Consider the following 55,567-nt stretch of genomic DNA (forward strand, 5'->3'; position numbering starts at 1 on the left):
AGGCAGCCTGTCAAGGTATTCGAAGAGTACCGTCAGGCGGCATAGGCGAGTGTCGCACTTCGAAGTTGAATTCGCGATCAAGATTCACTGCATCCAACATTCTTTCATGCCGACGGAAAGCACAGGAACTGGTATTGAAAAAGAGTCCGTACTGGACTAGGTGTTCCGGACCCGCTCGCTCAGGGATATATTTCGCGTTGTAATAATTCCTGCTGAATAGCGAGGTGGTACGATTTGAGTCGCTATCAAATACTTCAGCCTCATGATAAACGAAACCACAATCGGGATGCCTATCCAGATGATTGGTCAGCGCCTGCAGCTTGCCGGGAAGAGCCAAATCATCTCCATCGACATAAACCATGTACATTCCCCGAGCTTGTTCCAGCAAAGCACGTATGGTCAGGCACACCCCTATGTTTTTTTTGTTTTGCAAGATACGCAATCTCGGCCACTGCCTTGCCAGCCGCTGCATGATGGACCAGGAGTCATCACTCGAGCCGTCATCGATGGCGATCACCTCGAACTCGAAATCCGTCTGCTGCTCGAGCAGGCTGAGCAGGCAGGGTTCGATGAAGCGCGCCAGATTGTAGACGGGCACCAATACGCTGACTTTCATAGGGAAATCCAAGGGAAAATGAATAGAAAAGAAGCGGATGGAAGAAAATGGGCAAGGCTACCGCACGGTCCCTGTCAACCCTTCTCCCTCTCTGTCAGGTTTTACTGCAAGAGGTATGCCTGACCAAGCTAATCCATTGAAGCTGCTGGATTTATGTGAGCCACACCCGATTATTCACGTCGGCTGAGGCCACGACTGCACTGTTGCAGCATGTCGATGCCATCCCAGTGCCATTCGAATGCGAGCGCTTGTCCCGGCGCCACCACCCGGTCAATCCGGCAGGTGGAGGCAGTCGGCAGCGCCGCCTCGACCCCGGCCCTGTCACCGCCGACCCAGACGCAGGTCTGCATGTCCCAGGGCTGCGCCAGCAGCTCATTCAGGGTATCGGCCACAAATTCGGCAACTGTACCTCCTCCGACGTGTGCGAGCCGCAGCGTGCTGGTCGGAGTCAATAAGGTGACGCCGGGCAAGCTGGTCACCTGCATTGCCCCCTGCTCGGCGGCATTTTGTTGACTGTGGATGAGCCTCTCCATCGCCAGGGCGGGATCGGCGGCAAAGGGAGCAAACAGGGCTTCCAGCAAGCGGCGGCGCAGCCCCTCGTCGGGCTCACCCAGCCAGCAGAGAGTGGTTGGCGAGGCGCAGGCCTGCTGGTTGAAACGGGTGCAGTCCTGCTGCAGGGCAGCCAGCGTCAGTTGCCACTCTTGCGGATCCAGCCCGGCCAGCCAGCGACTGTCGAGCACCGCCATCGAGCGGCGATCCGGAAACACCACCTCCTGCGCCGTCGGTGCCAGGGGAATGGCCCGTACCTGGCGGATGGTCTCGTCGCCACCCCAGATGATGCGCAGCCGGCAGCGCGCCGACAGCCAGGCGGTGATGCCCTCGTCATGGTCATAGCGAATGAAGCGGGTACGGGCGGCGATCGCTTGCCATTCACCGAGGCTGAACAGTTCGTTGAGGATCGCCAGCATGGCCTCCTGCTGCGGATCGCGGCGTGACGACAGCCGCACCACGCAGGGGTTGCCCATCAACAGACCCATCAACCAGGAGTAGAAAGCCACCATCGGCACGTTGGAGGGCACCAGGTGAAAGGTGACCCCCAGCGGCCCTCGTCCCTGCAAGCGCTGTTGTTCTCTGGCCAGCTGACGGGGGCGCAGCCAGAAACCGAACGCAGCCAGATCGGGGTGACGACGACCCTCTTGTTGCAGGCGGGCCGACAGCGCCGCCACGAAATCGCAGATGACGGGGGCAAAGCAGGGCAAGGGCTGCGGGCAGAAGGTTGGCCAGCCCGTCGTCGGGGTCACGAAGCTGACCGCCGGCCCCTCCTGCCAGAGCTCGGTGGTCGCCCCAGACAAGGTCATTGGAAGGTGTCGCTGCATCCCCTCACCTCGGCGCCGTGCTGGCGTCCCGCTACGTGAAAATAACGGCCATGGCGGCCACAAGGGCAGTCATCCTCTCCCAGCAGCACGCCGAGATCCTCGGTCAGCAGGCTGTGGCCGGGATAACTGCCGGGAATGGCGGAGAGCACCTGCAGCAGGCCGGGTCGGCCGATCCCGAGCGGCTGATGGGTGAGCGGATCGCGCACCTGTACATCGGCAAACACGGGAGCATGCAGGTGTCCCTGCTCGCACTCGACGAAGATGGAGCCTACCTGTTCCACCATGCCGTAGAAGTTGTGCACCCGGCCCAGCCCCAGCTGGTCACGACAGCGGGCCTTGAAGGTGGAATTGTCCACCGCCAGATGCTGCAGCTTCTTCCAGCCGCCGCTGTGAAACAAAATGCCCTGCGTCAGCGGCAGTTGCAGGCCGCGCTCGCGCAGCGGCTCCAGCAGGCATTGCCAGACCATGAAGGTGAAGCCGAACAGCAGCACCGGCTGGCCGGCATATTTGTCACAGAAGGCCTCGATGACAGGCCAGTTGGGCCGCATCTGCTCGTCGAGGGCATAGGTATGGTCACGGCCGAGGAAGGAGAGCCCCAGCGCGCCCGCGCCGCGCGCCGAAAAGCCGCTGCGGTTCTGGATGAGGGCGGGCTGCTCCACCAGCAGCATGGGCAGGCGCTGCTTGCCGACAAACTCCTGCAGGATCTTCACCAGCACCTTGCTCTGCAGGGCGGCGGTTTCCCTGTCCAGCACGATCCGTGATGGCGAGCCCGTGGTGCCCGACGAGGTGAGCACCTTGAACACCTCGCTCTGCGGCATGCTCTGCCATTGGGCCAGTTTGAACAGCCGGGCCGCCAGGTAGGGCAGCGCAGCGTAGTCGGTCGCCGCGGCCGTCCAGCCGAAGGCTTGCAGCACATTGTCATAGGCCGTGCAGTGGGCCTGATGGTGCGCAGTCAAGGCGTTGAGCCGCGCCAGCAGCAGCGCCTGTTTGGCGGCCTGGGGCAGGGCGAAGACCGGCGCGCTCAGCAACTGCTCCATCACGCCTCCCCCGCCAGTCTGGCCAAGGCGGCGTAGTCAATCTTGTGATTGGCGGTGCGCGGCAGTTGTGTCACCTGCACCACCTGCACCGCCCGCGGCGGGGCCTGCAGCCACTGCGCCAGCTCGCGCTGCAAGCCGTCGGTCGTCAAGTCATCGCGGGGCTCGACGGCCACCAGCAGGCAGTCGTCACGCCCACCGCAGGCCCCCGTCCAGCCCCAGCGATGAAGCTGGCTCTCGACCTCCGCCAGGCTGACCCGCTTGCCGAACAGCTTGAGAAAACGGCTGAGCCGGCCGCAGATGTAGTAGCGGCCCGCCTCGTCACAGCGGGCCAGATCGCCGGTGGCCAGCTCCTGCAGCTGGGCGCCCAGCGCCAGATCCTCGGCCGTACTGGCGTAACCCAGCATGACGTTGTCGCCGCGATAGACCAGCTCCCCCTCACCGGGCTTGCCCCCCTCCAGCGCGCGCAAGGCGAACTGGCCGCCGGGAATGGCGCGACCGATGGCATCGGGATGGGCGGCCACCTCGGGCGCCGCCAGCCAGGCCATGCGGGCGGTGGCCTCGGTCTGGCCATACATGACGAAGAAGCGCCGCTCCAGCCGCAGGGCCTGCTCGGCAAATTGCTGCGCCAGCGCAGGTTCGAGACGCCCGCCCGCCTGGGTCAGGGTCTGCAACGAAGGGTAGCGGGCCCAGTCAAAGCGCAGCCGGGCCAGCATCTGATAGGTAAAGGGCACCCCGGCAAAGCTGCTCACCTCGTGCAGATCGACTTGCTGCCAGAAGTCACGCTCCAACACGCTCCCTTCGTGCTGCACCAGGGAGGCGCCCACCAGCAGATGGCTGTTGAGCACCGACAGGCCGTAGGAGTAGTACAGCGGCAGGCTGGTGATGGCCCGCTCGGCCGCCGTCAGCGCCAGATAGTCGGCGATGGAGGCGGCGTTGGCCGCCAGATTGCGCCCCGACAGCCGCACCCACTTGGCGCTGCCGGTACTGCCCGAGGTTGGCAGCATTACCGCCAACGCCGGGTGCAGGATGGGCATCGTCGCGGCGAGCCGCTCCAGCTGGCCGACGTCATTGACCCGCCAGCTCACGCCAAACTGCCGGCAGCTGGCATCGTGCTGACCCGCAGGGAGGGCGGGGTCTGCCAGCATCACGACATGCCCCAGCTTGAGCGCCGCCAGATAGTGCAGCAGGTGGGCGGTGCGGGTGAAAAAGGGCAGATAGACCAGGCTGCGCTCGTCCGGATAGCCGGCCGCCAGCCGCGCCACCCGCCGTGCCAGCTCGCCGTAGGAGAGCCAGCCCTCTTGCGGGTCGCACCAGGCCGGCGCCGGGTTGTCTTCCCGCAGGTGGGCGAGCAGTACGTACGCGTGATCCATCAGACCGTCATGCCTCCATCCACACCGATGACCTGACCGGTCACATAGCTTGCCAGGTCGGAAGCGAGAAACAGCGCCACCTTGGCCACCTCGTCCGGCGTGCCGATGCGCCCCATGGCGATGCTGGCGAGCCGCTCGGCAAACTTGTCGTCCGGGATGGCGTGGGCCATCTCGGTATCGATGAAGCCGGGGGCGATGGCATTGACCCGGATCCGGCTGGCGGCCAGCTCCTTGGCCAGCGACTGGGTGATGCCGATCACCGCCGCCTTGCTGCCGGCATAGCTGCAAAGGCCGGCGGCACCGACCCGCCCCATCAGGGAGGCCAGGTTGATGATGCTGCCGCCACCGCTGCGCTGCATCAGGCGGGCGGCATACTGGCTGCAATAGACCACGCTGAAGGTGTTGTGGCTGAAGGTCTGCTCCAGCTGGGCCTGATTGACCATGCCGAGCAGCCCCTCTTCCAGCATGCCGGCATTGTTGACCAGCACGTCCAGCTGGCGCGTCTGGGCAAACAGCTGCTGAAAGGCCTGCTTGACCGCCTGCGGCTGCGCCACGTCGACACAAAGCGAGTGACAAGGCACGCCGAACTCGGCGCCGAGCTCATCGGCCAGCCGGATCATGGCCGCCTCGTCACGTCCCGCCAGCCACAGCTCGGCCCCCTGCGCGGCAAACAGCCGGGCAATGGCGAGCCCGATGCCGCGCCCGGCACCGGTGATCAACACCCGCTTGCCTTGCAGCAGCCCCTGCATCAGAGGGCGACCCCGTATTTGGCGAGGATCTCCCGCGCCTTGGCGACCGAGCTCATGTCGATGATGTCATCGGTATCGAGCAGCACGCCGTAGCAATCCTCCAGCTGGGCGATCAGGCCCATGTGGGCGACGGAGTCCCACTGGGGAATGCTGTTGTAGGCCAGCTGGTCGCTGACAGTGCCGACGTCGATGCCGAGGGCATCGGCAAAAACCTGTTCCAACGCTGTAGTCATCTGAAAAATCTCCGTAGCCGTTCTCGGGCGGCATAATAGTCGGCTGGCTGCAGTTCGAGGGCGATGAAGTCACCCTGTTGCCCCTGTTGGCGATAGCCGAGCTGTGCATTGAGGCGCAGGGCGGCGTCGTTGCCGGTGCGCACCAGGGTGCGTATGCAGCCGAGCCCGAAGGTATCGAAGCCCTGATCGAGCTGTGACAGGGCGGCGGCGACGGCCAGCATGGGGTGGCGCACGCTGGAGCGGCCCAGATAGAGGCCGGCATCCGCCACCGGCTGCCCCTGCAGCGATTGCCGCGTCTCCCCTTTCAGGTTGACGTAGCCAGCCCGCAGGCCACGGCACCAGAGCACCCAGTGCTGCTGGTCAGACCGTTCCAGGCTGCTGACGAACCACTGCCGTTGCTGGCGGGGGGAGATGAGCGCCTGCTCCACCATCTGCAACCGCACCTCGTCCTGGTTGCGCCAGCGTCGCAGGGTGGGCAGATCCCAGGGCTGGAGCGGGCGCAATTCGACACCATAACTCATGTTCAATACCAACGACGTTCCATCACTTGCCCATGTTATCGACCATCGCCGGGCAATTCCGTAGCAAAGCTCAATAATATAAGATGAAAACTCGGTATAATCTCAAAAATAATCAACGAGTTGTCATCAATTATCCGGCCCGGCGACCACGTCGGGCTCCTCAGGGAGAGAGCATCATGGCCATCGCCATCATCCCGGCACGGGGCGGCAGCAAGCGCATTCCCCGCAAGAACATCCGCCCCTTCTGCGGCTTGCCTATGATTGCCTACGCCATCGGGGCGGCCAGAGACTCGGGCTGTTTCAGTCGGGTGGTGGTCTCCACCGATGACCCGGAGATCGCCGAGGTGGCCCGTCGCCTCGGGGCTGACGTGCCCTTCCTGCGGGGCGCCGCGCTGGCCGATGACCATACCGGCACCACTCCTGTGGTGATCGACACCATCCAGCGACTCGACCAGCTTGGCATCCAGGCAGAGCACTACTGCTGCATCTATGCCACAGTGCCGCTGATCCAGGCCGCCGACTTGCGCACCGCCCACGCTCGCCTGCTCGCCAGCCAGGCCCCCTTTGTCTACACGGTGGCCGAATTCGGTTTCCCGATCCAGCGGGCGGTACGCATGGACGCGCAAGGCAGAGTTACGCCGTTCTGGCCGGAGCAGATGGCGAAACGCTCCCAGGATCTGGAGCCCGCCTATCAGGATGCCGGCCAGTTCTACTGGGGCAGTCGCGCGGCCTGGCTGGGAGGGATCAGCCCGGTGGGGGGAGAAGGGATTGGCCACATACTGCCAAGGCACAGGGTGGTCGACATCGACACACCGGAAGATTGGCACTTGGCCGAACTGCTCTATCAAGTGCTGGCCCAAGATGACGTTTAAGGTTGCCTTCCGGCTCGACGCCGGCGCCGAGATCGGGCTGGGCCACCTGATGCGCTGCCTGGCCATCGCCGATCGGCTGCACGCCGCCGGGGCCGAGTGCCACTTCCTCTGCCACGATCTGCCGGCGCACCTGCTGTCGTTGCTGCGGCCCCATCACCATCATCCCCTGAGCGCGCTGGATGACGCCGGCCCGCTGCCCGGCTTGCAGCCCGATTGGCTGGTGTTCGATCACTACCGGATTGACCAGCGGCTCGAAACCCAGCTGGCCGCCCACTGCGGCCGCATACTGGTAATCGATGATCTGGCCGACCGACCGCACCACTGCCATCTGCTGCTGGATCAGGGCCCCTTGCGCCGCGCCGCCGATTACCAGCCGCTCACCCCCGCCGATTGCCGGCTGCTGCTCGGCACCGACTATGCCCTGCTGCGCCCCGCCTATCGCCAGCTGGCGCGGCAACACGCCAGTCAGTGGCAACGGGGGCTTGTCTGCTTTGGCGGCGCCGATCCCGCCGGCGCCTGCCTCATAACCCTCAACAGCCTGGCTAGGCTGCCTTGGGCCCGCACCATCCGCTGGACCCTGGTGGCGGGCGGCGCCAATCCCTTCTGGCCCGAGCTGGAACAGAGAGTGGCCAAACTGGCCGACCTCGACCTGGTGCTGCTGCGCCAGAGCGACCAGATGGCCGACCTGATGAGCCGGCACGACTTCGCCATCGGCGCCGCCGGCGGCATGACCTGGGAGCGGGCCTGTCTCGGCCTGCCGACCCTGGCGGTGCCCATCGTCGACAACCAGCAGTTCAACGACCAGGTGATCGCCCGCTTTCAGCTGGCCGAGCGGCTGACCCTGAGCGAGCTGGCCGAGCCTGAGCGGCTGCTGCAGGCTCTGCAACGGCTTGAACAACAGTCAGACGACTACCGCCGCCGCGGCCAGCAGCAGGTGGATGGGCTGGGGCTGGATCGGCTCACCGCCCGGTTGCTGCCACAACCGGATTATCAGCTGTTACCAGATGGCCAGCAGTGGCAACTACGCCATGATGGCAAACTGCTGCTTACCCTGACCCTGAACGGCCAGCGGCTGACATGGCAGGCCACCCGGCCACTTCAGCCCACGGCGTGGCAAGAGCTGGCACATCGCTTGCACACAATTTTCTCCCAATTTCCCCTCTATCTTGCCGAGCCACCGCAGATAGCGCCCCCTGCCCCCTGGCAGCCGGCGCCGCAAGGCTGGCAACTTGGCACAGGAGTCTGAACACAGATGCAGATCGCCCATCAATCCATCGGCCCGGCGCAGGCTCCCTACGTGATCGCCGAGCTGTCGGCCAACCACAACGGCAACCTGGATCGCGCACTGGCCATCATGACCGCCGCCAGGGAAGCCGGGGCCAGTGCGGTCAAGCTGCAGACCTACCGGCCCGACACCATCACCCTCAACAGTGACAGGCCCGAGTTCCAGATCCACGGCGGCCTCTGGGATGGTCACAACCTGTACGACCTCTATGAGTGGGCGCACACCCCCTGGGAGTGGCATCAGGCCCTGTTTGCCAAGGGGCGCGAGCTGGGACTGACGGTCTTCAGCAGTCCGTTCGACTTCAGCGCGGTGGATCTGCTGGAATCCCTCGACTGCCCGGCCTACAAGATCGCCTCCTTCGAGCTGGTGGATCTGCCCCTCATCCGCTACGCCGCCCAGACCGGCAAGCCGCTCATCATGTCCACCGGCATGGCGAACGAGGCCGAGATCGCCGCCGCGGTCGAGATGGCGCTCAAGCACGGCAACGGCCAGCTGGCGCTGCTGCACTGCGTCAGCGGCTATCCGGCGCCGGCAGCTGAGTACAACCTGCGTACCATCCCTATGCTGCGCCAGCGCTTCGGGGTCGAGGTGGGGCTCTCCGATCACACCCTGGGATCGGCCACGGCCATCGCCGCCACTGCGCTCGGGGCGACCCTGATCGAGAAACACTTCACCCTGGCCCGCGCCGACGGCGGGCCGGATTGCGCCTTCTCCATGGAGCCGGCCGAACTCACCGAGCTGGTGGCCTCGGTCAATACCGCCCATGCCGCCCTCGGGGTGGCCGATTACCAGCTCACCGCCAGTGAACAGGGCAACCGCGCGTTTCGCCGCTCCCTCTATCTGGTCAAGGAGATGGCCGCCGGCGAGGTGCTCACCGCAGAGCACATCAAGTCGGTGCGCCCCGCCCTCGGCCTGCCTCCCGCCGATTACGATCGACTCATCGGCAAGCGGGTCAACCGCAGCCTGAGCGCCAATCAACCGCTGAGCTGGGAGTGGATAGACAAAGATGAGTGATGATCTGTTCAACCAGCACGGCAGGCTCATCAGCCAGCGCTGGCCCGCCCTCTGGCCCCGCCTGCTGGCACAGGACGTGGAAAGCCTGCCGGCCGAGCTGACCGAGGGGCTCGGCTCCACCCTCAGCCTCCATGGCATCCAGCTCACCAGCCGGCACGATCGAGTGAAGGAGGCCGAGCTGCAGGCCGCCAGCCTGCCCAAGCAAGCTGTGCTCCACCTCTACGGTACCGGGCTCGGCGATCTGCCGCGCGCCCTGCTGGGGCGCAGCAGCCTCAAGCGGCTGGAAGTGAAGATCATGAATGGCGCCCTGTTTGCCCTGGTGCTGCGGCTGCTGGATCAGCAGGACTGGCTGGCGGACCCCAGGGTCGAGCTGATGATGGCCGGCGACGAAGGGGAGGTGCGGCTGCCCTTCTTCGCCCTGCCGCCCGAGCTGCTGCTGGTGGAAGATGCCGCCGCCCGCATCCGCGACCGGCTGGTGAGTGAAATAGACTTGCCGTTCGCTCGGGCCAGGTTCGACGCCGAACACCCCGACGTCACCCGGCGGCTGGCCGAAAATCGCGAACTGGTGGCCGGCGACGGCGATGTGGCCTCCCTTTTTGGTCTGGCTCAGGGCAAGCAGGCCCTGATCGTGGCGAGCGGCCCGACCCTACAGCACAACCTGGCCACCCTGCAGGCCCAGTTGCAGAGCCGTCGGCAGGACTACCTGCTGATCAGCGTCGATACCGCGCTGGCGTTCTTGCTTGGCCACGGCATCCGGCCCGACATCGTCATCACCATAGATGACGCCATCCACGGCAACCGGCTACCCGCCGCCCAGTCGGCCCAGACCACCCTGGTCTATTACCCCACGGTACCCACGGCGGCCCTGCTGGCCTGGCAGGGGCCGCGCAAGACCGCCTACTCCCGCAGCCCCATGTACCAGCAGTTACGACAGACGCTCCCCAAGGGCGTGCTGCACTCGGGCGGCAGCGTCATTCATCCCGCCGTGGATCTCGCCGTGCAGATGGGTTGCCGCCAGGTCATCCTGCTGGGCACCGACTTCGCTTTTCCCGGCGAGCTCACCCACTCGGGCTGGGCCGACGGTGCCCTCGGTCCGAGCGCCGCGCTGGCGCTCAGCTGGACCCTCGACGGCCATGGCCGGCGGGTCAAGACCAATCCGAACTTTTCCGCCTACCGCACCGAGCTCGAGCGCTACATAGCGCGCCACCCCGAGGTGCAGTTCTGGAACTGCAGCAGGGAGGGGGCGGAGATCGCCGGCTGCCGCTATCACCCGGAGTACGTGCAATGAAAAACGGCCAGATCACCCGCCTCACCGCCCTGGCGCACCAGTTTCGACTGGGGCAATCGGTCGCCGCGAGTCAGGCATTGCCGGAGCTGCTGCAAGAGGTGCTCACCGAACAGGGCAACCTGCCGCCCGGACTGGTAGCCGCCCTGCTGCAGTGCCAGGAGCGCCAGGACTGGCTGGGACTGGCCGACTACCTCGAATATGAAGTGGTGCACTGCCTGTCGACCCCGGCCGGCGACACCCCCACAGGAGACCATTGATGATCAAGGCCATGTCCAACGCCTCCGATGAGGAGCTGTCACGCCGCCAGACCTTCAGCGAGTTGCTGCACGCCAGCCCGCTGCCCGCGGCCGAGCTGCAGAACAACCTGGGCCTCTACCTCAAGCGCCAGTCGCTCTCCCGCATCCTGTTCATGCACGAGCTGTATCAGAAGATCGTGCCGGTCCACGGCGTCATCATGGATTTCGGCACCCGCTGGGGTCAGAACCTGGCGCTCTTCTCCTCGTTTCGCGGCATGTATGAGCCTTACAACTACAACCGCAAACTGGTGGGGTTCGATACCTTCAGCGGCTTCCCTTCCCACGCCCCGCAAGATGGCAGCGACGCCGCCATCCAGCCCGGCGCCTACGGGGTAACGCCGGGCTACGAGCAGCATCTGGCCCAACTGCTCACAGCCCATGAGGCGGAAAGTCCTCTGGACCATATCGTCAAACATGAGCTGGTGAAGGGGGATGTGACCGAGACGCTGCCGGCCTATCTGGCTCGTCAGCCGGAGACCATGGTTGCGCTGGCCTATTTTGACTTTGATCTCTACGAGCCGACCCGCCGCTGCCTCGAGCTCATCAAGCCGCACCTGACCAAGGGATCTGTGCTGGCATTCGATGAGCTCAACTGGCCCGCCTTTCCGGGGGAGACTCTGGCCCTCAAGGAGGTGCTGGGGCTGGATCGCTACGCCATCCGCCGCACCCCGCACAACCCGGGCCCGGCCTATCTGGTGATCGAGTAGTCCGGTTACGGGCTGAGGCGACGCAGCAGCCCGGCATCCAGCAGCATCCGCGCCAGCGGCTCCACCCGCCAGAATGGCGCCCCTATGGTCTCGGCAATCTCGAACAGGGTCAGCTTGCCGTCGCTGTAGGCCAGCAGATTCATCATCTCCCGCACCCGCCAGCCCGAATAGCGGGTCGACAAATCCGGGTAGAGCCCCCGCTTGCCGAGCTGAGGCTCGCCCAGCACGGTGACCTCGCAGCGCTCGTCCAGCTCCAGACACTCGATGGCCCGGCGCAGCGCCATGAAGCCACCGGCCAGACCGGCCGGCGTCACCAGCGAGAGGTCATCGAGCGAGGTGTGGTACTCGGCATAACAGCCGTATCGACTGCGCATCACCGAGGTGACCGGCAGATCGATGCCGGGCGCGCACAGCTGCCGCTCGTTGGAGCCACGCTCCAGAAAGCTGTAAGCCTTGTAGCCCGGCGCCAGATGACCGAGCACATGGCGACCGATGCGATCCGCCAGCGTGTTGCCCTGGCGGGAAGGCAGGAAGGAGTAGCCGCGGTCATCGCCAAGACAGGTCAGGTTGAACCCGGCCAGAGTGTGCTGCTTGAGCTGGTCCAGATGGCGAGAGAGATAGACGATGGCCCCCAGGGTTTCGGGCACCAGCATCAGCCGGTAGCTGTAGCGACGTGTGGGCAGTGACGCCAGCCAGGCCATCAGGAAGACGCCGACGCAGGGGCCGGAGAGCTCGTTGTTGGCCATGGAGGGGTGGCAGGTGTAGCTCGACAGCAGGATCTCCTGCTCGCTCTCCCCCGGCAGCACCCAGTCGCCATAGGTGAGCGAACCCGGGGCCAGGGTGGCATCGATCACCACCTGATATTCTCCCTCCGGCAGCGCCTCTCGCAGCCGATGGGGCAGACAGAAGCCCCAGCGGCGCTTGTAGTAGGAGGTCACATAGGGAATGGCATCCGGCTGCTCGGGCATAGAGTGAAGATGGGGTTGCAGCTCGGCCAGCGAGAGGGTGCAGCGCACCGGCTCCGAGTAGCCGACCAGATGCAGATTGTGATCCTGGAAATCCACCACCCTGCGTCCATCCGGCCCCACTATGTAGGCCTCCCGCACGTTCCACTCGTCAGGCACGGTCCAGTCGAAGCACTCGGTGCCGCTGGCTACTTCATGGATCTGCAGCTCGGGCAGGCAGTGCTCGCGCCACAGGTCCAGCGACTGCCGAACCCCGTCCCCGGTCAGGCTGCGGTTGAGCGGAAACAACAGGGTGAGCAGCCGATGCAGCTGTTCACCGACTTGTGCCTGGTCGTCCCAGTCGGTGGGCAGATAGCCGCTCTTGGGTGAAAAACTCATGGGGTGGGTGCCTCGATCAATTCGACAATGTGGCCAAGGGGGCTCAGGAAAAACTGGACGTGGGCGCCGCCAAACGCGATGGCCGGCTGGCTGGGCCCGAGGGGCAGGTGGCGCTGTGTGCGCAGCCGTTCGGCACTCTCCTGCAGGTTGCTCACCCGATAGGCAAGGTGGTTGATAACGTTGCGCCGGGTCTTGAGCACCTGAGCGACCGGGCTCTCCTCGCCGGCCGGGGCGACCAGCTCGTAGCAGAGACCATGATCGTCGTGCGCGAACTGCACCCAGACCCGTTGCAGCGGATCTTCCACCGCCGCCGAGAAGCGGCTCAGCCCCAGCACGTCGCAGCAATAGGCCACCCCGCTCGCCAGGTCCGGCACCACCAGTCCGATGTGATCAAACTGCATGGGACTCTCCTCCCGCCCGGATCAGGGCGTATGGGGCCGCCGCCAGCAACTCGCCGGCAGCCAGGATGAAGTCGCGGCACGATACCGCCCAGACCGGCACCCGCTGGCACAGCGTCTGGCGCCAGACGCCCCGCTCCTGCAGCAGGGCCACCAGCCGGGAGAGGTCGATTTCGCTGGCCAGCGACAGGTCGCGCACATAGTAATCCGCCTGCCACTCCCGCACCTGGCCGTCGACGCGCACCTGGCCCGCAAACATCTTGTGATAGCGGTAGGAGACGGCCAGCCGCTGCTCCACGTAGTGGGTGAAGGTGATGCGGTCGGGGTGGCAACCCAGCCCCAGCAGCCAGCCATCCTGCTCCGCCAGCCAGCCAAACGGGCTCTCCTGACCGAAACAGTCGTGGCACTCCCGGGCCACCAGCGCAGGCCCCTGCGGGCCGCTGATCGCCATGCTGAAGACGGGATCGAGCGTGCGCACCACCCCTTCGCGCTGGCGGAACAGCTCCGTCATCAAGCCCACCTTGCTCGGGGTCTGCGCAGGGTCGAAGCACTCGTCCGCCATCGGGCTGTAACTGAAGGTCGGCACCAGCAGGTGCCCGCCCAGCCACTGCTCGAGGCATGTCCAGAAGGCCGCGATACCCGCGGCGTTGCCCATGCCGGCAAACTGGGCCACCACCATGGCATCCGAGTGCACCATCAGGGCGCCACCTCTGGGGATCCCCAGCTCGGTCATCGCCTGCTCGAGAGCCTGTTTCACACGGCAACCCCTTTGCTCTGCAAGGCTTGCTGGATGTCGGCCAGGCTCTTCAACTCGGCCAGCTCCTGCGGCTCGAACCGCACGGCATAGTGCTGCTCGACCAGCAACAGCAGGTTGAAGTGACCAAGAGAGTCCCACTCGGGAAAGCTGCCGAGGGCAGACTGTGCATTGATGCTGGCCTGGGGGAACTGCTGGTGTGCCAGCGCGATAAGGTCATTCATTGGCATAGAACTCCAAAAACGGGAGAGAAAGAGAGCAGAGATCAAGCGTGAGGAACAGCTCGTCCGCCAGCGGCAGCAAGCCCGCTGGAGTGGTTATCGGCCGGGTTGGCAGGCTCGCCAGAAAATCCCGCGCCGGCTGGTTGCGGGTGGTGGCAACCAGGCTGATGACCAGCTCGCTCACCCCTTGCGTCCGCAGATGGTTTGCCAGCTGCGCCAGCAGCCAGTATTCGAAGCCGCGCCCCAGCACCCGGCAGCTGATGGCCAGGGTATCCAGCAGCGCCCTGCCCTCATCGAGCGGGCGCACCACCAGCAGGGCCGTCATGCCGTGATCGGCGAACCGGTCTCGCAGGCTGGCCAGCCAGACCTCGCCCCCCTCGGCGGCCAGCCGGGCCAGTTCCGCCGCCTGATAGCGGCGGCCGGAGAGGTTGAACTGATTGGTCTTCTGGCTGAGCTGTTCGGCTCGCAACTGGTTGCCCGGGGAGAGCGGCTGCCAGTCGGCCTGCAACGCCAATTGCCGCAGGAAGGCGTGCTCGTCGCCCAGTTGCCGGCGCACCGCCTCGGCCTCGGCCTGGGCCTGATAGGAGTGATGCCGCAGGCCGTCATCCCGGCTCTGGTGGCGACTGCACAGGGCCGGCAGCGTCAGCAGGGCATCCGGCCAGCTCCAGAGATCGACCGGCGGGGTAACCACCAGCACCTCGGGGCAGTTGGCCCGCACCTCGGCCCGCTCCAGCTCGCTGTCATCCCAGAAGACCAGGCTGTCCAGCCCGACATTGAGGCGGGCGGCCAGCCGCCGCAGCCCCTGGGATTTGGGCTCCCAGCCGATCTCGGCGGCGGCTATCTGCGCCCGTGTCAGCACCATGCCCGGATGCTCGTCAAACAGCCGCCACACATCGTCCGCCAGATTCTTGGAGCAGAGCGCCAGCACTATGCCCTGCCCGTGCCAATGACTGGCCGCCTGCTGGAAGGCCTGGTAGAGCCGGCCCATCCCGTCCTGTCCCAGCAGGACGCCGCCGACACCGTCTTCCCCTACCACACCGCCCCACAGGGTATTATCGCAGTCGAGCACCAGCACCTTGTGAGCGGGTTGCTGCAACCGCTGCAGCAAGGGGAGCATCCACTGCGCCAGGCTGGCCAGACCGGCCATGGAGAAGGGGCAGGACATCAGATAGAGGTTGCGCCGATCGAAGCAGTGCTGGCGGCCATGCTGTTGCAGCCAGAGCGGCAGGTGCAGGTCGTCCAGGCCGGGTTGCTGCAGGCGCAGGCGGGCCATCTGCAGCTCGAACACACTGGCCAGCACGGCGAGCACGGCAGGGGCCGGGCCATAGACACAGAGCGGGGCATGGCTGCAGGCCCCCACCAGCAGATGATCCTGCGGGCGGCGCTGCAGATGCTGCAACAGAGGCTGACAGAGCGCGTCGACGAAGGCGGCGACCGCCAGCTGCTGATCGTCCTGCGCCAGACGGCCCCACTCCTGCAGGGTTCGGGCGGGCACCAGGTCTTCCCACAGCCAGATGATGATGTGGGTCCCGGCCGCGGCATCGGCGCCCTGATTCATCAGGGTCTGCAACCACTGGCCATGGGGGGCCACCTGCACTTCGCCATATTCAGCCAGGGGGCGCCAGGCGAGGTTGCCCGGCATCAAGAACGAACTGCCACTGAGATGAAGCATGGTCATGACCTTCCCCCTGCACTACCGGGACCATCCCGGCGACCGACAAATGGGATGATCGTGTTTGATCTTCATGAAAAACAAAAGCTTTTTTGGCCGTATTCAGTAGTTGATGCTGACGTAGGGCACCTCGTCCACCTGCCACAGCTGCTTGAGGTAGACGGTCAGCACGAAGAAGAAGTTGGCCAGCAGGTTGGCGAACCGATAGAGGATGGGGTCGAAGCGCACCCCGCTCTCCTCCAGCCGCACCAGCAGCCGCACCACCTTCTTGCTGCCGCAGCGGCACAGATGCAGGGTCGGGATCGGCTGCGGCCCTTGCGGCAGCACGAAACCGGTGACCCGGCCACGACTCGCCTCGTTGTAGTGATCGTAACGCCCCTTAAGCCACGCCAGATCCTCCTCGAAGATGCCGAGCCGGCCGCGCACCGAGCCGTTGAGGTTGTAGATAAGCCGCTGCAGCGCCGCGAGATCCGCCTGCATGGGCGCAAGCTCGACATCCGGTGCCAGCTGTGACAACACGGCGCCCACCTGGCAGCAGAGCTCGTCGGTGGCGATCTCGTAGTCACACTGGAACTGGGTTTCGAAGATGAAGGGGTAGCAAAGCTCGCGCTTGTCTCTGGGCTTTTTCGGGTTCATGGGGCGGCCGGATCGGGAAAAAGGCCAGTTTGCCAGCCCCCGCAGGAGCTGGCAAACGGCCGGTCATGGTCCTTCTCAATCCAAAACGGTTCAAACGCTCTTGCTGCTGGCATCCGTCGCCGGCTGGAACTGGCCGATCATCCGCAGCGCATCCAGCATCCGCTGGTTGAAGCTGGTGAAGCTGCCCACCTGGGCCGGATCGCTCTGGCCACGGGCCGCCAGCACCGCCGGCGTCAGCGCCTGCTGCTGGGACGCCGGCAACAGGGCATCCGCCTGCTGCTGCACCTGATCCAGCTTGGGCAGGTAGTCGGCCAGCGGCTTGAGCATCTCCTGCAGGGAGTGCGCCCCCTGATAGGTCTGGCTCAGCTTGAGGCTCTGCTTCAGCTTGAGCGAATAGGAGGCCAGCTGGCTGTCATCCAGCTTCAGCTCGCCCGCCTTCTTCAACAGGTCGTCGAAATTGCCGGAGAAGAAGCTGCCGGCCAGATCGTCGATCCCCTTGACCAGCTTGCCGATGGAGTCCATCTCCTCGCTGCTCAGGTTGCCCTCCAGCGAGAAGCTGAAGCTCTGGCTCGACTTGAGGCTGAACTGGCTGCCGCTGTCATCCTTCTGGGACTTGGTCTGCCAGCTGTCGTTGAAGCGCAGCACCACCTTGTCGCCATCCTTGGTCTGGATCTCCAGCGAGCCCTGCTGGCGGCTGGCCATCTCGGCCTGCCCCATGTCAGTGGTGGAGACCTTGCCGAAGAACTCCTTCTCGAACTGATCGAGCCCCTCCTGGATCAGCTTGTAGCTCTGATCCATGCCGGTCTTGATGTCTTCGTTGTCCGCCCAGTCGCCGAGCTGTTTCCTGGCGTCACCAAAGCCCTTGTCCACCCCCTTGCGAGCCTGCTCCATCATGCCGGTCAGGCTGTCGTCCGACTTGCCGTCGGCCCGGGCAGCCCCCAGCCGGCCGGTAACGAACTGCAGCACGTTGTCGGCCACCGACTGGAAGTCGAACAGGGTATCCGGGGTCACCGCCTCCGGCTGATCCTGCGCCTTGGGCGCCTTGTAGCCCTGGCCATTGATCTCCAGCGCGAACTGCAGCGCCTGCTGCACCAGCACCTGCGCCCATTTCGGCGCCTTGTGCAACGAGACTTCATCCTCGTTGTTGGTCTGCTTTGATTCCGCCTGCTGGGGCGATTTGGGAGCAACACCCACTCCCTTGGGTTGGGCCGCGCCCACTCCGTCGATCTGCATAATGTGTCCTCCCACCATGCCTGTAGATCAGCTATCGGCCTGACTGCACACTTCTTGACCACAAAATACTGGACAATCTGCGGCGGCCTTTTAAAATCGGGCCCCTTTGGGTGGCTGCAGGCTTCCCCCGATTTCGACCCGGCCAGACCGGTGTGCATGTGAGGTAAATCATGACCCAATCCCAGCAGGTTTCCGCCGACCCGGCGCCCCTTCGAACCCCGGCCGACTACCAGGCCCAGCTCGACGAGAAGCGCGAGCGCCTCTGCGGGTTGTTTGCCGACTTCACCCTGCCTGCGCTGGAAGTGCACGCCTCTCCCGCCGAACACTACCGGATGCGCGCCGAGTTTCGCATCTGGCACGACGGTGACGACCTGTACCACTGCATGTATGCGCCGGCCACCAAGGAGATCATCCGGGTCGACCAGTTCCCCACCGCCAGCCGCCTCATCAACCAGCTGATGCCGGTGCTGCTGGAGGGGCTGCGCCCGCACCCCGTGCTGCGCCGCAAGCTGTTCCAGATCGACTACCTCTCCACCCAGTCCGGCCAGATCTGCGTCAGCCTGCTCTACCATCGCAAGCTGGAGAGCGAGTGGCAGCAGGCCGCCGAAGCGCTGCAGGCCGACCTGCGAGCCAAGGGATTCGAGCTGCAGCTGATTGGCCGCGCCCACAAGCAGAAGATCTGCCTGGGGGAGGAGTTCGTCATCGAACGGTTGAATGTGCAGGGCCGCGAGCTGGTCTACAAGCAGGTGGAAAACAGCTTCACCCAGCCCAACGCCGCCATCAACGAACAGATGCTGGGCTGGGCGCTGGACGTGACCAAGGGGAGTGAGGGCGACCTGCTGGAGCTCTACTGCGGTAACGGCAACTTCTCCATCGCCCTGGCGCAGAACTTTAGCAAGGTGCTGGCCACCGAGATCGCCAAGCCGAGCGTGGACTCCGCCCAGTTCAACATCGCCGCCAACGGCGTCGACAACCTGATCATCCTGCGCATGTCGGCCGAGGAGTTCACCATGGCGATGCGCGGTGAGCGGGAGTTCAACCGCCTCAAGGGGGTCGACCTCTCCGCCTACCAGTGCAACACCATCTTCGTCGACCCGCCCCGGGCCGGCCTCGACGACGCCACCGTCAAGCTGGTGCAGGATTACGACAACATCCTCTACATCTCCTGCAACCCCGAGACCCTGCAGGCCAACATGCAGGTGCTCGGCGAAACCCACGAGATCGCCCGCTTCGCCCTGTTCGATCAGTTCCCCTGGACTCACCATATGGAAGCCGGCGTCTATCTCAAGCGCAAAGTGAGCTGATGTCATAGGGGAGGCCGCTTCGCCCTGTCCGAGCCACTTCCCCCTGGGTTCACTACATGGAAGCCGGGGTCTATCTCAAGCGCAAGGCGGGTTGATGCCGCCGGGGCACGTCGCCCCGCTCGACCAGCAAGACAGGGCCCGCGGGCCCTGTTTGATTATTTAACCCTGTGCATGGGGCGGCCGGAGCCGCTATGCTGGCGGCACGCGCATCCGCGCCACAGTCTGGGTGTCATGCCACCATGCAACGCATTCTTTTTGTTGAAGATGATCCCGAGATAGGCCAGCTCATCAGCAGCTGGCTGGCCCGCCATGACATGGAAGTGCTGCTGGAACCGAGGGGCGATCTGGCGCTCGCCAGGGTCGAGGCCGAGCAGCCGGACCTGGTGCTGCTCGACATCATGCTGCCGGGTCAGGATGGTCTCTCCCTGTGCCGGGATCTGCGTCCGCGCTTTGCCGGCCCCATCGTCATGCTCACTTCGCTCGACAGCGACATGAACCAGATCCTGAGCCTGGAGCTGGGCGCCAACGATTACATCCTCAAGACCACGCCGCCCCCCGTGCTGCTGGCCCGACTGCGGGTCCAGTTCCGCCAGCAGGGACAGCAGGCTCCGCAGCCCGTGGTCGCCAGCACACCGCCCCAGCGCCTGCAGTTCGGCCGGCTGCAGATCGACGGGCCGGGCCGGGACGTGCGCCTCGACGGCGACAGCATTCCGCTCTCCACCGCCGATTTCGATCTCCTGTGGGAGCTGGCCTGCCACGCCGGCCAGATCCTGGGGCGGGAGGCGCTGTTTCGCAGCCTGCGCGGTCGCGACTACGACGGCCAGGATCGCAGCATGGACGTGGCCATCTCCCGCCTGCGCCGCAAGCTGGGGGACGACACCAGCAACCCGACCCGCATCAAGACAGTGCGCCAGAAAGGCTATCTGCTGGTGCCCCAGGCCTGGGAATAAGCCCCGCCGAATGACCTTGATGCTCTCTGCTCCCTTATCCCCTTGCGGGAGAAGGGTTGGGGATGAGGGGGCAACAAGGCAATGCCCAGACGCAATCCAGGCAAGAGGAGAGCCCCGATGCGACGCCTGTTTATCCAGTTCTATCTGCTGCTGATCGGCTGTTTCACCCTGGCCATCCTGCTGGTCGGCATGGTCTATCAGGTCACCGCCGAGCGGGCGGGAGATCGCTATCTGGAGCGGATGATGCAGGGCTCTCTCGGCCTGCTCACCGGCGAGCTGGCCCGCTTGCCGGCCGAACACTGGCCTGCCCGCATGGCGGAGCAGAGCCGCCAGCTCACCCTGCCGCTGCAGATCGGCGCCCTCGCCAACCAGCCGCTGGCCAGCGAGGACCAGGCCTTCCTGGAGGCGGGCAACATCGTCATCGTCGAGGAGGATGACACCTTCCTGCAGCGCATTCCGGGCACCGATCAGGTGCTGATCGTCGGCCCCGTCCCCTATCTCTCCTACCTGCACGAGCTGCACTGGGTCGACGTGGGGCTGCTGCTGGCCATCGGCCTCTCGCTGGGGCTGCCGATCCTGCTCTGGCTGCGCCCGCACTGGCGCGGCCTGCAGCAGCTCGAACAGACCGCCCGCCGGGTCGGTGATGGGGATCTCTCCTGCCGCACCCGTTTGCCGCCCGGCAGCAGCCTGGGTCGGGTCGGCCGCACCTTCGACCAGATGACCGAGCAGCTGCAGGCCATGCTGGCCAGCCGCAAGCAGCTGACCGACGCCATCGCCCACGAGCTGCGCACCCCGCTGGTGCGGCTGCGCTACCGGCTCGCCATGCTGGATCCCGCCCCCTCGGCCGAGGAGCAGCAGGGACTGGAGCGGGATCTCGGCGCGCTGGATTCCCTCATCGAGGAGATGCTCACCTACGCCAGGCTCGATCGCCCCGAGCTGCCGCTGCAGTGCAGCGAGCTGGAGCTTGGCAGCTGGGCCGGCAGCCGCCTCGCCGACTGGCAGGCGCTGCGCCCAGACAAGCGGCTCGACTTCGTGCGCCCGGCCATGGCCCAGCCCTGGCGCGGCGACATCCGCCTGCTCGATCGGGCGCTGGAGAACCTTATCGGCAACGCCCTGCGCCACGCCGCCGGCCGGGTCACCCTCAGCATGGCGCGCCAGCAGGATCACTATCTGCTGGAGGTGGCCGACGATGGCGCCGGCATCGATCCCGCATTGGCGCCGCAGATCTTCGAGCCCTTCGTGCGGCTGGATCAGAGCCGCGATCGACGCACCGGCGGTGCCGGGCTGGGGCTGGCCATCGTACGCAGCATCGCCCGCCACCACGGCGGCGAGGTGCAGCTGTTGCCAAGCAGCAGCGGTGCCCGTTTCTGCCTGATGCTGCCTGTACATTTGGATACAAACCGTCACCAGTCACTCACTGAACCGCAGGTCGAACAGCCCTAGGATGAAGTCATGGAGAAACGCTCCATGTCATCAACCCGAATGAGGAACTGGAATATGAACAAGCTGATCCCCCTGAGCCTGGCTGCTGTCTTCGCCCTGACCTCCGGCTTCACCATGGCTGCCACCCCGACCAAGGCTGCCGCTCCCCAGGCTACCCAGACCAAGGTCGTGAAAAAACACCACAAGGCTGCCCACGCCAAGGCGCCGGCCGTCAAGGTCGCTCCCAAGACCAAGTGATCGACCAGCAAGCTTCCCGTAATGAAAAGGGGCCCCGAGATGGGGCCCCTTCTGTTTTCTGCGCGCTTGCCTTGGCTCAGCCCAGCATGTAGTCCGCCGGCAGGGCGATGCGGGCAACGCCGGATTCCACCGCCGCCAGCGCCACGGCGCGGGCGACGCGCGGCAGCAGACGGGCATCCATCGGCTTGGGAATGACGTAATCCTTGCCGAAGGCGAGCTCGCTGACGCCGGCAGCGGTCAGCACCTCGGCCGGTACCGGCTCCTTGGCCAGACCACGGATCGCCTCGACCGCCGCAATCTTCATGGCATCGTTGATGCGGCTGGCACGGGCGTCGAGGGCACCGCGGAAGATGAAGGGGAAGCAGAGCACATTGTTGATCTGGTTCGGGTAGTCGGAGCGACCGGTACCCATGATGAGGTCACAACGTACCCCGTGGGCCAGCGCCGGCTTGATCTCGGGGTCCGGGTTGGAGCAGGCGAAGATCACCGGATTGGCAGCCATCAGCGCTACCGCCTCGGCAGGCAGCACATCCGGGCCGGAGACGCCGACGAACACGTCGGCCCCGTCCATCACCTCCATCAGGGTGCGCAGAGGGGTGTCGTTGGCGAAGCGCTGCTTGTACTGGTTCAGATCGGTACGGCCGCTGTGGATCACACCCTGACGGTCCAGCATGAAGATGTTGTGGGGCTTGGCGCCACACTTGATCAGCAGGTCCATGCAGGCGGTGGCGGCGGCGCCGGCCCCCATGCAGACGATGCGGCTGTCGCCAATCTGCTTGCCCTGCACCTCCAGCGCATTGAGCAGGCCGGCGGCGGTGACGATGGCGGTGCCGTGCTGGTCATCGTGGAACACCGGGATGTCGCAGCGCTCGATCAGCGCCTGTTCGATTTCGAAGCACTCGGGGGCCTTGATGTCTTCCAGGTTGATGCCACCGAAGGTGTCGGCGATGGCGGCGACCGTGTCGATGAACTGGGCGCTGGTGTCGTGCTTCACCTCGATGTCGATGGCATCGATGCCGGCAAAGCGCTTGAACAGCAGGGCCTTGCCCTCCATCACCGGCTTGGAGGCCAGCGGGCCCAGATTACCCAGCCCCAGAATGGCGGTGCCGTTGGAGATGACGGCCACCAGGTTGCCCTTGCCGGTATAACGGTAGGCATCGGCCGGGTTGGCGGCGATCTCGCGCACCGGCTCGGCGACGCCCGGGCTGTAGGCCAGTGCCAGATCGCGGGCGGTCTCGGCGGGCTTGGTGAGGGCGATGGCGATTTTGCCCGGCACGGGCTGGGCGTGGTAGTCGAGTGCCTGTTGGCGGAGATCGTGCTGCTGATCGGACATGGGGGACCCCGATACGGTAGTGAATGAGTGGTGCATTGGCTCGCCCACGGGCGAGGGCTGGGGATCATAAAGAAAACCACCGGGCTTTCACAGAGGAAAGTATCGCCAACTCGCCAATGACAAGCCAGTAATTAGCATGTCACACCACTTACCAATACCTATTTAGTTATAGATATGGTTTCAATCCATGACAGGGATTCCCGCCATGGCCTCCGCCTTCCGGGCGATCGCCTCCGTCATGCCCTGGAAGATGAAGAGGTGGAACGGCAGCATGGCGAGCCAGTAGGCCAACCCCCAGGCCCCCTGTGGATGCCAGTGTGCCGTCACCTTGAGCCGGGTCAGCCCAGACTCCTCCGGCAGTATGTTGAACTCCAGCCGACCGACACCGGGGGCCCGCATGTTGAACAGCAGATCCAGCCTGCGCCCCTCGTCCACCCCGAGGATCTGCCAGGAGTCCAGCATGTCCCCCTTCACGAAGCGATCCGGATTGGTACGGCCGCGGGTCAGCGCCGGCCCGCCGATCAGGTGATCCATCCATTCACGCACCACCCACAGCTGGTTCATGTAGAAGTAGCGCTGCTCGCCCCCCAGCTGCTGCAGCACCTGCCACACCACCTCGGGCGAGGCGAGACTGAGGGCATCGCCGCTGGCGGTGCGGTCATAGAAGCCGTACTCGGGATGGCGCCAGCGCAGACCGAGCGGGGTCTCCTCCCCCTGCTGTTCGGCACCGAGCCGCTGCTCCAGAGCCAGACTCTCCGCCAGCGCCTCGTCGAAGCTGAGCAGGGTTTGCGGCAGCAGGGCCCGCAACGGGCCGTCATCGGCCGGAATGTCGTGCTTGAGGCCGCCCACCAGCGCCTTGGCCACAGGTTGCGGCACCGAGGTGACGAATTGCAGCCACCAGGCGGAGAGGCGCGGGCTCAGGAAGGGGATGGGAATGATGGGGCAGCGCTTGCCGATATGGGCGGCAAACTTCTGCAACTGCTGCTGGTAACTGAGCAGCTCGGGGCCGGCGGCGTTGAAGATCTGGCCGTCCACCCCGTCGGCCTCCACCAGCCCGCCCAGATAGTGCAGCAGGTTGGACAGTGCAATCGGCGGCGTGCGCGAGCGCACCCACTTGGGGGTCACCATCAGCGGCAGGTTGAACACCAGATCCCGCATCACCTCAAACGCCGCCGAGCCGGGGCCAATGATGATGCCGGCGCGCAGTTCCACCGTCGGCACGCCGGTGCCCCGAAACAGCTCGCCACAGTGGCGGCGGGAGTTGAGATGGCGGCTGTTGCACTGCGCCGGCTGGATGGCGCCGAGATAGATGATGCGGCGCACCCCGGCGGCGCGGGCGGCGGCGGCGAAGTTCTTCACCCCCTGCTGCTCCAGCCGGTGAAAGTCGGCCCCCGCCCCCATGGCATGCACCAGATAGAAGACGGTATCGATGCCCGCCAGCGCAGGCAACAGGGTGATGGGCTTGAGGCTGTCGGCGAGGCGAAACTCCACACCGGGCGGCAGCCGGCAGGGGCGCCGCGCCCCGGCAATCACCCGATAACCCAGCTCCTGCAGATGGGGCACCAGGTAAGAACCTATGTAGCCCGCCGCCCCCATCACCAGACAATTCCTCATTCACTCGCTCCTGCTCTGCATCCCTCGTCAACCACACCACCATAGGGCAAAGCGGGCCCTGACAGAACGCCGACCAATAAAAAAGGCGCCCATTGGGCGCCTTTTTCAGAATTCTTCAGAAGTAAAATTACTTCTTGGTGGTCATCGCACCGAAACGCTTGTTGAACTTGTCTACGCGGCCGCCGCTAGAAACTTCTTTCTGCTTGCCGGTGTAGAACGGGTGGCACTCGGAGCACACGTCCAGGTTCAGATCTTTACCAACGGTAGAGAAAGTGTTGATGACGTTACCGCAAGAGCACTTGGCGGTGATGGCTACGTAGTCAGGGTGGATACCAGCTTTCATGGACAACCTCAAAGTAATAGGCCGTGTCGCCATCCGATCTTCTGTCGGACACCACACGATTGTTGAACACAGTTTCAAAGGCTGCGAATAATATAGGAAATGCCTGAGATCAGGCAAGTGGCTTCGCAGAAAAAATAGGCAATCTCTGGTGAATTCTTCCCAAACGCTGGATCTGGTTCGTGTGGCTGTGCCGGTACCGTTACGCCGTCATTTCGACTATCTCTCCCCCCTGCCCTTACCTGCCCCCGGCTGCCGGGTCGAGATCCCGTTCGGCCCGCAAACCCTGGTCGGACTGGTGGTGGATCACCCGACCGAGAGCCAGGTGCCGCGCAACAAGCTCAAACCCATCAAGCGGGTGTTGGATGCGGCGCCGGTGCTGGGGCCGGACATTCTGGCACTGATGAACTGGAGTGCCAGCTATTACCAGCATCCGCTGGGGGAGGTACTGCCCCACGCCCTGCCGGTGCTGGTGCGCAAGGGGGAGCCCGCCGCCTATCGGGAGCTGGAGTTCTGGTTCGCCACCGAGGCCGGCATGGCGGTCGATCTCAACGAGCTCAAGCGGGCGGCCAAGCAGCAGCAGGCCCTCGCCTTGCTGCGCAAGGGGCCGCAGACCCCCTCCGCCCTCAAGCAGGAGGAGATCCAGAGTGCAGCACTCAGCGCACTGGAGAAGAAGGGGCTGCTGGAGAAGCGCTCGCTGGAGCCGAGCAATGAGAGTGACTGGGCCGCCCGCTTCGAGCCGGGCGAGGGGCTGCGCCTCAACGGCGAGCAGGCGCTGGCGGTATCTGCCGTCACCAGCCAGAGCGACAGGTTCGGCGCCTTTTTGCTGGACGGCATCACCGGCTCCGGCAAAACCGAGGTCTACCTGAGCATCCTCGAGCCCCTGCTCAAGGCGGGCAAGCAGGCGCTGGTGATGGTGCCGGAGATAGGCCTCACCCCGCAGACCATCAACCGCTTTCGCCGCCGCTTCAACGTACCCGTGGTGGCGATGAACTCCGCCATGAACGATCGGGAGCGGCTAGATGCCTGGCTGGCCTGCCGCGACGGCGGTGCCGCCATCCTGATCGGCACCCGCTCCGCGGTGTTCACCCCGTTTCACGACCTCGGCATCATCATCATCGACGAGGAGCACGACGGCTCCTTCAAGCAGCAGGACGGCTTTCGCTACCACGCGCGGGATCTGGCGGTGATGCGGGCCCATCGCGCCGGCATTCCCATCCTGCTCGGCTCGGCCACCCCGTCGCTGGAGACGCTGCACAACGCCCGCAGCGGCAAGTATCACCACCTCAGCCTGACCCGGCGCGCAGGCAACGCCCAGACTGCCCGCCAGGTGATCCTGGACATCAAGAACGTGCGGCTGCAGGCCGGCCTCTCACCCCAGCTGGAGCAGCTGATGGCGGAGCATCTGGCGGCCGGCAATCAGGTGATGCTGTTTCTCAACCGCCGCGGCTATGCCCCGGCCCTCATCTGCCACCAGTGCGGCTGGAGCGCCGCCTGCGAGCGCTGCGACGCCTGGTACACCTGGCATCAGGCCGGGCGACGGCTGCACTGCCACCACTGCGACAGCGTGCGCCCGCTACCCCACCACTGCCCGGAGTGTGGCAGCGTTGATCTGATCGGATCCGGGGTCGGCACAGAACAGCTGGAGCAGCTGCTCGGCACCGTTTTCCCGCAATATCCGGTGGTGCGCATCGATCGGGACAACACCCGTCGCAAGGGGGAGCTGGAGACCCACCTCGGTGACATCAAGGCGGGCAAGTACAAGATCCTGATCGGCACCCAGATGCTGGCCAAGGGCCACCACTTCCCGGACGTGACATTGGTAGGACTGCTGGATGTGGATGGTGCCCTGTTCAGTGCCGATTTTCGCGCCGCCGAGAAACTGGCCCAGCTCTACATCCAGGTGGCGGGCCGTGCCGGTCGCGCCAGCAAGCCTGGGCTGGTGGTGTTGCAGAGCCACCATCCCGAGCACGCCCTGCTGCAGGATCTGACCCAGAACGGCTATGGCCATTTCGCCGACACGGCGCTGAAGGAGCGCCGCCTGCTGGGGCTGCCACCGTTCAGCTATCAGGGACTGTTTCGGGCCGAGGCCAACGGCCGCGACGAGGTGCAGCTGTTCCTCGCCCGCCTTGCCGACACCCTGCGCAGCGCTCGCTACCCACATGTGCAGGTGCTTGGGCCCATCAGCGGCTTCATGGAACGCAAGGCGGGCAAGTTTCGCATGCAGTTGCTGGTGCAGGGACCGAGCCGGGCACCGCTGGCCCAGCTGCTGGATTGGGCGTTGAAGGAGCTGGAGGGGTGGCCCGAGACCAAGCGGGTACGCTGGAGCCTCGACATAGACCCCACCGAGCTGAACTGAGTCGGATTCTGGTCGCTGACGGTGAAGCGGTCGCCAACGTGCAGCGTCAGCAACCGGGTTTGTCATGCGGGCGCAGGGCTCAGACCCGCAGGTCGACCTGCTGCACCCAGCCTCCCTTGCCCTGCTCGGTCACATAGAGGCCGGACTGGCGCAGCACCCCCTGATTGCCGCTTTCCCCCAGATGGTTGAAGGGGGTGTCGAGGGGGTGCAGCAGGATGGCACCTATCCCCAGCTCCACCAAGGCGATGGGTGACTGGTCCGGCTGCCAGAACTGCAGCGCCGAGAACTGGCTGTCCCGCTCGTCCAGCACCCCATTGCCATCCTCATCCAGGGTCGCCAGCTCGCCAAACCCATTGCCGGAGCGGGCCCCAAACAGCTCGCCGCCGTCATCTATGGTGCCGTTGCCGTTGCGATCCAGCGCCACGAAGCCGCTCCCCTCGCTCAGGCCGGGCAGGCTGTCCGCCTTGCCATCCTGATCGAGGTCGAACTTGACCCGGGCGTCGGTCAGGCCGGCGATTTTTCCATCCAGACTGAGCACCAGCGGATCCTTTAAGGCATTGAGGGTGGTGCGGCGCTGGCTGATGTCGAGCTGGCGCCAGTCCAGCACAAAACCCAGATCCAGCTGCAGGGTCTGGCCATCCTGGGTCTGCACATTCGCCGCCGCCACCACGTTGAGCTGCTCTTTCTGCAGCAGGCTGTCGGTCACCTCCACCAGCTGATCCGGCTCGGCGGCAGGCTGGGCCCCCTCACCCGTCGGGGCACTCACCCCCTCCGCGCCCTGCTCGGCTGGCTTGATGGGCTCCGGCAGCTCTATCTTGTGGCCCAGCATGGCCTCGATCATCAGCTTGATGAGCCGCTGGCGATTGTCGAGCCCGTCGTTGGGCATGCCATCCTGTTCGCTCTTGCCGGTCTCGGCGGGCTTGGCCGAGGCAGGTTCAGGGGCGCTCTGAGCCGGGCCGGCGGCGCTGCGGCTGGCCATCTGCAGCGTCAGCAGGCTGCTGCGGGTGAAGGTGAGCTGGCTGCCGCCGCCGGCAGCAGCGGGGGCAACGTCCGCCGGCGCCGTGGCAGGGGACTGTACCTGGCTGGCGGCCGGCACGGGGCCGAGCCGGCGCACCTTGCGGGCCTGGGCCTGTTGCTGCTGGTATTGCACCTCCCCCTGGAGGTCGTAGTGATCGATGCGCATATCTTCGCCCTCGGCGCCATACATCTGGTCAGTTATCGACCAGCTGCCGGGGCGGGCTTAACACCGATTGGCTATATCAGCCGGCAGACGCCTCGCCGTCGGCGCATAACAGCGCCAATGCCAGCGACCTTGCCTGCACCAGTGCCAGCGGTTGCTGATAGCTGTGTGCCATCACCACGGCCCCCTCCAGCAACAGGCAGATGCCGGTGGCTTGCGCCTCGTGGCAATCGAGCCTGGTGCTGACCCAGTCCAGCAGCGCCTGCTTGTGCGCCACCACCAGCTTGCGAACCGGGTGACGGGGATCGGCAAACTCGGCGCTGGCGTTGATGAAGTTGCAGCCATAGAAGTCGCTGCGGCCAAACCACTCCCCGAAGCCGTCGAACAGGGCGTGCAGGCGGCTCTCCCGCCCTTCCTGTCCCTGCAGGCGCTGTTCCAGCAGGGCGAAGAACTCCCGCTCGCGGGACTGCAGCACCTCCTCGATCAGGGCATCCTTGGTGGGAAAATGGCGGTAGAGGGTGCGCTTGGTGCTGCCGGCCTCCGCCCAGATGCGGTCGATACCGGTGGCGTGAAAGCCATGGCGATTGAACAGACGGTAGGCCGTCTCCACCAGCTGCTGCCGTTTTTCGCTCATCGCGTTTTTCCCCTTGAAGTACACCGATCTGTCTACCTAATGTGCCTAATCACGGCTGACAAACCAAGAAGGAAACCGTGATGACGAGATGGTATGGCCCCTTGTGGGCAGGAGTGGGAGCGGCACTGGCGATAGGCGTGCTGGGCTGGTTGAACATCAGCTGGCATACCACCCTGATCATGGCGCCCTTCGGGGCCAGCTGCGTGTTGCTGTTTTCCCTGCCGACGAGCCCGCTGGCACGGCCGTGGAACGTGCTCGGCGGCCATCTGCTGACGGCCACCGTCGGCTTGCTGATGCAGGAGCTGCCCCTGCCGCTGGAGCTGCAACTGGCCCTGGGCGTGGGGCTGGCCATCGCGCTGATGCAGGGGCTGGATCTGATCCACCCGCCCGCCGGCGCCAACCCCCTGCTGGTGTTGATGACGGGGCAACAGTGGCCCTTTCTGTGGCACACGGTCCTGCCCGGCGCCCTGCTGCTGATCCTGCTGGGCTACGGCTTCCAGCGGGTCAAATGGCAGCGACGGCTTGGTACCGGCTAAACAGACGAGGGAGGCCTGGTCCTCCCTCGTCGTTCATGCTGACACCCTGGTCATTGCGCCTGCTGGGAAACCCCTTCCAGTCGCACTTCCACCCGCCGATCCGGTGCCAGGCAGGCGATAAGCGCCGGTCTGGAGCCGCTGCTGCAGTTGTTGCCGGTGACCGGAGAGGACTTGCCACGCCCCTCGACCCGCACCTTGTCGGCAAACAGCCCCTTCGCAATCAGATAGTCTGCCACGCTGCGGGCGCGTTGCTCGGAGAGCGCCTGGTTGTAGGCGTCGGAGCCGATGCGATCGGTGTGGCCGATCACGGTTGCCACCCCGTCTTTCGGATTGGCCGCCACTATTTGGCTGAACAGGGCGTCGAGCGCCTGGCTGGCAGCCGGCTTCAGGGTCGCCTTGTTGAATTCGAACAACACGTCCGAACTCAGGCTGAAGGTTTTGGGCACCACCACCACCGCGGGAGCAGGCGCCGCTGCCGGGGCCGGTGCGGGCGCCGCCACTTCGCCGCCCTGCTGACCGAAGCGATAGAGCATGGCGAAGGCCAGCAGGCCGTTGTCCATCTCGATGCCTGACTCCTCGGGGGAGGTCTTGCCAAGCGGCGTTGTGTATTGATATTCGAGACGAGCGGCCCAATCACGATCGATCGCGTATTCAATGCCCAACGCTCCCACAAATGCGGCACCATGATATTTGTGCCCCTTGCTATCGAATGAGAGATCGTTGGCCGGATTGGCGGAGTCTCTATACCACCCGGAATAAGCGCTCTCAGTCCAGGCGTAAGCCCCCCCCAGCCTGCCATACACATCCAGCACCGGGGTTGCCGGCAGGCTCATTTTCATCGTGGCCTGCACCATCTGCGCCTTGGCTTCGCCATTCAGCCCGGCAGACTGGGTACCCTGTGATACCGTCTTGTCCAGTTTGTACTTGCCCAGCCAGTCATAGCCCAGCTCGAAACCCAGATTGGGATTGAGCTGGTAACCGACAAATGCCCCCACGCCAAGATCACTGTGCTTCTTGTCTGGTTCAACAAGGTCGACAACGGCTTTGACCTGCTCGTTGTAGTCCACACCGTAAAAATTGGACCAGCCGGCCTTGCCGCCGACGTACCAGGTGTTGTCCTGAGCGGCAGCCTGCACGGCCCCGCTGACGAGCAGGCCGCTGACCAGCACGGCAAGTATCGATTTGTTCATGGTAAAAGCCTCTGCAATGAGTCGTGATGGGCGCTCTTGCGCCTCTCTTCCCTGATGGGGCAAACCCGGCCCCGCCCATCAGGTTATCCCATCTGTTGTCAGCCTCAAATGACTTGGGACTCAAGAGTGTGAAGCGCCCGGCATTCCCGACCGCAAAACGCCCCATGCAGGGGTATCCGCGGGCGCGCCGGCAGCGCCATGAAAAAGGGAGGCCGATGGCCTCCCTCTTGCTGCTTGCAACGCACCTAGCTGGCCAGAAACAGCCGGTAGGCGGGGTCGTCACTCACCTCTTTCCAGCCGTAGCCAATCTCGTGCAGGTAGTCATGAAAAGCCGCCACGTCCTCGTCCGGCAGCTCGAAGGCACAGAGCACCCGGCCGTAGTCGGCACCGTGGTTGCGGTAGTGGAACAGGCTGATGTTCCAGCGACAGCCGAGGGTCTCGAGGAAACGCATCAGGGCGCCAGGCTGCTCCGGAAACTTGAAACTGTAGAGACGTTCACCGAGGGGCCGGGCCGGGCGGCCGCCAATCATGTAACGCACGTGGTTCTTGGCCAGCTCGCTCTCGGTCATGTTGACCACCGGATAACCGTTGCCCTCCAGCTGGTGCTGGATCTGGCCCAGCTCCTCGTCACCGCCGCTGAGGCGCACCGAGACGAACAGCGACGCCTGCTCGGCATCGGCGTAACGGTAGTTGAACTCGGTCACCATGCGGGGCCCAAGCTGACGACAGAAGTCTAGGAAGGCCCCCTTGCGCTCGGGGATGGTCACCGCCAGCATGCCCTCGCGCTTCTCGCCGATCTCGCAGCGCTCGGAGACGTAGCGCAGGCTGTGGAAGTTGACATTGGCGCCGGAGAGAATGGCCGCCATCCGGCCCCCCTTCACCTGCTCCCGCTCGCTGTAGGCCTTGAGGCCCGCCAGCGACAGGGCCCCCGACGGCTCGGCGATGGCGCGGCAATCGTCGAAGATGTCTTTCAGCGCGGCGCAGATCTGGTCGTTGGAGACGGTCACCACCTCGTCCAGATACTGGTTGCAGAGGCGGAAAGTCTCCTCGCCGATGCGCTTGACCGCCACCCCGTCGGCAAACAGCGAAACTCGTTCCAGATTGACCGGCTCGCCAGCTTCCAGCGCGGCCTTGAGGCAGGCGGAGCCCTCCGCCTCCACCCCGATCACCTTCACATCCGGCAGCAGCTGCTTGATGTAGACCGCCACCCCGGCGGCCAGACCGCCGCCCCCCACCGGCACAAAGACGTGGGTGAGATGGGTATCCTGCTCCAGCAGCTCCTTGCCGATGGTGCCCTGCCCGGCGATCACCTCGACGTCGTCAAACGGCGGGATCAGGGTGTAGCCCTCCAACTCGGCGAGGCGGCGGCTCTCGCCGTAAGCCTCGTCGAAGCTGTTGCCAAACAGCAGCACATTGCCGCCCTGGCGGCGCACCGCGTCGATCTTGATGTCCGGCGTGGTCTTGGGCATCACGATGATCGCCTTGATGCCAAGCCTGGCGGCCGACAGGGCGACCCCCTGGGCGTGATTGCCGGCGGAGGCGGCGATGACGCCGCGCTCCTTCTGCTCCTGGGTCAGGGTGGCAATCTTGTGGTAGGCGCCGCGCAGTTTGAAGGAGTGGACCGGTTGCAGGTCCTCCCGCTTCAGGCTGACGTGATTGCCGAGCCGCTCGGAGAGTTTTTTCAGGGTTTGCAAGGGGGTGACCCGCGCCGCCTCGTAGACGGGGGAGAGCAGCACCTTGCGTAGATAATCCGCCGCAGAGACCATGGTTTATTCCCCCAGCATCGAACGATCGCGCACCGCACCCTTGTCGGCACTGGTGGCGAACATGGCGTAGGCGCGCAGGGCAAAGGAAACCTGACGCTGACGATCGAGCGGCTTCCAGCCCCGGGCCTCGACGGCGACGCGGCGGGCGGCCAGCACGCTGTCGGCCACCTCCAGCACCATGCTGCGAGCCGGGATGTCGATGTTGATGATGTCGCCATCCTCCACCAGACCGATAGTGCCGCCAGAGGCCGCCTCCGGCGAAACATGGCCGATGGAGAGACCCGAGGTGCCGCCGGAGAAGCGGCCGTCGGTGATCAGCGCACACGCCTTGCCGAGTCCCATGGATTTCAGATAGGTGGTGGGGTAGAGCATCTCCTGCATGCCGGGGCCCCCTTTCGGGCCCTCGTAGCGGATCACCACCACTTCACCCGCTTTCACTGTGCCGTCCAGAATGCCGGCAACCGCCGTGTCCTGGCTCTCAAATACCCGGGCCGGGCCACGGAAGGTGAGGTTCTCCTCGTCCACCCCGGCGGTCTTGACGATGGCGCCGTTAAGCGCCAGGTTGCCGGCCAGCACGGCCAGGCCCCCCTCCAGGCTGTAGGCGTTGTCCAGCGAGCGGATGCAACCCTCGGCGCGGTCCAGATCCAGCTCCGGCCAGCGGCAATCCTGGCTGAACGCCTTGGTGGTGCGGATACCGGCCGGGCCGGCGCGGTAGAAGTCCACCACCTCCTGACTCGGCTGGCGGCTGACGTCATACTCGGCCAGCAGCTCGACCAGCGAGGTGCCCAGCACGTTGCGGGCGTCGCCGTGCACCAGACCCGCTTTCTCCAGCTGGCCCAGGATGGCGATGACGCCACCGGCGCGGTGCACGTCTTCCATGTGATATTTCTGGGTAGAGGGCGCCACCTTGCACAGCTGGGGCACCTTGCGCGACATGCGGTCGATGTCGGCCATGGTGAAGTCGACACCCGCCTCCTGGGCCGCCGCCAGCAGGTGCAATACCGTGTTGGTGGAGCCGCCCATGGCGATGTCGAGCGCCATGGCGTTCTCGAACGCCGCCTTGGTGGCGATGTTGCGCGGCAGTGCCGAGGCATCGTCCTGCTCGTACCAGCGCTTGGCCAGAGTGACGATGCGCTGGCCTGCCAGCTTGAACAGCTGCTCGCGATCGGCGTGGGTCGCCAGCAGGGAACCGTTGCCCGGCTGGGAGAGGCCCAGCGCCTCGGTCAGACAGTTCATGGAGTTGGCGGTGAACATGCCGGAGCAGGAGCCGCAGGTGGGGCAGGCGCTGCGCTCCACCTGTTCACTCTGGGCATCGGAGACCTTGGGGTCGGCGCCCTGGATCATGGCGTCCACCAGATCCAGCTTGATGATCTGATCGGAGAGCTTGGTCTTGCCCGCTTCCATGGGGCCGCCGGAGACGAAGATCACCGGGATGTTGATGCGCAGGGCGGCCATCAGCATCCCCGGGGTGATCTTGTCGCAGTTGGAGATGCAGACCATGGCGTCGGCGCAGTGGGCGTTGACCATGTACTCCACCGAGTCGGCAATCAGCTCGCGGGACGGCAGGGAGTAGAGCATGCCGCCGTGGCCCATGGCGATGCCGTCATCCACGGCGATGGTGTTGAACTCCTTGGCGACCCCGCCGGCGGCTTCGATCTCCCGCGCCACCAGCTGACCCAGATCCTTGAGGTGAACGTGACCCGGCACAAACTGGGTGAAGGAGTTGACCACGGCGATGATGGGCTTGCCGAAATCCTGATCGGTCATGCCGGTGGCGCGCCAGAGGGCGCGGGCCCCGGCCATGTTACGTCCGTGGGTGGTGGTGGCGGATCTCAACTTCGGCATGTCTCTACTCCCTGAATGCCCAGCGGGCTCATTATCTTTGGAAATGAAAAAGTGACTCTCGGATCGGGAATCGATCCTGGTGAGGGCACAGCGCAGTGCCCTGACCGGAAGCGACTCGGGGAGGCACAGCGCCTCCCCTCTCTCATCAGTCGTTGACTGGCGTCAGCCAGCCCCACTTGTCTTCGGTCTGGCCGTTGAACAGGCCGAAGAAGGCGTTCTGCAGCTGCTCGGTCACCGGGCCGCGGCAACCGGCGCCCACCTGCATCCGATCGACGGAGCGCACCGGGGTCACTTCAGCGGCGGTGCCGGTCATGAAGATCTCGTCTGCCACATAGAGGGCCTCACGGGGCAGCGCCTGCTCGCGCACCTCGTAACCCAGATCGCGGGCCAGCGTCATGATGGTGTCGCGGGTGATGCCGGGCAGGATGGCGGCGGTGGCGGGCGGGGTAAACAGCACGCCGTTCTTCACCAGGAACAGGTTCTCCCCCGCCCCTTCGCTCAGGTAGCCGTTCACGTCCAGCGCTAGCCCCTCGGCGAAGCCGTTACGCTTGGCCTCGCGGCTGATCAGCTGGGAGGAGAGATAGTTGCCACCCGCCTTGGCACCGGTGGGAATGGTGTTGGGGGCGAGCCGGTTCCAGGAGGTGACGCACACATCCACCCCGTTCTTCAGCCCCTCTTCCCCCAGATAGGCGCCCCAGGGAATGGCCGCAACGATCACGTCGGCCTTGGCATCCTTGGGAGGATGCAGGCCAAGGCCCACGTTACCGATGAAAGCCAGCGGGCGCAGGTAGCCGCTCTTCAGGCCGTTCTCGCGCACCACGGTGCGGCAGGCTTCGTTGATCTCGGCCTCGTTGTAGGGAACCTCCATCCAGTAGATCTTGGCGGAGTCGAACAGGCGGCGGGTGTGCTCCTGCAGGCGGAAGATGCAGGTTCCCTTGGGAGTGTCGTAGGCACGCACCCCTTCGAACACCGAGGAGCCGTAGTGCAGGGCGTGGCTCATCACGTGCACCTGGGCATCCTGCCAGGGCACCAGTTTGCCGTTGAACCAGATGTATTGGGGATGAGTGGCGGATTGGGAAGGCTGTGACATTGGCTTGGCTCCTTAAGCTCTGATCCGGGGTTGCTGTTCCAGTGCATCGACCCGGGAGACGTCCACCAGCTTCACCAGCTGGCTCCACAACTGCTGGATGGGACGCACCGACTCGACAGTAACCGTGATCCGCAGTTGTTGGCAATCCTGCTCCATGTTGAGGGCGCAGAGGTTGAAACCGCGGTGGCGCACCACCCGCAGCACCCGCTCCATCACTTCGGGTCTGGGCTGGGCATGGATTTGCAAGGTATTGAACTGACTCATGGGCGTTGCTCCATCATCTGGTGGTTGGCGACTCCTGGCGGAACCAGGGGCCAGACGTTTTCTTCCTCTGAAATGGCCACATGCAGCAGATAGGCGCTCTCACTCGCCAGCAGGCGGTCGAGGGCCGGGGCTATCTCCTCCTTGCATGTGATGGTCTCGCCCGGAATGCCGAAGGCGGCGGCCAGGGCGACGAAATCGGGGTTGTCGGAGAGGATGGTCTCGCTGTAGCGGCCGTCGAAGAACAGCTCCTGCCACTGGCGCACCATGCCGAGGCGCTGGTTGTCCAGCAGCACCATCTTCACCTTGAGCTGGGCGCGGCGGATGGTGCCGAGCTCCTGCACGTTCATCATGAAAGAGCCGTCGCCGCTCACCAGCACCACTTCATCTTCCGGGCGCGACATCTTGGCGCCGATGGCGGCCGGCAGACCAAAGCCCATGGTACCGAGGCCGGCGCTGGAGAGGTGGTTGCGCGGGCTGGTGAAGCGCATGTGCTGAGCCACCCACATCTGGTGCTGACCCACGTCGCAGGCCACCACACTGCTCTCCGGCAACCTGGCGGAGAGCTGCTTGAGCAACGCTGGGGCATAGATGGGCTGGCCGGGATGGTCGTAGCGGAAGGCGTACTCGCGGGCCATGTTCGCGCAGTGCTCACGCCAGGGCTCGATGACCAACGTCATGGCGAGGTGCGGCAGCACCTGTTTCAGATCCTGGGTGATGCCCACTTCGGCGGCGCGGCGCTTGCCGAACTCGGCGGCGTCCACATCCAGGTGGATCACCTTGGCCTCGGGGGCGAACTCCTCCAGCTTGCCGGTCACCCTATCATCGAAACGAGCGCCCACCACCAGCAGCAGGTCGCACTGCTGCACCGCATAGTTGGCGGCCTTGGTGCCGTGCATGCCGAGCATGCCCAGATAAACGGGGCTGTCGGGATCGAGCGCCCCTATCCCCTTGAGGGTGGTGACCGCAGGCATGCCGGTGGCGGCGGCAAAGTCGCGCAGCTGCTGCTCGGCATTGGCCATGCCCACCCCGCCACCAACGTAGAGCACCGGGCGCTCGGCGGCTGCCAGCAGGGTACGAGCGGCCGTCAGCTCGGCCGGATTGAGATGCTCGGGCTCCGCCACCGCAAACAGCGGGCTCTGGGCCGGCACCTCGGCCAGTTGCACGTCCTTGGGCAGATCGATCAGTACGGGGCCGGGGCGCCCCTCGCTGGCGATGGCGAAGGCCTCGGCGATCACCTGAGGCAAATCCGCCACGTCCGTCACCATAAAGGAGTGCTTGGTGCAGGAGAGAGACATGCCGAGCACGTCCACTTCCTGGAACGCATCGGTTCCCACGGCGGCGCAGGGCACCTGGCCGCTGATGGCCACCAGCGGCACCGAATCGAGCAGCGCTTCTGCCAGACCGGTCACCAGGTTGGTGGCGCCCGGACCCGAGGTGGCGATGCAGACCCCCACCTGGCCGGAGGCGCGGGCATACCCCACCGCCGCCATGGCGGCCCCCTGCTCGTGGCGGCAGAGCTGGTGCGCCAGACCGCCGTCATACAGAGCATCGTAGACCGGCATGATGGCCCCGCCCGGGTAACCAAACACCTGGGTCACACCCTGTTTCTTGAGAGCCTGTACCAAAAACTGCGCGCCGTTCATCTGGAAAATCCTGTCCTTTGGTCGAAAAAAAACCCCCGGGCCGTGAGGCTCGGGGGTCGCTTGTTTCGTTCTGTCCGGTGGTGGGTCTATCCCTTGTTCCGTGCAGCTAAACGAGCCCCGAGCGGTGAGATAATAATCACCACTAGGACCACAATAATGCTGACGAAACGGGAGGCCATGTTCATAGTTACAACCGGAAATCCTGTGAAATTGGGGCGGTTTTTACCGCGAATGGCTATTAGAACTAGCACGGCGGATTTTATTGGGCAAGCGTTTTTTGCCTGACAAGACTCTGATTTTCACTGAGTCCAATCGCGTCAGCTGGAACAAAAAACTAATAAAAAACGGTTAACCAGCATATACATCAAACCAAGGACGGGATTTATGTCATTAGCTGTGGTTTATAGCCGTGCCAGCCTGGGAATAGCGGCCCCGCAAGTCACGGTGGAAGTGCACCTCTCCAACGGTCTGCCCGCCTTCAACATGGTGGGCCTGCCGGAAACCTCGGTGAAGGAGTCGCGGGATCGGGTGCGCAGCGCCCTGCTCAACGGCAATTTCGAGTTCCCGAGCAAGCACATCACGGTCAATCTGGCCCCCGCCGATCTGCCCAAGGAGGGGGGCCGTTTCGATCTGGCTATCGCCATCGGTATTCTCGCCGCTTCCAAGCAGATACCCGCAAAATACCTGCTTGATCACGAATTTTTGGGGGAGCTGGCCCTGACCGGCGAGATCCGCCCCGTGCTCGGTGTGCTGCCCGCCGTGCTCGCCTGCCGCGATGCGGGTCGCACCCTGCTGGTACCGCGGGAGAACGGCCCCGAGGCCTCGCTGATCCAGGACGCCGAGGTACGCACCGCCCATCAGCTGCTTGCCGTCACCGCCTGGCTGGCGGGTCAATACGAGCTGCCGCTGCCGGATCCCCAGAGCGCGGAGGCCCTACCCGATGTGCCGGATCTGCAGGATGTGATCGGCCAATCCCAGGCCAAGCGGGCGCTGGAGATCGCCGCCGCCGGCAGCCACAACCTGCTGTTCATCGGCCCGCCCGGCACCGGCAAGAGCATGCTGGCCAGCCGCTTGCCCGGCATTCTGCCACCGCTGAGCGAACAGGAGGCGCAGCAGACCGCCGCCATCCACTCAATCGGCGGCCTCACCCCGCGCGCTGGTCACTGGCACCACAGACCCTATCGCACGCCGCACCACAGCGCCTCGGCAGTGGCGCTGGTGGGCGGTGGCAGCCACCCAAGGCCCGGTGAAATATCCCTGGCCCACAACGGGGTGCTGTTTCTGGATGAACTGCCGGAGTTCGAGCGCAAGGTGCTCGACTCCCTGCGCGAGCCGCTGGAGACCGGCCACATCACCATCAGCCGGGCCGCCCGTCAGGTGGATTTTCCCGCCCGCTTCCAGCTGGTCGGCGCCATGAACCCCAGCCCCTGCGGCCACTATGGCGATGGCCAGACCCGCTCCAGCCCGGATCAGATACTGCGCTACCTCGGCAAGCTCTCCGGCCCCTTTCTCGACCGCTTCGACCTGACGGTGGAGGTGCCGCTGCTGCCCAAGGGCAGCCTGACCGGCAAGGCGGAGCGGGGGGAGTCGAGCCAGCAGATCCGCGAGCGGGTGCTGGGCGCGCGGGAGCGCATGCTGAGCCGCAACGGCAAGCTCAATAATTTGCTTGATAGCCGCGAAATCGAAGAAATTTGCCGCTTGTCGCCGCAAGATGCCGAGTTTCTGGAGAACGCCATCCAGAAGCTGGGGCTCAGCATCCGGGCCTGGCACCGCATCCTGCGGGTATCGCGCACCATCGCCGATCTGGCGGGGCACGCCGCCATCGAAAGAGAGCACCTGATCGAGGCGCTCGGCTATCGGGCCATGGATCGGCTGCTGTCACGGCTGCGCAGCGGTTGATGGGTCGCAAGCGAACCTGACGGCACTGCATGGTCTCGCGGGCCATCGGCTGATATTATGGCCACAGATCTGACCACTTGATGGCCCTTTATCGACAGCAAGACGGACCCGACCCATGCCCAACAAGCTGATTGAGCGACTGCGCGGCAGCCTCTCGACCCTGCTCTATTTTCTCAACACCCTGTTCTGGTTTATCCCGATCCTCTCGCTGGGCCTGCTCAAGCTGGTGCTGCCCCTCAAGGGCTGGCGCACCTTCTGCAATGCCCTGCTGGATGGCAGCGCCGGCTGCTGGATCGGTTTCAACAACCTGATCCAGAAAACCATCATCAGAACCCCTTTCGATGTGGTCGGAGTGGACAAAGGGCACCGGAATGAGTGGTATATGGTGATTGCCAACCATCAATCCTGGGTCGACATACTGGTACTGCAGCGGGTTTTTAATCAAAAAATCCCCTTCCTGAAGTTTTTCCTCAAGAAAGAACTGATTTGGGTACCTTTTCTCGGTCTGGCCTGGTGGGCACTGGACTTCCCCTTCATGCAGCGATATTCCCGCAAACTGCTGGAAAAGAAGCCCCATCTGAAGGGAAAAGATATAGAGACCACGCGCAAGGCCTGTGCCAAGTACCGCCACATGCCGGTGAGCGTGATGAACTTTGTCGAGGGCACCCGCTTCACCGCCCGCAAACACGACAAACAGGCAGCGCCCTATCGCCACCTGCTGCATCCGAGGGCTGGCGGCATTGCCTTCACCCTGGCAGCCATGGGCGATCAGCTGCACAAGCTGGTGGATGTGACCATCGCCTATCCGGGCGGCATCCCCAGCTACTGGGACTTCATGTGCGGTCGGGTCAAGGAGATCAAGGTTCGGGTCCGCTTTCTGCCGATCGAACGCAATCTGGTGGGGGATTACTTCAATGACCCCGAGTTCCAACAAGAGTTTCAGCAGTGGTTGAACGGGATCTGGCACGAGAAGGACCAGACCCTGAACCAGCTGCTGGCAGACAAGACGCCCCAAACTACGCCATGCTAAGCCTGCTCCCGGGTCCGCTGGTGCTGCTCATCAGCGCCAGCCTGACCATACTGTTTACCGCCCTGTGCGCCAGCCTGATCCTGCTGGTGTCGCTGGTCAAACTGCTGCCCGTTCCGCCCCTGGCCCATGCCTGCAGCCGGCTCAACAACCGCTTCATGCGGCTGTGGCTGGCCTGCAATGCCCTGGTGATCCGCCTCACCACCCGCATCGACTGGCAGGTGGAGGACGACACCCGGCTGCGCAAGGATGGCTGGTATCTCATCATCAGCAACCACATGAGCTGGACCGACATAGTCGTGCTCGGCCACCTGTTTCGCGACCGGCTGCCGGTCCCCAAGTTCTTCATGAAGCACGAGCTCATCTACATCCCGCTGCTGGGACTGGCCTGCTGGGGGCTGGACATGCCCTTTATGCGTCGCTACTCGCGGGAGTTCTTGCTGCGCAACCCGCATCTGCGGGGCAAGGATATCGAGACCACCCGCAACGCCTGCGAGCAGTTTCGCCACATCCCCACCACCGTCATCAACTTCGTGGAGGGGACCCGCTTCACCGAGGCGAAGCGCGATGCCTCCCGCTCCCGATACCAGCATCTGATGCCGCCCAAGGCGGCGGGGCTGGCCTTCACCCTGGCGGCCATGGGGGAGCAGTTCGACAGCCTGATCAACGTCACCATCAGCTATCCGGACAACGTCGAGACTCCCTTCAAGGACTTCCTGATGGGGCGGATGAAGCGCATCCGGGTGCGGATCGAGGAGCTGCCGGTGGACGAGCAGCTGGTGGGGGATTACTTCAATGACAAGCAGTTCAAGCGCGGCTTCCAGGAGTGGCTGAACCAGCGCTGGCAGGAGAAGGATGCCGTGCTGGCGCAGTGGCAGGCGGCCGATGCGGCGGCTCAGACCGAGCCGCAGGCCGCCGAGGCGAGTACCGAGGCCAGCTCGGGCAGCTGATCCTCGCTGAACACGGCGATGCCGTGGCGACGCAGCAGGGCAGTGGTCATGCCCTCGCCCGCCACGGACTGCCCCTCGAAGCGGCCGTTGTAGATGCGGCCGCTGCCGCAGGAGGGGCTCCCCTCCTTGAGCAGGGCGAAGCGAATCCCCTGCTGCTGACAAGTCGCCAGCGCCAGCGCGGCGCCACGGGCAAACTCCGCTGTCACATCCAGCCCGCTTGCGGTCATCACTCGCTCCCCTTGCCGCTCGGCAGGGGGGCGTGGCGTCGGCAGACCGCCCGCTACCTCGGGACAGAAGGCCAATGCCCGCCCCTCGGCCCCCAGCGTCTGCAGCCAGTCGCTGACGATGCCCTTGCTCTGGCCGTCGTAACGCACCGGCTGACCCAGCAAGCAGGCACTCACCAGTACCTTGTGCACGCTGGTCTCACTCATGCTTTGCTCCCCCGCTGGCTAAAACCTGGGCCCTCGTAGCGCAACGAACATGGACCCAGCAGACAGGCGCTTACCAATACCTTGTGCACACCTGCATCACTCATGCTTCCGCTCCGTGCATCACCTGATCGAACATCACGCAGCAGGGGCTCTCCAGCCGGTAGAGGATGGCGGGACGCTGCTTGCCGGTGCGCTTGCGGCCGGTGTCCACCAGGATATCGGCGCGATGGATGCGCTTGCGAAAGGCGGCCGTGTTCATCGGGGTCTGCAGGATGATTTCGAAGGCCCGCTGCACCTCGGAGAGGGTGAACTCGGCCCCCAGCAGTTGCAGCGGCAGGGTGCTGTAACGGCTCTTGATGCGCAGTCGCTCCAACCCTCTGGCGATCAGCTGGGTGTGGTCGAAGGCGAGGCTGAGCCCCGGCAGGGCTGCAAGCGGGTGCCAATAGCCGTGGAGAACCTCCACCTCGGGATCCACCAGACAGAGGTAGACCAGGGTGGTGGACCAGCCACGGGGATCCCGCTCCAGGTTGCCCAGGGTGCAGACCTGCTCGCTGTAGCAGTGGCCCAGCCCCCATTCGGTCAGCAGGCGATGGCGAGCCGCGTCCAGATCCCGATCCCGGGTCTCGTCGATGCGCAGGGCCGGCAGTTGCCAGCAGTGGGCAAAGGGCGGGCGATCGCGGGTCTCCAGCAGCAGCTCGAGCCGCTCCTCGTTCAACCGCAGCACCACCATATCCAGACTCATTCTCAACATGCCGATCGCCCTGCTCGCCTTCGATTAATGTTTGGTAGATAATATCACACGAATAGTATGTGCAGGAGCCACTCAATGGGAACCGTCGCCAGCCTGGATATTGATGCGCAGAAGGGGTTTACCCCCCTCTGCCCGAACGAACTGCCCGTCGCGGGCGGGGATGATATTGTGGCTGCGCTCAACGCTCAGGCCACCCTCGCCAGCCTGCGGGTCGGCAGCAAGGATTCACACCCGGCCAACGCCGCCTGGGCCGTCAGCGACCCTGCCGGCATGCTGCTGCCGCTGGATCTGCCCAACGCCGACCTCACCTGGCCGGTGCACTGCGTACCGGGCACCCGCGGCTTCGAACTGCTCGACGGCCTGCCGGCCCCGGTCGATTACGACTTCTTCGTCTGGAAGGGGGTCGAGCCGGATCTGCACCCCTATGGCACCTGCTTCCACGATCTGGCCGAGCGCCGCAGCACAGGGCTCATCGAGTTTCTGCAAGCCCGCGGCGTCACGACCATACTGGCCGGCGGCCTCGCCACCGACTACTGCGTCAAGACCAGCGTGCTGCAGCTGCGCCGCGCCGGTTTCCGGGTGATCGTCCACCTCGATGCCTGCCGTGGCATCGCCCCCGAAACGGTCGCTCAGGCCCACACCCAGATGATCGAGGCCGGCGCCGAACTGGCCCAGACCCTTGCCGATGTACAACGCCTGCTGGACGCCTGATATGCCTCCCATTCTCAACAGCCTGCTCGATACAGATGCTTACAAGCTGCACATGCAGCAGGCGGTGTTCCATCGCTATCCGGATGCCGAGGTGGTGGCCGAGTTCCACAGCCGCAACGAGGAAGATCTGCTGCCCATGATGGGTCAGATTGAGGAGCAGCTGCGCCTCGCCGGCTCCCTGCGGCTGACCCGGCCCGAGCTCAACTTCCTGGCGGAGCGCCCCTTCTTTACCCCTGACTACCTCGACCACCTGCGCCGCAAGCCGCTGGATGCCTCCCTGCTCAAGGTGTTCGAGCAGGATGGTCGCATCAACGTGCGGGTCGAGGGCCCCTGGCAGGACGTGATCCTGTGGGAGATCCCGGTGCTCGCCATCATCAGCGAGATGCGCAACCGCTTCCGCTACCCCCAGTTTGGCGTCAGCCAGGCGCTGGATCGGCTCGATCAGAAGCTCGATAAGCTGGAGCGGGAGCTGAGCCGGGAAGAGATGAGCGAGTTCAACCTCATCGACTTTGGCACCCGGCGCCGCTTCTCCCTCGCGGTGCAGGATGCGGTGGTGGGTCGCCTCCAGGAGCGGCTGCCAGCGTTTCGCGGCACCAGCAACTACCTGCTGGCCCAGAAGTACGGCCTGCCGGCGGTGGGCACCCAGGCTCACGAGTGGTTCCAGGCCCATCAGCAGCTCGGCTTCCCGCTCGAGCACAGCCAGCGTGCGGCCCTCACCAGCTGGCTGGATGAGTTCACCAACCACCTCGGCATCGCGCTCACCGACTGCATCACCATGGATGCCTTCCTGCGCGACTTCGACTTCGAGCTGGCAAGCCGCTATCAGGGGTTGCGTCACGACTCCGGCGATCCCGTAGTGTGGGGCGAGAAGGCCATCAGCCACTATCAGCGGCTCGGCATCGACCCCACCGAGAAGACGCTGGTCTTCTCCGATGGCCTCAATCTCGACAAGGCCGTCGAGCTGTTCCGTCACTTCCGCGGCCGCATCAACACCAGCTTCGGCATCGGCACCAAGCTCACCTGCGATCTGCCCGGGGTCAGCCCGATGAACATCGTCTTCAAGCTGATCGAGTGCAACGGCGGCCCGGTCGCCAAGATCTCCGACAGCCCGGGCAAGACCCTGTGCCGGGACGCGGACTTCATCCGCAACCTCAAGCAGGCCTTCCACGTCGGGGTCTAACGCCTATTTTTGGGGGCGCATCTTGCGCCAGTGGCCAGTGGCCCCCTACCATTCTCTCCTCGTCAGGTCCGACTGGTGTCGGGCCTTTCTATTGCCCGAACGACAGCCCACCAAGGAATGCACCATGACCCGCAAATGGATATTCGCCCTCACCACCCTGTTCACCAGCCTGAGCGCCATCGCCACCGAACCGCTGCGGGTTTCCGCCATCCCGGACGAGGCCCCCACCGAGCTGCAACGCAAGTTTGCCCCGCTGGGTGACTACCTGGCCGAGAAGACCGGCCGCGAGGTGGTGTTCGTGCCGGTCAACGACTACGCCGCCGTGGTCGAGGCGCTGGCCGCCGGCAAGCTGGACATGGCCTGGCTCGGTGGCTTCACCTATGTGCAGGCCCATCGTCGTGCCGACAAGGTGGTGCCCCTGGTGCAGCGCCAGGAAGATGCCCAGTTCACCTCCAAGTTCATCGCCAATGCCGACAGCGGCATCAAGACCCTGGCCGACACCAAGGGCAAGGACTTTGCGTTCGGCTCCCCCTCCTCCACCTCCGGTCACCTGATGCCACGCCACTTCCTGGCCGAGCAGGGCATCAACCCGGAGCGTGATTTCGCCCACGTCGCCTTCTCCGGCGCCCACGACGCCACCGTCGCCTGGGTCGCCTCCGGCAAGGTGCCGGCCGGTGCGCTCAACGCCTCCGTGTGGGAGAAGCTGGTGGAAGAGGGCAAGGTCGACACCGCCAAGGTCAAGGTGATCTGGACCACACCGACCTACTTTGACTACAACTGGACCGTGCGCGGCGGCCTGGATCCGGCCCTGCAAGAGAAGATCAAGCAGGCCTTCCTCAGCCTGGATCCGGCGGTGCCCGCCCAGGCCGAGATCCTCAAGCTGCAACGCGCCAGCCGCTTCATCGAGACCAAGCCCGAGAACTACCTGGGCATCGAAGCCGCCGCCACCCAGGCCGGCCTGCTGAAGTGATCGCCGTCGCGCTGGACGGGGAAGGATTGCGGCTCGGCCAGAGTCGCATCCTGCAGCCGTTCAACCTGCAGATAGCCGCGGGCGAGTGCGTGGCCATCATAGGGCCAAGCGGCGCGGGCAAGACCAGCCTGCTGCGGCTGATCGGCACCGAGCTGCGTGGCGAGGGCAGGCTCACCCTCTGGGAGCAGGATCCCTGGACCCTCTCCACCCGGGACCGCCAGCGGCTGCGCAGCCGGATCGGCATGGTCTGGCAGCAACCCCCGCTGCCCGCCTCCCAGCCGGTGGTGACCGCCGTGCTGGCCGGTCGGCTCGGCCAGTGGTCCCTCGGCCGCTCCTTGCTCTCCCTGCTGCGCCCCTGCGACCCCGCAGGGGCGCGGGCCGAACTGGCCCGCCTCGGCCTTGCCGACAAGTGGCAACAGCGCTGCGGCGAGCTCTCCGGTGGCCAGTTGCAGCGGGTCGGCATCGCCCGGGTGCTCTATCAGCAGCCTGATCTGATCCTGGCCGACGAGCCCGTCTCCGCCCTCGACCCCGTGCTCGCCCAGAGCAGCCTGGATGCCCTGCTGGCCCAGGCTAGAGCCCGGGGCAGCACACTCATCGCCAACCTGCATGCGGTCGAGCTGGCGCTCGGCCGTTTCCCTCGCATCATCGGTCTGCGCGAGGGGCGGGTGCAGTTCGACTGCCCGGCTGCAGCCGTCACGCCGGCCATGCTGGCCGAGCTCTATGCCGGTGATGACGAGGCGGCTGCGTGTTTGAACTGACCCACCGCTGGCGCCATCCCCTGCCCTGGCTGTTGCTGCTGATCGGCTACAGCCTGTGGCAGCAGGCCGACGGCTGGCTCGGCCTGTTCGACGGCCAGAGCTGGCGGCAGATGGGCAACTTCCTCGCCACCAGCTGGCCACCCCGTTTTGATCAGGACTTCCTCGCCCTGACCCTGACCGCGACCCTGGAGAGCCTGGCCGTCGCCACTCTGGGACTGGCGGGCGCCCTGCTGCTCGGCGTGCCGTTTGCCCTGCTCGGCTCGCGCGCCCTGTCGCTGGCCGAACTGGGGCCGGCGCCCAGCCCGCTGCGCAGCGCCTTGCGAGCCCTCTCACGCCTCGTCGCCATCGTGCTGCGCAGCCTACCCGAGCTCATCTGGGCGCTGCTGTTCGTGCGCCTGTCCGGGCTTGGGCCGCTGGCCGCCATCCTGGCCATCGCGGTCAGCTACGGCGGCATGCTGGCCAAGGTTTACAACGAGATCATGGAGAGCGGCGCCCTGCAACCGGCCCGCGCCCTGCTGCTGGGCGGCAGCGGCCGGCTGCAGGCACTCTGGTACGGCGTGCTGCCCGCGGTGCGCCAGGAGCTGCTCTCCTACACCGTTTACCGCTGGGAGTGCGCCCTGCGCGCCTCCGTCATCATGGGCTTCGTCGGCGCCGGCGGGCTCGGCCAGCAGCTTGAGCTCTCCCTGCGCATGTTTGCCGGTGGCGAGGTGGCGACCTTGCTGCTGGCCTTCATCCTGCTGGTGACCCTGGCGGATGGCCTCAGCGCCTGGTTGCGCCACAGCCGCTCCCCCGGCCTGCTGTTGCTGATCTGCCTGGGACTGGCCGCAGCTCTCGCCCTTTATCAGCTCGACTGGCGCATGCTGAGCTTTTCCTTCGGGGGACTGGGCGCCTTTCTGGGGGAGTTCTTGCAACCAGACTGGTCATGGCCCTTCCTCAAGACGGTGGCCAGCGGCCTGCTCGATACGGTGCAGATGGCGCTGCTGAGTACCCTCTTCAGCGCCCTGCTGGCCCTGCCGCTGGCCTGCCTCGCTCGCCACTGCTGGCCGCTGCGGCTGCTGTTCAACCTGCTGCGCTCGGTGCCCGAGCTCATCTTCGCCAGCCTGCTGGTGATCGCGGTCGGGCTGGGGCCGGTGGCTGGCATACTGGCGCTGACCCTGCACACCACCGGGGTGCTGGCGCGCCTCTTCGTGGAGACCCTGGAGAACGCCGATCCTGCCCCCCGCCTCTCCCTGCAGCTGAGCGGGGCCGGGCCCATTGCCAGCTTCTGGTATGGGCTGTTTCCCCTGGTCACGCGCCAGTGGCTGGCCTATAGCCTCTATCGCGGCGAGATGAACCTGAGGGCCGCCACCATACTCGGTGTGGTCGGCGCCGGCGGGCTGGGGCAGCAGCTCTATGTCTCCCTGAGCCTGTTCCGTTACGATCAGACTGCCACCCTGCTGCTGGCCATCCTGTTGCTGGTCTGGCTGGCTGAGGCCATCAGCCGCCGCACCCGCTTGCCGCGCCCGGCCCCCACTCAGCGGGATTGCCAGATCTGACGCAGGCTCCTGATAAACAAAAAGCCCGCCGGTTTGCATCGGCGGGCTTTTTTCATGGGATCAGACGAGGTCAGTCTTTCTTGGCCAGCAGGAATTTCACCAGCTGGTTGAACTGCTCCTGAGAAGTAATGGATTCGATTTTCACCATGTACTTGCCGTTGACCAGGAAGGCCGGCACACCGCGGATGTTGTAGCTCTCGGTGTTGCGGTCAAACTGGGAGACCATGCCGGAGACGGCGAAGCTGTCGACGGCGCCGTCGAACTCTTCGGCCGGTACGCCGTTGTCCACGAAGATCTGCTTCACGTCGGCGCGGCTCTGCGGGATCTGACGCTGGGTGTGGATCTTGTCGAAGATGGCCGGGGTCAGCTTGCCTTCAACGTTCAGCAGGCTGGCAACGGCGTAGGCACGCTGCATCTCCGGACCCATTTCGCGGCCCAGGAAGGCCACCGGGTTCTTCTTCATCGGCACGCCTTCCGGCAGGTTCTTCTTCAGATCCTCGGCAATCGGCTCGAACTTGGCGCAGTGGGGGCAGTAGTAGGAGAAGAACTCCAGTACTTCCGGCTGGGCGCTACCGGTCTGCTTGACCACATCATAGTTGACGCCTTCCTTGAATTCGGGGGCGGCGTGAACCATGGGCATCATCAGCATGGCAGCAAGGAAAAACAGAATTTTTTTCATGACGTTTCCTGTTAAGGGATCACTGTGAGGCACGCCCGGCGAACCGAAGCAGTGCCAAGCCTATTGCGTCACCACTGCACAGTCAATGATCAAGCAGGGGGGCGAGTCCCATCCCTCGCGCACCAGGTCGTCAAGCTCTCTCCCCGGCGCCCGCGTCAGCGCGAACGCCTTGATAGCCTGCCGCGGGTCTGCGGCAGACATGACGAATGGCTGGCAACCTACCGCATCACCAGCCCGGCATCAGGGTCAGGGGTGGCGCCTTGAGTGCCTCCAGCTGATCGTGCAGGGTGGCGATCTGCTGGCGCCAGTAGTGCTCGGTGTTGAACCAGGGGAAGTGACGGGGGAAGGCGGGATCCTCCCAGCGCCGCGCCAGCCAGGCCATGTAGTGGACGATGCGCATGGCCCGCAGCGGCTCGATCAGCGCCAGCTCGCGCGGGTCGAACTCCATGAACTCTTCATAGCCCGCCAGCAGGGTGTCGAGCTGGATCTGCTGCTCGCTGCGCTCGCCGTTCAGCATCATCCAGAGATCCTGGATGGCGGGGCCGGTGCGGCAGTCATCGAGATCGACAAACATGGGACCGTCGCGCCACAGGATGTTGCCCGGATGGCAGTCGCCATGCAGGGAGATCTGCGCCACATCCAGGGTCATGGCGTCGCCGACGTGCTTGATCAGCTCGTCCAGCACCCCGAAGAATTGCCTGGCCAACCCGCTCGGCAACCACTCGCCGGACGCCAGCAGCTGACGCGGCTCGTGCAGCATGGTCTCCACGTCGAGCCGGACGCGATGGTGGAAGGGCTTGCTGGCACCGAGCTGATGGATGCGGCCGAGGTAGCGCCCCACCCACTCCAGCTGGTCGAGATTGTCCACCTCGAACTGGCGTCCCCCCACGCTCTGCCAGATGGCAAAGGGGTAGCCCTGATGCTCCAGCAGGGTCTCGCCGGCAAAGGCGATGGGAGCGGCGACCGGGATCTCCGCCTCGCACAGGCGAGCGGCAAACTCGTGCTCCTCGAGGATCTGGGCCCGGCTCCAGCGGCCGGGACGATAGAACTTCACCACGTAGCGGCGACGATCCTCGTCCTGGAACTGATAAACCCGGTTTTCGTAGCTGTTGAGCTCGATGAGGCCCGAGTCGAGCCGCAGACCGCTGAGGTCCAGCGCATCCATGATGAGGTCGGGAGTGAGATCGGAATAGTTGAAACGCATGTCATCCACCATGAGAAAGGGGCGCCGTTGCGCCCCATTCTATCACTACTGTCCGCCGTTGCCGTGCATGGCGGTGTGCCTTGCCGTCACAACCGGCTGATGAATTTACTGGGCTGGCGCAGGGTCCCCTTGCTGTCGTCCGGCGCCGCCCCTTCGCGTTTGAGCACGAAGCGGATGTCCAGGGTCGGCTTCTTCAGGTTGAAGGGATCGACGGCCACGCTCACCGGCAGGGTATAGATCTCGCCGGCCTTCAGGGTCACCTCGCGCGGACCGAACCACTCGTGCTCCGGCAGCCCCTCCACATCCAGCTGATAGGTCTGGGGATGCAGGGTCTTGTTGAGGATCTTGAGGGTATAGGTGTTCTCGATGAGCCCCTCGCTGTTCTCGCGGAACAGCTGGTTGCGATCCCGCAGGATGTCGAGCCCCATCGGCATGATGGACATGGCGTTGTAGACGAACACCCCCAGCATGATGGCCATCACCAGGCCGTAACCGATCAGCTTGGGCCGCGCCACATGGGTGGAGTCATTGGCCAGCTTGTGTTCTGTGGTATAGCTGATGAGCCCTTTCGGATAGCCCATCCGCTCCATGGTCTGATCGCAAGCGTCGACGCAGGCGCCGCAGTTGATGCACTCGTACTGCAGGCCGTCGCGGATGTCGATACCGGTCGGGCAGACCTGCACACAGAGGTCGCAGTCGATGCAGTCCCCCAGTCCCAGCGCCTTGGGATCGGCCTTGCGGGAACGGGCCCCCCGGGTCTCGCCGCGCTTGGTGTCATAGCCGACGATGAAGGTGTCCTTGTCGAACATGGCGGACTGGAAGCGGGCATAGGGGCACATGTGAATACACATGATGGCGCGCATCCAGCCGGCGTTGCCGTAGGTGCAGGCGGCGAAGAGCACCACCCAGAAGATGACCCAGCCGCTGGCCTGCAGGGTGAAGAAGTCAGGCACCAGCTGGAACACATCCTGGAAGTAGGCGACGAAGGTGAGGCCGGTACCCAGCGACAGCAGGAGCCAGGCCAGGTGCTTGGCCCCCTTGCGGGCCAGCTTCTCGCCGTTCCAGGGCGAGGCGTCCAACTTGCGGCGCTTGTTGGCGGAGCCTTCCAGCTTCTCTTCAAACCAGATGAACATGAAGGTCCACACCGTCTGCGGACAGAGGTAGCCGCACCAGACCCGACCCAGGAAGGTGGTCACGAAGAAGAGGGCAAAGGCGGCGATCATGAAGACCCAGGCCAGCAGGGTGAGATCCTGCGGCCAGATGGTGGCACCGAAGATGTGGAACTGCTGATGGCCGATATCGAACAACACGGCCTGTCGACCGTCATAGCGCAACCAGGGAATGGCGACGAAGAGCACCACGAAGAACCAGCCCATGGCCTTGCGCATCCGCTGCCAGTAGCCGGTCTGGGCCCGGACATAGATGCGGTTGCCGGGGTTGAACCTGTCGTCGCTGGCTTTGAAGGTATTGGGGTTGAACGTCCCCGTTACATCGCCGGTGACATCCTTGATATCGATCTTGTCCTGGTCGGCCATTGCAACACTTCGCTCCATTAATTAATTGTTATGGGGCGGATTATATCTTAAACAGCCTGCTAATTGTGTGGGTAAAATGTATCTAATGTTCGAGTGGTGTCGCAATTTCAAGCAACAAAAAAGACGTATCGCCAGTTGACGAAACGCCTTTTTAAGAGATTCCTTTGAAAACCATCAAGCTTCCAGCAAGCGCACTCTTTACTTGATGCCGCGGGCCTTGAGCAGGGCTTCCTTGAAGTCGGGCACGTGGTCCTTGGCCAGACCGGGGATCATCGCCTGCTTGTCGGACTCACGCATCTTGAGGTGGTAGATCAGCATGTCGTCGGTCAGCTCGGACAGAGGCCCTTCAAATCCCGCTTCTTCGGCCAGTTTGGCAACAAACTGTACCAGGCTGAGATCCTGTTCCTTGATCCAGGCAGGCTGCAACAACTCCAGCAGCTCTTCGATACGATGACATTGCATAGACGACCTCTTTAATCTGTCTTGTGAAACTCAGGCAACCTTACCCATCAAGGCTACTTCGATACGATCCCGCCCATTATGCTTGGCCTGATAGAGGGCCGCATCCGCTTTTTGTATCAGCTCGCTGATGGAGAGGGTCTGATCCGGTACCAGGGTCGCCACCCCGAAACTGCAGCTGACCCGACCGGAAACCAGGGACTTCTGATGGGGAATGCTCAACTCCTTGAGGGCCACCCGCACGTTTTCGGCGATCTGCATGGCCCCCTGCATGCTGGTGCAGGGCAGCAGCAGCGCAAACTCTTCACCGCCGTAACGGGCGGCGAGGTCATCCTCCCGCCGCTGCACCTCGGCCAGCAGACCCGCCACCTGCTGCAGACACTCATCCCCCAGCTGATGGCCGTAGAGATCGTTGAACTGCTTGAAGTAGTCCACATCCACCAGCACCAGTGACAGGGGAGCCCGGGCACGGTGGCAGCGACGCCAGGCGCGCTCGAGGCAGTAGTCGAGGTGGGCCCGGTTGGCGATGCCGGTCAGCCCGTCCAGCCGGGAGGTGAGCTTGAGGTGCTCGGAGACCGCCTTGAGCTCGGCCACCAGGTCGGCGTTGGAGAAACGGTGATAGAGGGAGGCCACCTGATCCCGCCGCAGGCGACGCAGCAGGGTCGGCAGGAAGACAAACAGGTAGCCGGCCAGCATGCTGGAGACGATCCGCTCCTGCTCGTTGCCCGCCCCCAGTTCGAACACCATGGCGAGCCCGAGCGGCAGCACGGCGCCATAGAGGGAGCGGCGACTGCCAAACAGCATGATGGCACTGCCGGTGAGGATCAGGCTGGCGAGCATCATCATGGCGGCGCGGTAGGTATCGGGCAGCTTGTCCATGTAGAGCAGCACGCCCAGCGCCCAGATGATGGAGGTGATGGTCACCCCGATGAAGAGTTCGCGCTCCAGCACCGGCAGCGGGATCTGTGCCAGCCTGGGCTGGCGCCAGCGCAGGTGCCAGCCCCGGCAGAGCAGCAGCAGCATCACGCTCGCCAGCCAGCCGAGCGCCTCGCTGGCGGGCAGGTAGTCGTGGAACAGCAGGCTCCAGCCAAGTGCCAGCAGACCCAGGCAAGGCAGGCTGAATGAGGCGTGGGTATAGAGCTGGGCCATGATGGCCTGCTTCACCTGACGTGTCACACTCTGGGTCAACTGCGTACTCCCTGTACAAGAGCCGCACAGTCTACCACTACCCCTTCGGAGCCAACAATAAAACGTCCGTTATTAAGCGGTTAGTCAGTCGATGATGCCAGACCCCAGCCTGCCGGCAGGGGCGGCTCAGCCGCGCTCCAGCTCGTCGAGGATCGGGCACTCGGGATTCTCGTCCCCGTGACAGCAACCGACCAGCCCCTCGAGGGAGCTGAGCATGGCCTGCAAGCCGGCGATGCGGGCGCGCAGATCGACGATCTTCTCCTGCGCCAGCTTCTTCACCTGGGCGCTGGTTCTGTGCTCGTCCCGATAGAGCGCCAGCAGCTCCTGGCACTCCTCCAGATTGAAGCCGGTCTCCCGCGCCCGCTTGACGAAGCGCAGCTCGCGCAGCGCCCCCTCGGTGTAACTGCGATAGCCATTGTCACTGCGCACCGGCGCCGAGATGAGGCCGATGCTCTCGTAGTAGCGGATGGTCTTGGCGGTCAGTCCCGTCGCCTTGGCTACCTTGCTGATGTTCATGGATGACTCCTTAACGGTTCGATTCAGTGCTGACATGGTGGCTGGCATGGGCGAGCGCCCGCGGTTGCCAGCGTTTCAGTAACAGGGAATTGCTCAAGACTGTGATGCTGCTCAGGGCCATGGCCGCCCCCGCCAGCTCGGGGCTGAGGTAACCCAGCGCCGCCAGCGGAATGCCGATGATGTTGAACACGAAGGCCCAGAACAGGTTCTGCTGGATGGTGCGCCAGGTGGCCGCCGAGATGTCGATGGCATCGGCCACCAGCCGCGGATCAGAGCGCATCAGCGTGATGGCGGCGGTCTCCATCGCCACGTCAGAGCCGGAGCCCATGGCGATGCCCACATCCGCCGCAGCCAGCGCCGGGGCATCGTTCACCCCGTCCCCCACCATGGCGACCAGCCCGCGAGTTTGCGCCCGCAGCGCCTCGACTTTTTCCACCTTGCCGGCCGGCAGCACTGAGTCAAAGGCCCCGTCCAACCCCAGCTTGGCGGCGATATGGGCCACCGGCGCCGGCGCATCGCCGCTTACCAGCCAGCTGGCGATGCCGCGCTGGCGCAGGGTGGCGATGGCTTCCGGACTCTCGGGGCGCAGGGTATCGGCCAGGGCCGCTATGCCGGCCACCACGCCGTCGATGGCCACCCAGACCCGGGTCGCGCCGTCGGCGGCTTGCTGATCCTGCGCAGGCGCTTCCATGCCGAGTTGTGCCAACAGATTGGCATTGCCGATGGCGACCGAATGACCCGCCACCTGGCCGAGGATTCCGGCCCCGACCCGCACCTCGACGGCTTCCGGCTGGGGCAGCACGGCATCCTGACCGGCCGCCTCGCGCATGGCCAGCGCCAGCGGGTGCTCGCTCGCCTGCTGCAGGGCAGCGGCAAGGCGCAACTGCTCGTCGTTGCCGCTCCAGCTCGCCAGCACCGGCCGGCCCTGAGTGAGCGTACCTGTCTTGTCGAAGATGAGCGCCTTGATGGCGTGGGCCTTCTGCAGGGTATCCACATCCTTGATCAGAATGCCGTGGCGCGCCGCCACCCCGGTGCCGGTGACGATGGCGGCCGGGGTGGCCAGTCCCAGCGCGCAGGGGCAGGCGATCACCAGCACCGCCACCGCCGCCAGCAGCGCCTGACCGAAGTCGTTGCCGATGGCGTACCACACTAGCAGGGTAAAGAGGGCGATGGCCATCACCACCGGCACGAACACGGCGGAGACCTTGTCCACCAACTGCTGCAGCGGGGCCTTGCCCATCTGGGCGCTCTCCACCAGAGCGATGATCTTGCTGAGGCTGGAGTCCTCCCCCACAGTCGTGGCCTCGATCTCCAGCACGCCGGAGCGGTTGATGGCACCGCCGAGCACCTTGTCGCCCTCGCCGCGGGGCACCGGCAAGCTCTCGCCGGTGAGGATCGACTCGTCCAGCTCGCTCTCGCCGCTCAGGATCTTGCCATCCACCGGTACCCGCTCACCCACCAGCACCCGCAGCCGATCGCCGCGCAGCACCTCGTCGATGGCCACGCTCTGCCAGCTCTCGCCACGCCAGACGGTGGCGGTTTCCGGCCGCAGCGCCATCAGTTCGCGAATGGCGGACTGGGTGCTGCGTCTGGCCCGGGCCTCCAGCAACTTGCCGAGGGAGATCAGGGTGATGATGATGGCGCTCGCCTCGAAATAGAGCTGGCCGCTGGCGGCCATCCCCAGGGTCAGCAGCAGATAGAGGCTGTAGAAGTAGGCCGCGCTGGTACCGGTCGCCACCAGCACGTCCATGTTGGCGGAGCGGTTCTTGATGGCGAGCCAGGCACCGCGATAGAAGCGGGCCCCGATCCAGAACTGTACCGGGGTGGCGAGCACCAGCTCCAGCCAGGCGGGCAGATGCCAGGGCAGCAGACCAGCCATTGAGAGCATACCCACCAACAGCGGCAGGGTCAGCAGCGCCGAGACGATGACCCGGGTCTGCGCCTGACGGGCGCTGGCGGCCTCCTGCGCTTCCCGCTCCAGCAACTGCTGGCGGCGGCCACTGGCGGAGCCTTGCGCCAGCTGGGCGCCAAAGCCGAGGGCTTCGATCTGCTCGCGCAATGCGGCAGGGGTCTGCATCCCGGGCACCAGCACGATACGGGCCTGCTCGAGCGAGAAGTTGACGTCGGCTGAGATGACGCCGGGCAGCGCGGCCAGCATCTTGTTCAGACGGGCCGAACAACCGGCACAGGTCATGCCGCTGATCTGGAAGGAGAGCGTCTCGTGGCCATAGTCATAGCCCTGTGCCTGAATGCTCTCCAGCACCGCCGGCAAACGATCGGTGCTGGCCAGGTCGATGGCGGCCTGCTCCAGCGCGAAATTGACGGTCGCCTCGACCCCCTCCAGCTTGTTGAGGGCGGTCGTGATGCGGCTGGCGCAATTGGCGCAGCTCATGCCTGTGAGCGGCAGCTGCAGATGGATGGGTAA

The 55,567-nt window shown here is 64.8% G+C and carries 53 protein-coding genes and 1 pseudogene (1 of these 54 cut by a window edge); 20 read left to right on the top strand and 34 right to left on the bottom strand.

All coding sequences use genetic code 11. The features are described 5' to 3' along the window. Positions 1 to 82: 82 nt before the first annotated feature. From PG897_RS16135 to PG897_RS16165, 7 genes and pseudogenes are all read right to left on the bottom strand, one after another. A pseudogene (locus PG897_RS16135) lies at positions 83 to 616 on the bottom strand (glycosyltransferase family 2 protein); the annotation flags it as partial. Positions 617 to 786: 170 nt separating this feature from the next. Then, positions 787 to 1,974, bottom strand: a complete 1,188-nt coding sequence (locus tag PG897_RS16140; protein ID WP_201889686.1) for an acyl-CoA reductase — start codon at positions 1,972 to 1,974, stop codon at positions 787 to 789. Further along, the gene (locus PG897_RS16145) at positions 1,971 to 3,029 is read right to left on the bottom strand and encodes a LuxE/PaaK family acyltransferase (protein WP_201881095.1); all 1,059 of its coding nucleotides are present in this window, start codon (positions 3,027 to 3,029) and stop codon (positions 1,971 to 1,973) included. Before PG897_RS16145 ends, PG897_RS16140 begins: the two co-directional genes overlap by 4 nt. Then, the gene (locus tag PG897_RS16150; RefSeq protein WP_201881097.1) at positions 3,029 to 4,399 is read right to left on the bottom strand and encodes an AMP-binding protein; all 1,371 of its coding nucleotides are present in this window, start codon (positions 4,397 to 4,399) and stop codon (positions 3,029 to 3,031) included. The genes PG897_RS16145 and PG897_RS16150 overlap by 1 nt, the downstream gene beginning before the upstream one ends. Continuing rightward, on the bottom strand, positions 4,399 to 5,148 hold the full coding sequence (locus PG897_RS16155; RefSeq protein WP_017784221.1) for an SDR family NAD(P)-dependent oxidoreductase: 750 nt from the start codon (positions 5,146 to 5,148) through the stop codon (positions 4,399 to 4,401). Before PG897_RS16155 ends, PG897_RS16150 begins: the two co-directional genes overlap by 1 nt. Next, the gene (locus PG897_RS16160) at positions 5,148 to 5,381 is read right to left on the bottom strand and encodes an acyl carrier protein (RefSeq protein WP_017779504.1); all 234 of its coding nucleotides are present in this window, start codon (positions 5,379 to 5,381) and stop codon (positions 5,148 to 5,150) included. Before PG897_RS16160 ends, PG897_RS16155 begins: the two co-directional genes overlap by 1 nt. After that, positions 5,378 to 5,914 (bottom strand): GNAT family N-acetyltransferase, encoded by a 537-nt coding sequence (locus tag PG897_RS16165; RefSeq protein ID WP_201881099.1) that lies wholly within the window; start codon positions 5,912 to 5,914, stop codon positions 5,378 to 5,380. The genes PG897_RS16160 and PG897_RS16165 overlap by 4 nt, the downstream gene beginning before the upstream one ends. A gap of 164 nt (positions 5,915 to 6,078) precedes the next feature. On the opposite strand from PG897_RS16165, the gene pseF reads away from it, so the two are divergent. The 6 genes from pseF to PG897_RS16195 are packed head-to-tail and all read left to right on the top strand — an operon-like array spanning position 6,079 to position 11,364. Further along, positions 6,079 to 6,774, top strand: a complete 696-nt coding sequence (gene pseF, locus PG897_RS16170) for a pseudaminic acid cytidylyltransferase (RefSeq protein ID WP_201881101.1) — start codon at positions 6,079 to 6,081, stop codon at positions 6,772 to 6,774. Further along, a complete protein-coding gene (gene pseG / locus PG897_RS16175; RefSeq protein WP_270829197.1) occupies positions 6,764 to 8,020 on the top strand; it encodes a UDP-2,4-diacetamido-2,4,6-trideoxy-beta-L-altropyranose hydrolase in 1,257 nt (418 codons plus the stop codon). Before pseF ends, pseG begins: the two co-directional genes overlap by 11 nt. A gap of 6 nt (positions 8,021 to 8,026) precedes the next feature. Beyond that, positions 8,027 to 9,073 carry a pseudaminic acid synthase gene (gene pseI / locus PG897_RS16180; protein ID WP_017784226.1) on the top strand — a complete coding sequence of 349 codons (1,047 nt, stop codon included), beginning with the start codon at positions 8,027 to 8,029 and terminating at the stop codon, positions 9,071 to 9,073. Next, entirely contained in the window at positions 9,066 to 10,361 is a 1,296-nt protein-coding gene (locus tag PG897_RS16185) for a motility associated factor glycosyltransferase family protein (protein WP_043170560.1), read from the top strand. The genes pseI and PG897_RS16185 overlap by 8 nt, the downstream gene beginning before the upstream one ends. Then, the gene (locus PG897_RS16190) at positions 10,358 to 10,618 is read left to right on the top strand and encodes a hypothetical protein (RefSeq protein ID WP_042005608.1); all 261 of its coding nucleotides are present in this window, start codon (positions 10,358 to 10,360) and stop codon (positions 10,616 to 10,618) included. Before PG897_RS16185 ends, PG897_RS16190 begins: the two co-directional genes overlap by 4 nt. Then, positions 10,618 to 11,364: a crotonobetainyl-CoA--carnitine CoA-transferase gene (locus tag PG897_RS16195; RefSeq protein WP_043170559.1), complete on the top strand. Its 747-nt coding sequence runs from the start codon at positions 10,618 to 10,620 to the stop codon at positions 11,362 to 11,364. Before PG897_RS16190 ends, PG897_RS16195 begins: the two co-directional genes overlap by 1 nt. A gap of 5 nt (positions 11,365 to 11,369) precedes the next feature. On the opposite strand, the gene PG897_RS16200 is transcribed toward PG897_RS16195, so the two are convergent. The 7 genes from PG897_RS16200 to PG897_RS16230 all read right to left on the bottom strand — a co-directional run bounded on the left by PG897_RS16200 (position 11,370) and on the right by PG897_RS16230 (position 17,621). Next, on the bottom strand, positions 11,370 to 12,707 hold the full coding sequence (locus PG897_RS16200; protein WP_043170558.1) for a DUF4910 domain-containing protein: 1,338 nt from the start codon (positions 12,705 to 12,707) through the stop codon (positions 11,370 to 11,372). After that, positions 12,704 to 13,108, bottom strand: coding sequence for a VOC family protein (locus tag PG897_RS16205; RefSeq protein WP_042050048.1), 405 nt, complete (start codon positions 13,106 to 13,108; stop codon positions 12,704 to 12,706). The genes PG897_RS16200 and PG897_RS16205 overlap by 4 nt, the downstream gene beginning before the upstream one ends. Then, positions 13,098 to 13,862: an AAC(3) family N-acetyltransferase gene (locus PG897_RS16210; protein ID WP_043170556.1), complete on the bottom strand. Its 765-nt coding sequence runs from the start codon at positions 13,860 to 13,862 to the stop codon at positions 13,098 to 13,100. The genes PG897_RS16205 and PG897_RS16210 overlap by 11 nt, the downstream gene beginning before the upstream one ends. Beyond that, entirely contained in the window at positions 13,859 to 14,083 is a 225-nt protein-coding gene (locus PG897_RS16215) for an acyl carrier protein (RefSeq protein WP_005306755.1), read from the bottom strand. Before PG897_RS16215 ends, PG897_RS16210 begins: the two co-directional genes overlap by 4 nt. Further along, positions 14,076 to 15,758, bottom strand: a complete 1,683-nt coding sequence (locus PG897_RS16220) for an HAD-IIIC family phosphatase (RefSeq protein WP_043170555.1) — start codon at positions 15,756 to 15,758, stop codon at positions 14,076 to 14,078. The genes PG897_RS16215 and PG897_RS16220 overlap by 8 nt, the downstream gene beginning before the upstream one ends. 96 nt (positions 15,759 to 15,854) lie before the next feature. Beyond that, on the bottom strand, positions 15,855 to 16,388 hold the full coding sequence (locus PG897_RS16225; RefSeq protein WP_043170554.1) for an ATP--cob(I)alamin adenosyltransferase: 534 nt from the start codon (positions 16,386 to 16,388) through the stop codon (positions 15,855 to 15,857). A 90-nt stretch (positions 16,389 to 16,478) separates the two neighbouring features. Continuing rightward, positions 16,479 to 17,621 (bottom strand): DUF5610 domain-containing protein, encoded by a 1,143-nt coding sequence (locus PG897_RS16230; RefSeq protein ID WP_019840335.1) that lies wholly within the window; start codon positions 17,619 to 17,621, stop codon positions 16,479 to 16,481. A gap of 170 nt (positions 17,622 to 17,791) precedes the next feature. Here PG897_RS16230 and trmA point away from each other — a divergent pair, with 170 nt between their 5' ends. From trmA to PG897_RS16250, 4 genes are all read left to right on the top strand, one after another. Then, the gene (gene trmA / locus PG897_RS16235; RefSeq protein ID WP_043170553.1) at positions 17,792 to 18,925 is read left to right on the top strand and encodes a tRNA (uridine(54)-C5)-methyltransferase TrmA; all 1,134 of its coding nucleotides are present in this window, start codon (positions 17,792 to 17,794) and stop codon (positions 18,923 to 18,925) included. 239 nt (positions 18,926 to 19,164) lie between these two features. After that, entirely contained in the window at positions 19,165 to 19,875 is a 711-nt protein-coding gene (gene rstA / locus PG897_RS16240; protein WP_026080319.1) for a two-component system response regulator RstA, read from the top strand. A gap of 117 nt (positions 19,876 to 19,992) precedes the next feature. Continuing rightward, positions 19,993 to 21,318, top strand: a complete 1,326-nt coding sequence (gene rstB / locus PG897_RS16245; RefSeq protein WP_270829198.1) for a two-component system sensor histidine kinase RstB — start codon at positions 19,993 to 19,995, stop codon at positions 21,316 to 21,318. Positions 21,319 to 21,372: 54 nt separating this feature from the next. Next, the gene (locus tag PG897_RS16250; protein ID WP_010635722.1) at positions 21,373 to 21,555 is read left to right on the top strand and encodes a hypothetical protein; all 183 of its coding nucleotides are present in this window, start codon (positions 21,373 to 21,375) and stop codon (positions 21,553 to 21,555) included. A gap of 76 nt (positions 21,556 to 21,631) precedes the next feature. Here PG897_RS16250 and PG897_RS16255 read toward each other — a convergent pair whose 3' ends face one another. The 3 genes from PG897_RS16255 to rpmE form a co-directional block, all read right to left on the bottom strand. Beyond that, a complete protein-coding gene (locus tag PG897_RS16255) occupies positions 21,632 to 22,888 on the bottom strand; it encodes a malic enzyme-like NAD(P)-binding protein (RefSeq protein ID WP_043170551.1) in 1,257 nt (418 codons plus the stop codon). 180 nt (positions 22,889 to 23,068) lie between these two features. Then, positions 23,069 to 24,502 carry a DUF2867 domain-containing protein gene (locus PG897_RS16260; RefSeq protein ID WP_043170550.1) on the bottom strand — a complete coding sequence of 478 codons (1,434 nt, stop codon included), beginning with the start codon at positions 24,500 to 24,502 and terminating at the stop codon, positions 23,069 to 23,071. Between the two features lie 127 nt (positions 24,503 to 24,629). Next, positions 24,630 to 24,845, bottom strand: a complete 216-nt coding sequence (gene rpmE / locus PG897_RS16265) for a 50S ribosomal protein L31 (RefSeq protein WP_005306787.1) — start codon at positions 24,843 to 24,845, stop codon at positions 24,630 to 24,632. 148 nt (positions 24,846 to 24,993) lie between these two features. Here rpmE and priA point away from each other — a divergent pair, with 148 nt between their 5' ends. Next, positions 24,994 to 27,201 carry a primosomal protein N' gene (gene priA, locus PG897_RS16270; protein WP_080760852.1) on the top strand — a complete coding sequence of 736 codons (2,208 nt, stop codon included), beginning with the start codon at positions 24,994 to 24,996 and terminating at the stop codon, positions 27,199 to 27,201. A 79-nt stretch (positions 27,202 to 27,280) separates the two neighbouring features. On the opposite strand, the gene PG897_RS16275 is transcribed toward priA, so the two are convergent. Together PG897_RS16275 and PG897_RS16280 are read right to left on the bottom strand one after the other, a co-directional pair. Then, positions 27,281 to 28,408 (bottom strand): hypothetical protein, encoded by a 1,128-nt coding sequence (locus PG897_RS16275; RefSeq protein WP_043170549.1) that lies wholly within the window; start codon positions 28,406 to 28,408, stop codon positions 27,281 to 27,283. Positions 28,409 to 28,460: 52 nt separating this feature from the next. Beyond that, entirely contained in the window at positions 28,461 to 29,015 is a 555-nt protein-coding gene (locus tag PG897_RS16280; protein ID WP_043170548.1) for a TetR/AcrR family transcriptional regulator, read from the bottom strand. An 80-nt stretch (positions 29,016 to 29,095) separates the two neighbouring features. Here PG897_RS16280 and PG897_RS16285 point away from each other — a divergent pair, with 80 nt between their 5' ends. After that, a complete protein-coding gene (locus PG897_RS16285; protein WP_043170547.1) occupies positions 29,096 to 29,551 on the top strand; it encodes an HPP family protein in 456 nt (151 codons plus the stop codon). Positions 29,552 to 29,601: 50 nt separating this feature from the next. Here PG897_RS16285 and ompA read toward each other — a convergent pair whose 3' ends face one another. From ompA to ilvG, 6 genes are all read right to left on the bottom strand, one after another. After that, a complete protein-coding gene (gene ompA, locus PG897_RS16290; protein ID WP_201881115.1) occupies positions 29,602 to 30,741 on the bottom strand; it encodes a porin OmpA in 1,140 nt (379 codons plus the stop codon). A gap of 245 nt (positions 30,742 to 30,986) precedes the next feature. Beyond that, positions 30,987 to 32,507 carry a threonine ammonia-lyase, biosynthetic gene (ilvA, locus tag PG897_RS16295; RefSeq protein WP_201881117.1) on the bottom strand — a complete coding sequence of 507 codons (1,521 nt, stop codon included), beginning with the start codon at positions 32,505 to 32,507 and terminating at the stop codon, positions 30,987 to 30,989. 3 nt (positions 32,508 to 32,510) lie between these two features. Next, positions 32,511 to 34,352 (bottom strand): dihydroxy-acid dehydratase, encoded by a 1,842-nt coding sequence (ilvD, locus tag PG897_RS16300; RefSeq protein ID WP_201881119.1) that lies wholly within the window; start codon positions 34,350 to 34,352, stop codon positions 32,511 to 32,513. Between the two features lie 145 nt (positions 34,353 to 34,497). Further along, positions 34,498 to 35,442, bottom strand: a complete 945-nt coding sequence (locus PG897_RS16305) for a branched-chain amino acid transaminase (protein ID WP_017781281.1) — start codon at positions 35,440 to 35,442, stop codon at positions 34,498 to 34,500. Positions 35,443 to 35,454: 12 nt separating this feature from the next. After that, entirely contained in the window at positions 35,455 to 35,706 is a 252-nt protein-coding gene (ilvM, locus tag PG897_RS16310; RefSeq protein WP_005306810.1) for an acetolactate synthase 2 small subunit, read from the bottom strand. Continuing rightward, positions 35,703 to 37,349 (bottom strand): acetolactate synthase 2 catalytic subunit, encoded by a 1,647-nt coding sequence (gene ilvG / locus PG897_RS16315; protein WP_201881121.1) that lies wholly within the window; start codon positions 37,347 to 37,349, stop codon positions 35,703 to 35,705. The genes ilvM and ilvG overlap by 4 nt, the downstream gene beginning before the upstream one ends. A gap of 384 nt (positions 37,350 to 37,733) precedes the next feature. Between ilvG and PG897_RS16320 the strand changes: the two genes are divergently transcribed. From PG897_RS16320 to PG897_RS16330, 3 genes are all read left to right on the top strand, one after another. After that, positions 37,734 to 39,248: a YifB family Mg chelatase-like AAA ATPase gene (locus PG897_RS16320; protein ID WP_201885278.1), complete on the top strand. Its 1,515-nt coding sequence runs from the start codon at positions 37,734 to 37,736 to the stop codon at positions 39,246 to 39,248. A 115-nt stretch (positions 39,249 to 39,363) separates the two neighbouring features. Next, the gene (locus PG897_RS16325; protein ID WP_017787026.1) at positions 39,364 to 40,278 is read left to right on the top strand and encodes an acyltransferase; all 915 of its coding nucleotides are present in this window, start codon (positions 39,364 to 39,366) and stop codon (positions 40,276 to 40,278) included. Continuing rightward, a complete protein-coding gene (locus tag PG897_RS16330; protein ID WP_162518725.1) occupies positions 40,272 to 41,225 on the top strand; it encodes an acyltransferase in 954 nt (317 codons plus the stop codon). The genes PG897_RS16325 and PG897_RS16330 overlap by 7 nt, the downstream gene beginning before the upstream one ends. Here PG897_RS16330 and PG897_RS16335 read toward each other — a convergent pair. Together PG897_RS16335 and PG897_RS16340 are read right to left on the bottom strand one after the other, a co-directional pair. After that, entirely contained in the window at positions 41,171 to 41,656 is a 486-nt protein-coding gene (locus PG897_RS16335) for a DUF523 domain-containing protein (protein WP_024942649.1), read from the bottom strand. The genes PG897_RS16330 and PG897_RS16335 overlap by 55 nt on opposite strands. 100 nt (positions 41,657 to 41,756) lie before the next feature. After that, complete coding sequence (locus PG897_RS16340; RefSeq protein ID WP_201885279.1) at positions 41,757 to 42,407, bottom strand: NUDIX hydrolase; 651 nt, start codon at positions 42,405 to 42,407, stop codon at positions 41,757 to 41,759. A gap of 75 nt (positions 42,408 to 42,482) precedes the next feature. Between PG897_RS16340 and PG897_RS16345 the strand changes: the two genes are divergently transcribed. The 5 genes from PG897_RS16345 (at position 42,483) to phnE (ending at position 47,561) form a co-directional block, all read left to right on the top strand. Next, a complete protein-coding gene (locus PG897_RS16345) occupies positions 42,483 to 43,118 on the top strand; it encodes a nicotinamidase (protein WP_201885280.1) in 636 nt (211 codons plus the stop codon). A 1-nt stretch (position 43,119) separates the two neighbouring features. Continuing rightward, positions 43,120 to 44,298 (top strand): nicotinate phosphoribosyltransferase, encoded by a 1,179-nt coding sequence (gene pncB, locus PG897_RS16350; protein ID WP_201885281.1) that lies wholly within the window; start codon positions 43,120 to 43,122, stop codon positions 44,296 to 44,298. A 124-nt stretch (positions 44,299 to 44,422) separates the two neighbouring features. Next, the gene (locus PG897_RS16355; RefSeq protein WP_010635703.1) at positions 44,423 to 45,268 is read left to right on the top strand and encodes a putative selenate ABC transporter substrate-binding protein; all 846 of its coding nucleotides are present in this window, start codon (positions 44,423 to 44,425) and stop codon (positions 45,266 to 45,268) included. Continuing rightward, the gene (locus PG897_RS16360; RefSeq protein WP_201885282.1) at positions 45,265 to 46,026 is read left to right on the top strand and encodes a phosphonate ABC transporter ATP-binding protein; all 762 of its coding nucleotides are present in this window, start codon (positions 45,265 to 45,267) and stop codon (positions 46,024 to 46,026) included. The genes PG897_RS16355 and PG897_RS16360 overlap by 4 nt, the downstream gene beginning before the upstream one ends. Beyond that, positions 46,014 to 47,561: a phosphonate ABC transporter, permease protein PhnE gene (gene phnE, locus PG897_RS16365; protein ID WP_270829199.1), complete on the top strand. Its 1,548-nt coding sequence runs from the start codon at positions 46,014 to 46,016 to the stop codon at positions 47,559 to 47,561. The genes PG897_RS16360 and phnE overlap by 13 nt, the downstream gene beginning before the upstream one ends. Before the next feature lie 70 nt (positions 47,562 to 47,631). Here phnE and PG897_RS16370 read toward each other — a convergent pair whose 3' ends face one another. The 7 genes from PG897_RS16370 to PG897_RS16400 form a co-directional block, all read right to left on the bottom strand. Continuing rightward, positions 47,632 to 48,240, bottom strand: a complete 609-nt coding sequence (locus tag PG897_RS16370) for a thiol:disulfide interchange protein DsbA/DsbL (protein WP_005306845.1) — start codon at positions 48,238 to 48,240, stop codon at positions 47,632 to 47,634. Between the two features lie 226 nt (positions 48,241 to 48,466). Next, positions 48,467 to 49,456: a serine/threonine protein kinase gene (locus PG897_RS16375; RefSeq protein ID WP_201881147.1), complete on the bottom strand. Its 990-nt coding sequence runs from the start codon at positions 49,454 to 49,456 to the stop codon at positions 48,467 to 48,469. A 74-nt stretch (positions 49,457 to 49,530) separates the two neighbouring features. Beyond that, positions 49,531 to 50,979, bottom strand: coding sequence for a cytochrome c oxidase accessory protein CcoG (ccoG, locus tag PG897_RS16380; protein WP_005306854.1), 1,449 nt, complete (start codon positions 50,977 to 50,979; stop codon positions 49,531 to 49,533). A 198-nt stretch (positions 50,980 to 51,177) separates the two neighbouring features. Continuing rightward, the gene (locus tag PG897_RS16385; RefSeq protein ID WP_005306857.1) at positions 51,178 to 51,441 is read right to left on the bottom strand and encodes a YihD family protein; all 264 of its coding nucleotides are present in this window, start codon (positions 51,439 to 51,441) and stop codon (positions 51,178 to 51,180) included. Between the two features lie 30 nt (positions 51,442 to 51,471). After that, positions 51,472 to 52,626: a GGDEF domain-containing protein gene (locus PG897_RS16390; RefSeq protein WP_005306862.1), complete on the bottom strand. Its 1,155-nt coding sequence runs from the start codon at positions 52,624 to 52,626 to the stop codon at positions 51,472 to 51,474. A gap of 126 nt (positions 52,627 to 52,752) precedes the next feature. Further along, positions 52,753 to 53,142, bottom strand: coding sequence for a Cu(I)-responsive transcriptional regulator (gene cueR / locus PG897_RS16395; RefSeq protein WP_010635698.1), 390 nt, complete (start codon positions 53,140 to 53,142; stop codon positions 52,753 to 52,755). Positions 53,143 to 53,152: 10 nt separating this feature from the next. Next, positions 53,153 to 55,567: the 3' portion of a heavy metal translocating P-type ATPase gene (locus PG897_RS16400; RefSeq protein ID WP_201881149.1), read on the bottom strand. Its footprint extends 18 nt past the window's final position; only the last 2,415 of its 2,433 coding nucleotides appear in the window; its start codon lies beyond the right edge, outside the window; it ends in the stop codon at positions 53,153 to 53,155.

The sequence above is a fragment of the Aeromonas sp. QDB20 genome, assembly GCF_027707805.1.
GTDB lineage: Bacteria > Pseudomonadota > Gammaproteobacteria > Enterobacterales > Aeromonadaceae > Aeromonas > Aeromonas dhakensis.

What these genes read in the sequence shown, in the direction of transcription:
- PG897_RS16150 (WP_201881097.1), bottom strand. Translation starts at nt 4,399, where the DNA reads ATGGATCACGCGTACGTACTGCTCGCCCACCTGCGGGAAGACAACCCG.
- PG897_RS16320 (WP_201885278.1), top strand. Translation starts at nt 37,734, where the DNA reads ATGTCATTAGCTGTGGTTTATAGCCGTGCCAGCCTGGGAATAGCGGCC.
- ilvD (WP_201881119.1), bottom strand. Translation starts at nt 34,352, where the DNA reads ATGCCGAAGTTGAGATCCGCCACCACCACCCACGGACGTAACATGGCC.
- PG897_RS16335 (WP_024942649.1), bottom strand. Translation starts at nt 41,656, where the DNA reads ATGAGTGAGACCAGCGTGCACAAGGTACTGGTGAGTGCCTGCTTGCTG.
- ilvM (WP_005306810.1), bottom strand. Translation starts at nt 35,706, where the DNA reads ATGAGTCAGTTCAATACCTTGCAAATCCATGCCCAGCCCAGACCCGAA.
- PG897_RS16305 (WP_017781281.1), bottom strand. Translation starts at nt 35,442, where the DNA reads ATGTCACAGCCTTCCCAATCCGCCACTCATCCCCAATACATCTGGTTC.
- PG897_RS16190 (WP_042005608.1), top strand. Translation starts at nt 10,358, where the DNA reads ATGAAAAACGGCCAGATCACCCGCCTCACCGCCCTGGCGCACCAGTTT.
- pseG (WP_270829197.1), top strand. Translation starts at nt 6,764, where the DNA reads ATGACGTTTAAGGTTGCCTTCCGGCTCGACGCCGGCGCCGAGATCGGG.
- PG897_RS16220 (WP_043170555.1), bottom strand. Translation starts at nt 15,758, where the DNA reads ATGACCATGCTTCATCTCAGTGGCAGTTCGTTCTTGATGCCGGGCAAC.
- PG897_RS16370 (WP_005306845.1), bottom strand. Translation starts at nt 48,240, where the DNA reads ATGAAAAAAATTCTGTTTTTCCTTGCTGCCATGCTGATGATGCCCATG.
- rpmE (WP_005306787.1), bottom strand. Translation starts at nt 24,845, where the DNA reads ATGAAAGCTGGTATCCACCCTGACTACGTAGCCATCACCGCCAAGTGC.
- PG897_RS16325 (WP_017787026.1), top strand. Translation starts at nt 39,364, where the DNA reads ATGCCCAACAAGCTGATTGAGCGACTGCGCGGCAGCCTCTCGACCCTG.
- cueR (WP_010635698.1), bottom strand. Translation starts at nt 53,142, where the DNA reads ATGAACATCAGCAAGGTAGCCAAGGCGACGGGACTGACCGCCAAGACC.
- PG897_RS16280 (WP_043170548.1), bottom strand. Translation starts at nt 29,015, where the DNA reads ATGAGCGAAAAACGGCAGCAGCTGGTGGAGACGGCCTACCGTCTGTTC.
- PG897_RS16200 (WP_043170558.1), bottom strand. Translation starts at nt 12,707, where the DNA reads ATGAGTTTTTCACCCAAGAGCGGCTATCTGCCCACCGACTGGGACGAC.
- PG897_RS16205 (WP_042050048.1), bottom strand. Translation starts at nt 13,108, where the DNA reads ATGCAGTTTGATCACATCGGACTGGTGGTGCCGGACCTGGCGAGCGGG.
- pseI (WP_017784226.1), top strand. Translation starts at nt 8,027, where the DNA reads ATGCAGATCGCCCATCAATCCATCGGCCCGGCGCAGGCTCCCTACGTG.
- PG897_RS16140 (WP_201889686.1), bottom strand. Translation starts at nt 1,974, where the DNA reads ATGACCTTGTCTGGGGCGACCACCGAGCTCTGGCAGGAGGGGCCGGCG.
- PG897_RS16230 (WP_019840335.1), bottom strand. Translation starts at nt 17,621, where the DNA reads ATGCAGATCGACGGAGTGGGCGCGGCCCAACCCAAGGGAGTGGGTGTT.
- PG897_RS16250 (WP_010635722.1), top strand. Translation starts at nt 21,373, where the DNA reads ATGAACAAGCTGATCCCCCTGAGCCTGGCTGCTGTCTTCGCCCTGACC.
- PG897_RS16225 (WP_043170554.1), bottom strand. Translation starts at nt 16,388, where the DNA reads ATGAACCCGAAAAAGCCCAGAGACAAGCGCGAGCTTTGCTACCCCTTC.
- PG897_RS16255 (WP_043170551.1), bottom strand. Translation starts at nt 22,888, where the DNA reads ATGTCCGATCAGCAGCACGATCTCCGCCAACAGGCACTCGACTACCAC.
- PG897_RS16275 (WP_043170549.1), bottom strand. Translation starts at nt 28,408, where the DNA reads ATGTATGGCGCCGAGGGCGAAGATATGCGCATCGATCACTACGACCTC.
- PG897_RS16385 (WP_005306857.1), bottom strand. Translation starts at nt 51,441, where the DNA reads ATGCAATGTCATCGTATCGAAGAGCTGCTGGAGTTGTTGCAGCCTGCC.
- trmA (WP_043170553.1), top strand. Translation starts at nt 17,792, where the DNA reads ATGACCCAATCCCAGCAGGTTTCCGCCGACCCGGCGCCCCTTCGAACC.
- PG897_RS16285 (WP_043170547.1), top strand. Translation starts at nt 29,096, where the DNA reads ATGACGAGATGGTATGGCCCCTTGTGGGCAGGAGTGGGAGCGGCACTG.
- rstA (WP_026080319.1), top strand. Translation starts at nt 19,165, where the DNA reads ATGCAACGCATTCTTTTTGTTGAAGATGATCCCGAGATAGGCCAGCTC.
- PG897_RS16160 (WP_017779504.1), bottom strand. Translation starts at nt 5,381, where the DNA reads ATGACTACAGCGTTGGAACAGGTTTTTGCCGATGCCCTCGGCATCGAC.
- PG897_RS16355 (WP_010635703.1), top strand. Translation starts at nt 44,423, where the DNA reads ATGACCCGCAAATGGATATTCGCCCTCACCACCCTGTTCACCAGCCTG.
- PG897_RS16345 (WP_201885280.1), top strand. Translation starts at nt 42,483, where the DNA reads ATGGGAACCGTCGCCAGCCTGGATATTGATGCGCAGAAGGGGTTTACC.
- PG897_RS16185 (WP_043170560.1), top strand. Translation starts at nt 9,066, where the DNA reads ATGAGTGATGATCTGTTCAACCAGCACGGCAGGCTCATCAGCCAGCGC.
- PG897_RS16340 (WP_201885279.1), bottom strand. Translation starts at nt 42,407, where the DNA reads ATGTTGAGAATGAGTCTGGATATGGTGGTGCTGCGGTTGAACGAGGAG.
- ilvA (WP_201881117.1), bottom strand. Translation starts at nt 32,507, where the DNA reads ATGGTCTCTGCGGCGGATTATCTACGCAAGGTGCTGCTCTCCCCCGTC.
- ompA (WP_201881115.1), bottom strand. Translation starts at nt 30,741, where the DNA reads ATGAACAAATCGATACTTGCCGTGCTGGTCAGCGGCCTGCTCGTCAGC.
- pseF (WP_201881101.1), top strand. Translation starts at nt 6,079, where the DNA reads ATGGCCATCGCCATCATCCCGGCACGGGGCGGCAGCAAGCGCATTCCC.
- pncB (WP_201885281.1), top strand. Translation starts at nt 43,120, where the DNA reads ATGCCTCCCATTCTCAACAGCCTGCTCGATACAGATGCTTACAAGCTG.
- ccoG (WP_005306854.1), bottom strand. Translation starts at nt 50,979, where the DNA reads ATGGCCGACCAGGACAAGATCGATATCAAGGATGTCACCGGCGATGTA.
- PG897_RS16195 (WP_043170559.1), top strand. Translation starts at nt 10,618, where the DNA reads ATGATCAAGGCCATGTCCAACGCCTCCGATGAGGAGCTGTCACGCCGC.
- PG897_RS16145 (WP_201881095.1), bottom strand. Translation starts at nt 3,029, where the DNA reads ATGGAGCAGTTGCTGAGCGCGCCGGTCTTCGCCCTGCCCCAGGCCGCC.
- PG897_RS16155 (WP_017784221.1), bottom strand. Translation starts at nt 5,148, where the DNA reads ATGCAGGGGCTGCTGCAAGGCAAGCGGGTGTTGATCACCGGTGCCGGG.
- PG897_RS16215 (WP_005306755.1), bottom strand. Translation starts at nt 14,083, where the DNA reads ATGAATGACCTTATCGCGCTGGCACACCAGCAGTTCCCCCAGGCCAGC.
- PG897_RS16375 (WP_201881147.1), bottom strand. Translation starts at nt 49,456, where the DNA reads ATGGTGGATGACATGCGTTTCAACTATTCCGATCTCACTCCCGACCTC.
- PG897_RS16330 (WP_162518725.1), top strand. Translation starts at nt 40,272, where the DNA reads ATGCTAAGCCTGCTCCCGGGTCCGCTGGTGCTGCTCATCAGCGCCAGC.
- rstB (WP_270829198.1), top strand. Translation starts at nt 19,993, where the DNA reads ATGCGACGCCTGTTTATCCAGTTCTATCTGCTGCTGATCGGCTGTTTC.
- ilvG (WP_201881121.1), bottom strand. Translation starts at nt 37,349, where the DNA reads ATGAACGGCGCGCAGTTTTTGGTACAGGCTCTCAAGAAACAGGGTGTG.
- PG897_RS16260 (WP_043170550.1), bottom strand. Translation starts at nt 24,502, where the DNA reads ATGAGGAATTGTCTGGTGATGGGGGCGGCGGGCTACATAGGTTCTTAC.